The organism is Denitrobaculum tricleocarpae, assembly GCF_007004665.1.
Taxonomy (GTDB): Bacteria; Pseudomonadota; Alphaproteobacteria; order Kiloniellales; family Kiloniellaceae; genus Denitrobaculum; species Denitrobaculum tricleocarpae.
Map to the genome: position 1 here is coordinate 1 of NZ_ML660052.1, position 56,834 is coordinate 56,834.

The following is a 56,834-nucleotide window of genomic DNA, read 5'->3' on the forward strand; positions in this document are numbered from 1 at the left end:
TGTTCTGCAGGCTCAAGGATTTCAGGAGGATAGCGACCCGCTACGACAAGCGTGCCGACACCTTCCTCGCGGCCATATGCCTCGCCGCTTCCATCACTTGGTGGATCAATTGAGTCCCGACCCTAGTGTGGTCCAGGACATCGCCGGGGATGCCAAGAGATACACCAAACCTCAACAGACCCTAGCTCTTTGGCGTAAACATCGCCCGTTCGGCCTTTACGAGATCATCGAGGAACTGCGCGAAGATCGCGATGCGTTTCGTGTTTTTCATGCTTTCGTGCCACACGGTGTAATAACTTCGCTGCAACGATTTCTCGGGAAAGAGGCGGACGAGGTCGGGACAGGGCGCCGCCATGAAGTCGTGCAACACGCCCACACCGGCCCCTGATTTCACGGCTTCGAACTGGCCCAGTGCGCTGGAGATCTCGATGCTTGAGTGCCAGCCGCGCAGGATCTCCGTGGTGTAATTCAAGGCCGGTGTAAAGATAAGATCCTCCACATAGCCAACCAGTTGATGTTCGTGCAGATCGGTCAATTGCAGGGGCGCGCCAGCACGCTCCAGATAGCTTTGCGAAGCGTAGAGCCCCAGGCTGTAGTCGGTGAGTTTGCGTGCCCTGAGCCGCCCCTTTTCCGGCCGGCCCACCATGATGGCAATATCTGCCTCACGTTGGGACAGGGAAAAGCTGCGCGGTGCCGGGACCAATTGAATTTGCAGATCGGGGAAGCGCGCTGTCAGCTTGTGCAGGCGGGGTGACAGAAACGCGATGCCGAAGCCGTCGGGCGCGCCGACGCGGATCGTTCCCGAGACGTCGCTCTCGGATCCTTTGAGTGCAGACTGAGCGCCCAGGAACTCGCTTTCGATCCGCGTGGCGATTTCCAGAAGGGCCGTGCCGTCGGCCGTCAGCTCGCAACCGCCGGTGCTGCGGTCAAAGAGTTTGCTGTCGAGAGCTTGCTCTAAGGCATTGATACGGCGACTAAGTTTAGCCTGACTCACGCCCAGCCGGGTTGCAGCGCCGAGCATCTGTCCTGCCCGAGCCACCGCAATAAAGTACTTTGCGTCATCCCAGTTCATATCTGATACCAAGGGTCATTGTTAACGCTCCTTGGTGTTATCGCCAAAAATGAATAGTAGATCATCTCGATTGTGTATATCGGTGGAGTGTTGGAGTCGATAGATTTGCATTCAAATAGAAGAGATCGGGATGAGAAGGGCGCGACAAAGGCGACCTGCCGGTCCGGTAAATCCGATCTGGAGGAGGAAAGCATGACCGAACTCGCGCATTACGTTAACGGAGCTGCTGTTGCAGGCATGTCCGGCCGCAGCCAGCCCGTCTTTAATCCGGCGACGGGCACATCCGAAAAAACCGTGGCGCTGGCATCCGTGGACGAGGTGAACAAAGCCGTTGCCGCCGCAAAGTCAGCCTGGCCCGCCTGGTCGAAGACACCGGCCCTGCGCCGCGCCCGGATTATGGATAAGTTCAAGTCCATCCTCTGGGATCGTGCGCCTCAACTGGCCGAAGCGATTTCTTCCGAGCACGGCAAGACCCACGACGACGCTCTGGGCGAAGTGACCCGTGGTCTGGAAGTGGTCGAGTACGCCACCAGCGCGCCCAGCTTTCTGAAGGGTGAATTCTCCGAAAACGTCGGACCGGATATCGACTGCCAGATGATCCGCCAGAGCCTGGGTGTCTGCGCGGGCATCACGCCCTTCAACTTTCCGGCCATGGTGCCGATGTGGATGTTCCCGATTGCGATCGTGACCGGCAACACTTTCGTGTTGAAGCCATCCGAGCGCGATCCCTCCGCCTCGCTTTTGCTGGCCGAATGGTTGAGCGAAGCCGGGTTGCCGGAAGGCGTGTTCAATGTCGTTCAGGGCGATAAGGAAGCCGTGGACGCCATTCTGCATCATCCCGATATCAAAGCGGTCAGTTTCGTCGGTTCCACCCCGATCGCGCAGTACATCCATCAGACGGGCACTTCCATGGGTAAGCGCGTCCAGGCCCTGGGCGGCGCGAAGAACCACATGGTCATTATGCCCGACGCTGATCTGGACATGGCTGCCAGTGCGCTCATGGGCGCAGGCTATGGCTCGGCCGGTGAACGCTGCATGGCGATCTCGGTTGCGGTCCCGGTGACGGATGCCGTGGCCGATGCGCTGATCGAGAAGCTGGTGCCGCAGATCGAAGCCCTGAAAATCGGTCCCGCGGCCGACCGCGATTCCGAGATGGGTCCTCTGGTGACCGAACAGCACCTGAACAAGGTGCGCGGTTATATCGACAGCGGCGAATCGCAGGGCGCCAGGGTCGTGGTCGATGGCCGCGGTTTCAAGCAGGACAAACAGGGCTACGAGAACGGTTACTTCATCGGCGGCACGCTGCTGGACAACGTGACCGAGGACATGGACTGCTACAGGAACGAGATCTTCGGTCCGGTTCTCTCCGTGGTGCGCAAGCAATCCTATCAGGATGCCGTTGATCTGATCCATGGGCATGAGTATGCCAACGGCACCGCCGTCTTCACCCGTGACGGTGACGTGGCGCGCAACTTCAGTCAGGATATCGAAGTCGGTATGGTCGGCATCAACGTGCCGATCCCCGTGCCCATGGCCTTCCACAGCTTCGGCGGTTGGAAAGCCTCGATTTTCGGTGATCATCACATGCACGGCATGGAGGGTGTGCGCTTCTACACCCGGATCAAAACGACCACGACGCGCTGGCCGACCGGTCAACGCACGGACCCGGAATTCACCATGCCGACACTCGGCTGATTTCTGAACGAACGACCTTCCACACTTGCCCCCGCCAGATCTGCCTGGCGGGGGTTTTCTTTTTTTGAGAAGAAGTTATCTCCTGAGCCGCCGTCGGTTTGAACCTTATTCCGGCGGGTACCAGTAGCGGGCGGTTTCATCACCGCGCCGGATGACGACAAAGTTATTCGCAAAAACGCGGTAGGGCGCGCTCCAGCTTCCGTCGGGCCACTTGATACGGATCTCGGCGCGTTCTGCAGTGCCCAACCCCACATGCAGAAAGCCAAGCTTTCCGGACCCGTGGCCACCCCCGACCTGAACCTTGCGGATGCGGGTGTCGTTGCCGGACTTAATGGTGACGGATGCGCCGACGGCGTCCCGGTTCGCATCCTCCTGCTGCAGCTCGATTTGCAGCCAGTTTCCCATGGGGCGCGTTCCGAAGCCGGTGCGCGCGCCACGGTTTCTGAAGAGGCTCAGGGGTTCTTCGCGGTTGACGACCGCCAGGTCGAGCAGGCCGTCCGCGTTGAAGTCGGCAACCGCGGCACCACGCCCCCGGCGATCAAGTGCGATGCCCGCGTCTGCACCTGCCTCGTAAAAACTGCCGTCGTGCTGCCCGAGCAGCAGGTTATCCGGGTCGTAAGCGGCGAAATCGGGCATCTGTTCCACATTGCCCTTTGCGACGAAAAGATCCAGACGGCCGTCATTGTTGAAATCCGAGAAGTCGGCGTGCCAGCCGGTGGAAGGCTTGAGGTCTTCCCCAACGTAGGGCCGGTGGGCTGTTGCGCCCCGTTCGAAGGCGATGTCCCGGTAGGTCGGGCGGTCCTCCTCGCTCTCTGCATCGAGAGTCTGCAGCTTCGTATCGCCCATCGATGTCAGGGCATACTCCGGAAAGCCATCGGCGTTGAGGTCGGCTTCCGCGATGCCCATACCCCAGATCTTGATGCTCTTCCAGCCGTCGGCGGCGCGATACGGGCGGCCTGGCCGGCCCGGTTCCAGATGCCAGAGTTGCTCCTGCCCGCCGCGATAATACTGGCGGTCATTGGTGATCCGCAGTGCCGGTTCGCCGGAGCGGTTCCAGTCGGTGAAGAGCATGGAGAGGGCGCAGTAACCGGGTGTCAGTCGCTGGGAGTTGGCGTAATCCGGTGTTTCGCTGTTTCCATCGGGCCGGTGCAGGAGGTTGTCATGGCAGGTGCCCCAGGGAGAACCGGGCGCGGCCCGATCGACATAGTTACCGAAGGCGAGGGTCGGGAAAACCTGGCCGGCCTCGAAGGTCGCGGCAAAGGCCGTGGTCCAGTTTCGCCCGCCGTCATAGGAGAATCTGCGGTTCGAGCGGGTGAAGGTGCAGTCGGGGCCGCCCTTGAGAAGGGCGTTCGCGCCGACCCGCAAGACCACGAGATCCTTGATGCCGTCGTTATCAATATCGATAGGATAGAAGCCGGTCGTCCGTCGGGAGACGCCCTCGCTCAGGGCATCGGGTTTGTGTTCGAACTTGAGATCGCCACCCGCACGGCTGCGGTTGATATAGACTTTCGCTGCGTTGCTGCCACCGGCAACGGCAAGATCCGGCATGCGGTCGCCGTTGCAGTCGAACGCCGCGACCCCGCCGCCCACGAAGTGCTCCCAGGGACCGCCGTAGCGGTGATCGATCCCGGCAAGAGCTGCCTGCTCCTGCATGACGGGAATATCCAGCGCTGGCCCTGCCCTCTGGTCCAGCGTTTCGGCCGTGGCGACTGGCGTTGCAAGGCAGCCGGCAAGGATCAGAGAGAGCCCCCGCCGTTTCATTCCGGTATCACCAGAGTCTTCAAAAATGCAATGAGCGCGGACTTATCGCCGTCGGAAAGTGCAAGGTAGTTATCCCGGCTTTCCCGTCCTTCGCCGCCGTGCGCGCGGATGACTTCGTCGAGCGTCGTGAGGTCGCCGCGATGGCCGTAGGGCGCGGTCGAGCCAATGCCCCACAGCTCCGAGGTCTGGAAAACGTTGCGTTCGACAAAACGCTGCGACAGCAACTCGTTCCCGAGTGTAGCCACCTGGCGATCCGTCATGGCGTGACGCTTCAGATCGCCGAAGAGCGGTACCATGATCTGGTTGCTTGTGTTCCGTGGCAGTGTCCTCGCCCAGTCGAGCAGTTCAAGATTGTAGGTGGAGGCTGCATCCACCTCGCCCTGCCGCAGTGTGCCGGCGGCGTCGAAGGGTCCGGGGTCTTCGAACGAAAGCGCCTCGAGCGGGAGGGCTCTGATGTGGCAGCTCGAACAGCCAACGCTATCGAACAACAGGTCGCCTTTACCGGCGGCTGCACGCCAGGCAGGGTCCTCTGGCGTGACTTGCAGGGGGGGCGGTCGTGTTGCCTGCCAGGCGACAAGCGCGGAGATGTCTCCAGTGGAGATCTCACCGGAGACACCGTCCTCATCGAAATCTGTCTCTCCGGTCCAGCGAGCGCCAAAGCGCTCGTCAGCTTGCATGCCGTGATGATGGTTCAGCGCGTTAATCGTGAATTGCCGGAGCGAGGTCATCACGCCCTTTTGTCCGAAGGGCCGCACGACAAGATCGCTGTCGATGCCTTCGGTCTTGCTCAGATCGAGGATGCCGTCCGGACCTGCCATGATTTGGCCAAACTGCACGCCTTTCGTGACAAGCTTCCGGGTTTGCGTTTCGGCACTGCTGCGGGCGGCGCGCAATGCCTCGCGCCGGATGGCGTGAAGATCCGCCGTCATCTCGCGCGCCAGCAGCTCGATAAGGCCGGCACCCATGAGGTGGTTCGTATTGCGCTCGTTGGAAAACTGCGGATCGGTCGTGTCGAAATCGGCATTGGTGAAGCCTTCCGACACGAAGACGTTCACCGAGAAATCGCCAGCGCCGCCGGTGACCGGGTCGTTGTGACAGCCGGCGCAGCTGTTTGCATCGAGTCCGGCGGTGCGATGGAATTGCTTTTCCGGCAGGCGTTTGCGTTTTGTGGGAATGATGGCCTGCGTCGCCATGGGGCGCCCCACGCCGTCGTGCAGTGTGAATTTCGCTTTGAAAAGCCGTTCGCCGTGACCGGTCAGCGTATTCAAGCGGGTGGGGTCGAGGTCGCCGGAATAGCGGGTCTGGTCTACATGGGTTTTATGGACTCTCTCCTCCCACGGCTCCCCGGCCAAAGCAGCCGAGGCAGAGACTATAAGCCCCAAGGCTGAAATCCGGGTGAGCCAATCCCTATTCATAAACTGCTTTCCCCCGTTGCTGTATTGCCAGCTTACTCCGCTGCAGGATTCCACGCACGGGCAAGGATGCGCGAAGTTTAGTGCATTGGCTTTTGCGAGTCACATGCATCCGTTATGCGCAAAAAGTCTGCGCTTTCCCGAGGATAGAGTGCTGTTGTCGAAAAAAAACGTCACTCTAACTAGCTGATACAAAACAGAATTAGAAAAAAATCGATAAAAGCAAATTTTTTCGGGAAGGATTTCCGGTTGCGCCCGTTGTTCTGTTGAAAAGGCCCAAACGAGAGGGTCGCGAAACAGGAGATACAACGATGAAACGTCTTTTAGCACCTTTGATTGCCTTGCCGCTCGCGGCCTGTTCCATCACCGATGATTTCGAAATTCCGACCATTTCTTCCGTGACCTCACTCTTTGCGCCAGTCGGTCCTGAGACACGGCCATTGACGGCATCGATTGCACCGGTGCAGCGGCCTTCGGCCAACGCGCTGTCCAGCATGACCGTCGCGGATCTTGAGAACGGCAGCCGCAAGACCTTTGACGTCAAATCCTTTGGCAACGGCGTGCGCGTCCGCGAAGGAAACGGATGCATATGGACGCGCGCTGGCGACTGGTTTTCACCGTCCGACAGCTGGGCAAATTGCGGAACCTCGAGCAGCTGGCATACGGGTCAGGCCAAGGTTCGCGAACTCGACTCTCTCTATCCTTTACGCGTCGGAAGTGTCGGAAGCTATCAGCGCAGCGCCGTATCGCATACAGGCCGCAGCTACAGCCGAAAAACCCGCTGCGAGGTCACCGACGCAGTTGATGTTCTGCGCGAGGGCCGAGCCGCGACACCGGCTTATGTTGTCGAGTGTGACGACAGCCGTCGTGTCCGGACGACCTGGTTTGCTCCCGGTGAGGGTCCCATCGCTTATCGAGAAGTGCACAGGCGTAACGGTGTCGAAGAAGCCTGGGTCCGGATCAACTGATTACCGGGGTCCGACAAGATGAATTTCAGATGAAGTCGGAATGAACGCAGAAGCAAGAACGCGTGAACGAAAATGAAAATAGCCGTTAAAAAACAATTTAGTAACACAAGTGAGCGACGCGCCGTGATAAGTGCGGACTCACAAATTGGCGGCGCCTCTCAAGGTCGCTGCCGGTCCACAGAAGCCAAAAACCCAACAGGAGTGGCGTGCTCCTGTGAAGCTCTCAAGGAGTCCGACATGCAGTATTTCCGACGCTTACTAACAGCCATCGACACTCAGCCTTATCTTGACGAAATTGCAGCCGTCGAGGGGGCGTGGGATCAGTCGACCGGTCGCCAGAATAAAATCAGAGTCCAGCGTGAAGCACAGGCAATTCCGTTGCGTGGTCTGCGAAAGTCGGCCATCGCCGGTCGCAAGCGCAGCGATGTGCATGAAAGCCGCTGGACAAGCGGTTCGGTCAACTTTCCGCTCGCCTGTCAGTTTTTGCGCGATACCGCGAAAGCGGAAGATAGCCTGCTCAGCCGCGGAAAGATCGTTTGCCTACCCGCCGGCCGGCGCGTCTATCCGCATATTGACCGCGGCGAATACTACGCCGTCCGCAATCGCTATCACCTGGTTCTGAAATCGGCTTGCGGATCCTGGCTCAAGGCCGGAGATGAAGAAATCCGGATGCAGGAGGGCGAACTGTGGTGGTTTGACAATAAACAGGTCCATGAAGCCTACAACGACGGCGATCAGGACCGGATTCACATGATTTTCGATCTTCTACCTCGTGCTGCCGCCGAACGCGTTTTCGGCACGGCCGCCTGAAAAGGATAAATTGATGTTAAACCCTGTATCCGAGCTTCCGGGCTGTGCACCTTCGGAAACGGTCACCCTTCTCTACCGGCCCGCAAAAGGCAAAGGCGCACTTTCCTGCTGGCTTGCGCTCCCTTCGAATATGCCGGCGGACGCGACGCCGATCGTCGCGGTCCATGGTATCCGGCGCGGTGCGAAACAGCAGGCCGAGGCTCTCGCTCCCCGCGCCGCCGCACTCGGACGTCCCGTCATCGCGCCTCTGTTCGACAAGGTGAATTGGCCTAAATACCAGCAGGTCGTGCGGGGTCAACGTGCCGACCTCGCTCTGCTGGAATTGATGACAGAATTGCGTCTCACCGGGACCTGGCGGACCCGAAACTTCGAGCTCTGTGGCTACTCGGGTGGGGCGCAGTTCGCTCACCGCTTTGCGATGCTATATCCTCAACTGGTAACGCGCCTGACCGTATCATCGGCTGGCTGGTACACCTTTCTGGATGATGCGGCTTTCCCTTACGGCCTGAACGAACGGCCCGGAAAGACCAACGACTGGGGCCCGCGTTTCGCGGCAGGTTTAGACCAGTTTCTGCGAATCCCGGTTCAGGTCTGCATCGGGGAAGAGGATTGCGTCTCTGACGATAACACGCGCCAGGGGCCGGAGATCGACGCGCAACAGGGCAGGGATCGCCTTACGCGGGCCAGACGCTGGAGCGCGGCCTTCTGTAAGGCGGCTTCAGAGCGCGGTTTGACTCCCCGGATCACGCTTTCGGTTATGCCCGGCTGCGGTCACGACTTTCAGGATTGCGTTCAGTATGGCGGCCTCGACCGCCTGATCCTGCCGGATGGCGTCGCAACAGCTCTGGAGCAGTCTTCACTTTACTCCCAACAGCAGGAAGATGGGGAGGCCGTGAAGCAGATCTGAAGTGGTCTTCATCTGGTGTTCATCGGCCCTTGAAGGTCAGTTCATCAAGGTGACAGACGCTCTTCAACAGACTGCTCCATACTCACTCAAACAAATTCAAAACACTTTAGTTTCGCACTTTACCGCGTGCTGGAAAATTCAGGAGAAATCAAATGACCGTCCTTACTCCCATCGCTCTTAATACACTCGACCAGGCTAAATGGGCCTTTTCTACCCGCCGGGTTGCTCGCGAAGACGCAGTTGGTTTGCTTGACATGTTGTCTTATGCCACCTCTGGCGATCTTGTTCTCGGCCGTGTCGAGTGCATCGGATCCCACAAAAAAATCCAGTTGGCTCAAGGCCGCGCATCTGAACTCTACATCGGTGACCTGGTCGTGCTCGCTTGTGGCGACCGCTATGCTCCGGATCAGTTCGAAGGACTTGCTGAGTTGGATCCGCAAGGCGCTGATATGCTGGCCGGTGGCGGCGTTCTGGGCCGGATGCGGCATCGCCATGCCAAAATGTCGGCGCCAACCCGCATCACTCCTCTCGGATTGCTGGCAAATGCCGCGGGCAAAGCGGTCAACCTCGCGGACTATGCACTGGAGAAAGTCACCCGGCCAGAAGGTTTGAGGGTGGTGGGCGTTGTGGGCGCGTCTATGAATTCAGGCAAGACCACTGCGGTTGCGGGTCTTGCGCACGGCTTGAGTCGCGCCGGTTACCAGGTCGCCGCTATCAAAGCGACAGGCACCGGGGCGTTCGGCGACTTCAATGCTTTTGTGGATACCGGCGCGCGCTACGTCGCGGACTTTACCGACGCGGGAATGGTCTCCACCTACCGGCAGCCTCTCGCCCGGATCGAAGCCGGTCTGGACACGCTATTGGCGCATGCCAAGCGTGACGGCTGCGATGTTGCCGTCGTCGAATTGGCGGACGGTGTGTTTCAGAAGGAGACGGCGGATCTCCTGAAAAAACCGCATGTCCGCGACGGCTTTGCCGGGATGGTCTTCGCGGCACCCGATGCCCTTGCTGCCGCCGGTGGCTGCGCCGCTTTGCGCGCAATGGGTATTGAGCCTGCTGCGGTCACAGGCATGGTGAGCTGTTCCCCGCTTGGAGCGGCCGAAGCAGAGGCTGCCACAGGTGTTCAGGTCGTCACGCGCAGTGCACTCTGTGATCCTGCACAGGCGAATGCACTCGTCGCACAGATGCTTGCCAAACAGGGCGCCCACGCTCTGGAGCTTTCCGAAATCGGAGTTGCAGCATGACCTCGCTGTTCACGCGCGTTCAGCGCCCGGATGCTCAGTCCAAGGGCCGAGGTGTCCGGAGCCGCCTACCGCGCATTTTCGGCGAGGGCCGTAAGATCAGCATTCTTCTGGTCGCGGTCCTCGCCCTCGGCCAGGGTATTGCCGCGGGGGTTGCGGCCTTTGCGACCCGCGATGTCTTCGCAGCCTTTCGCGAGAACGACGCGATCCTGCCAACGCTCGCTCTGGCCCTGATCGTGATCGGCGGTCTGGCCATCGCAGTTTTAAGAGTCGGAGAGCGTCTGTTGGCAGAACGCGTCGGGCAGGACTATGCAGCCTCCTTGCGCCTGAAACTCTTCAAGCACCTTTCCCGCATGTCCGCGCGGAGCGTGTCACAGCGCCGAAAGGGCGCTCTGGCAATGCGCTTCGTCGGAGATCTGGCATCGGTCCGCGGCTGGGTCAGCCTTGGCGTCGCCCGACTGATCTCCGCCTGTATCCTTCTGCCTGTGACCGGCGTCGTTCTCTACCTGCTGAATCCCAAGCTCGCGACAGCCGCTGCGGTGCCGATTGCACTCGGCCTGATCGCCATGACATTGATTGGGCCAAGTCTCGGACCGGCACACAAACGCTTGCGGGCGCGCCGTGCCCGTCTGGCGGCCGATATGAGTGAACGTGTGCCCCATGCGCCCGAACTGCGGCTCCTCGGGCGCAGCGAAATCGAAACCTCGCATCTGCGCCGGCGCACGAAAAAACTTGTCGCGTCCGCTCTTGAGCGCGCGCGCGGTGCCGCAGTCCTGACGGCGATACCAGATGTGATATCCGGGCTCGCTGCTGCTGCCGTCTTCTGGACAGCCCTGCGCGCCGGCGCGTCCGGCGCCGATGCAGCGGGTGCCATGGCCGCAGTAGGACTATTGATCCAGCCTATTCGCGACCTGGCCGGCGTTTGGGACCGGCATCGCGCCTGGATCGCCGCGCGTGATAAGTGTGACGCGATGCTTGCAGCACCGAAGCTCGAGCTTCCCAACGATAAACCGGCTGCACCTCTCCCTTCTGTACCCTGCAGTTTGCGGTTCACGAATGTTTCAGCGGGGCTCTTGAATGATGTAACGATCACCGCCGAACCGGGGCAAAAGATCGCGATCGTGGGCGGGAACGGCGCGGGCAAGTCCACCCTTCTTGGCCTGGCTGCCGGATTGGAGCAGCCTGATAACGGCAGGGTACTGCTTGGAGACCGGAATCCGGTCGGTTTGAGCGCGAAAGAGCGCCGGAGCCTCTTGTCTTTGGTCGGCAAGCATTCACCCATTCTCGCCGGCAGTCTGCGCCGTGCCCTTACCATGGGCGTCTCTGACCGGCCCGACGACAGCAAGATACTGGCGGCGGCGGACACCTTCGGATTATGCGAGACGATCGACCGGCTTGGCGGGCTTGACGAAAAGGTCTCGGAAGCGGGCCGGAATCTCTCGGCTGGCGAGGCGCGCAGGCTGCTTTTAGCGCGGGCCGCACTTGCGGACCCGAAGCTCATGCTCCTGGATGAGCCGGACGATGCGCTCGATACCGATGGCCCGGATCTGATCGAAAACCTGGTCCGGCAGAGCGATGCAACCGCGCTGGTGATCACACACAATCTGGCTGTTGCCCGCCGAATGGATCTGATATGGTTTATAGAAGACGGGAAAATACTGGAAATCGGCCCGCCTGAAGTACTTCTCACCTGTGAGGGGCCGACCAATCGATTCTTTGCACCCCGCCGGGTGGCATAAAAAGGGCTGGCGTAGACTTGCGCTATCTAACCAAACTCACCCTCTCTTTCAGTGCGCTCCTGGCAATTGCGCTGGTTTCCGCCGGTATTGCTCTCTGGAGCGCGCAGTCTGCGGAGCGGCACCTTGAGCGTTCGCAGCTCGCGTACCAGGTGCACGGACGATATCTCTCGCTCTCAAACCATACCTACCAGCTCTTCAAGCAGTTCGGCGATGCGCTGATGATCGGTGACCGAGACCAGGGACGCGGTGAAGCCGTGCTGCTCACGGCTATTCGCAGCGATATCCGGGAACTGCGCATCCTGATCGCCGAAGAAGTCCAATTGGTGGGTGATGAGGAGATCGAAGAGCTCGAACTCCTTGCGCAGATCGAACGCAAGATCGAGTCTGTTTTACAGGAGTTCCAGCGTCTGCAGACCAGCGCCGAGTCCTCGGATCCCGCGCAGTTTCAGGACCGGCTTTCCAAGTTCCTGGATGAAAAGATAGATGCGGATTTCGAGGCCCTGATTGCGGAGGCCCTTGCGGAGGAGGAAGGGGAGGTAGCCGAGACTACAGCGGAGATGCAATACGCAATCGTCCTCTTCGAGGTTGCCGCTATTTTGGCTGGCGTGATTGCCGCTTTAACCGCCATTTTCGGCATTCTATTCCTGCGCCGGGGGTTGACTGTGCCCTTGCAGCGTCTGTTGAGAGGGGCAGAGGCCGTCGGACGCGGCGAGCTCGATCATCGTATCGACGTTCCCGGCGATACGGAACTTGGCAGTGTGGCACAGGCCTTTAACCAGATGATTGATAATGTCGCCGAGCGGCAGGATCTCCTGTCTGCGTCGCGCGATGCGCTTGAGCACGAAGTCTCGCGCAGAACTGAGCAATTGCAAAAACTCCTCAAGACTCTGCGGGAGTCCGAGGACAACCGGAAACGCCTGCTGGCGGACGTCAGTCACGAGTTGCGAACCCCGCTCACCATTATCCGGGGCGAAGCCGACGTCGCCCTGCGCGGCGGGGATCGCAGCATCGGCGAATATCAGGAGGTTTTGAACCGGACGCGCGAGGCGGCGGATCACACGGCCCGGATCGTAGACGATCTGTTGTTCGTTGCCCGTCAGGAAAGCGGCGAAGTCCGGATCCGGCCCCGGGAAATCGATCTCGCGGAACTCGTGCAGCGGGCTGTGACAGCCGGGAAAGCGCTTGGAAGCAGCGCAAAGGCCGTTAGCTTCGAGACCTCTGTTACAGATGCCAAACTGCAGGCCGACCCGCGCCGGATTCAGCAGGTCGTGACGATCCTGCTGGAGAATGCACTGCGCTACGGTGGGGAGAACGTCCAGGTCCGTTTGGATTATGCCCCGGGGGGATTCGCGGTGACGATTGCTGATGACGGGCCCGGCCTGACCGATTCAGACCAAGAGCATGTTTTTGAGCGATTCTTCCGTGGCTCGAACGCCGCCATTCGTTACGATGGCGGCGCAGGCCTGGGCCTGCCGGTGGCAAAGGCAATCGTAGAGGCACATGGCGGTCAGATTGCCCTGACAAGCGAACCGGGTGAAGGCGTGGAGGCACGCTTCACGCTTCCAAACCGCGTACGCCTCGAAGCGGCGTCCTAAAAAAAACTTCCCTTTCTCATGACGATTTTGCGCATGCAAGACGTTACTCGCTCTGATTGAAAAACCCACTCAACCTGCAAGATACCTGAAGCTGCTATACTTCAGCGGAACGAGTGGGCCTGTGAGTTTTTTGCTCGCCCCTTTTTTGTCACAACGTTACAGGGATTAAATCGCCGAAGTGACCGTTGTTGTCATGAAAGCCGGCCCGTTTCGGGGAGATTCAGTTACAGCTGGATCGCTCGTCCGGCCGGATCTGACACAGACCATTTGCGGTCCGTGTGCGCAGGTTGTAGCTGAGCGGAAAGTTCGCTCCTGGCTGCAAAGTGTCACACGCGAACAGAAGGAACGGCGATATGTCTCTCTCTCCCCAAGCGATGCGCGCGTCTTGCGAATCGCGGAATGATCGGCTCCGGGAGGATTTGGAACCATGAACCTTTTACTTGTGGAAGACGAGGCCCGGGTTGCCGACTTCATCGTCCGGGGCCTGCGCGCCGAGGGATGGGTGGTGACCCATGCGCCCGACGCCGAGACCGCAATGGAGCTGTCGCAGCAGGACCGCTTCGACGTGATCGTTCTGGATCTGGTGCTGCCCGGCATGCAGGGGCAGGACTTTTGCCGGAAACTGCGTGCGCGCCGGGACCTGACGCCTATTCTTATGCTCTCGGCGCTCGATGCGCTGGATGAACGGGTCGCGGGTCTACGTCTCGGTGCCGACGACTACATGGGCAAGCCTTTCGAGTTCGATGAGCTTATCGCCCGTATCGAAGCCCTTGCAAGGCGCTCAACTCAATTCAGCGATCCGCCCGTTCAAAGTCTGTTGCAGGTCGGCGCCATCGCATTGGATCTGGAGAGCCTGCAGGCGACCGTGGAGGGCGAGGTGCTCGATCTGACCGCCAAGGAGCGCGAGATTCTGAAACTCTTTCTCTCCAAGCCCGGCCGCGTCTTCTCACGCGAGCGCATTCTCAACAGCGTTTGGGGTACCAATGAAGATCCCCTGACCAACGTTGTGGATGTTTATGTCGGCCGCCTGCGCCGCAAACTCGGGACGCAGTGCGACAAACTGCAAACCATCAGAGGGGCGGGTTACCGGCTGAGGGGGGACTGACGTGCGCGCCCGGCCTGCGCTCAGGCAGACTCTATACCCGGGTAAAACCGCACTCCGGGTGTTTTTGGTCCAGTCTCAAAAGAGCGCGTCAGGAACCTCATGTCGTACGAAACACCCGCTCAAACGATTCCCGCAACCATTTGATCGTGGCCTGGATCCTGAGAGTCTGTACGGTGTCATGGTAGGCGTGAATGTAGAGCGTGCGTTCAAGCTCGGGATCGCCATTGCTGACCCGCACCAGCCGCTCGTCCTGCCCGGCGATACACATGGGCAGAAGTCCGTTCCCCAGCCCCACGCCGACGGCGCTCATCAGAATTTGCGCGTCAGACGCTGTAAAACGCATGTCTTTGCTGCGTTGGCGCAGCCGCCGGTTCGCGCGTTCGAGCAGGGGAAAGGTTGAGAGTTCGTCCTGGAACGCGACCCAGCCTTCGACATCGTGCTCCACCTCACGCGACCGGTACACCGCATAGGGGATCTTTCCCAGGGCGATGGTAAAGGCGCCGTCTTTAGGCTCGGTCTCGAACCAGAGCGATAACGATGCGCCGCTGCGCACCAGGTTGTCCGGCGGGCGGGTCAGGGTGCGCAGATCGATCAGCGGGTTTGTCTGCAGGAAATCCGAGACCGCCGTTTCCGTGAGGCGTTTGATGATCCAGCCGTTGGCGATGAGACGCACCGTTCCAACCGGGCCTTCATTCGATTCCGTGACTTCATCGACCAGGGACGCGATCTGGTTCTGCACCACCATCACACGGTTGATGGTCGATTGGCCCGCATCGGTCAGGGCAAAGCCGGCTTTGGTCCTGACGAAGAGCGGTACACCCAGGTCGGCTTCCAGGCTCGACAAGCGCCGCCCCGCCGTAGAGGTGTCGACCCCGAGGACCTGGGCCGCGCGCGTCAGAGAGCCGGTCCGGCTGATCGCCAGCGCCACTTTCAGATTATTCCAGTCCATCTTATCCGTTCATCCCGTGGCGTGCGCTCATGCTGTATTGCGCAGTGGTGGCGGCCGATTGGCTTCCAGCAGATGATCCATAATGGCCATGTGGACATCGTCGGCGTGGGTGACGTGCCCCATGTGTCCGGCGCCGGATACATCCACCAGCCGGGCATTCGGCAGAACCTCGGCGAGCGCACCGGCAATGGCTTCGGTGGGCGTCGGCGTGTGCTCACCCCGCAGAAGCAGCACCGGCATGTTCAGTTCCGAATAAGAGCCCAACAGCACCGATTCTTCCATCAGGGCGTAGAACTCCAGGGGAGCCTTCGGGGCCCAGCGCAGCATCAGTTTCTGAAGATCCGACCGCATCGTGACCCAGGCGTCGGCGCCGTTCCAGTAGTCGACAAAGCTGGTCATGGCGGCTTTGTAATCCCCAACGGCGACCCGGGTTTTGACAAAGCTGTTCAGCTCCATGATTTCAGCGAAGCCCTCCTCGCCCTCTCTGCCGATTTGACGCAGCAGGTGGTAGGCGCAGGGTTCGTAAACCGCGAGGCTCGCAATTTTGTGGGGGCGGGCCAGAGCGATGTGGAGGGCCAGCGCGCCGCCGTAGGAATGTCCGATCAGATGCACCGGGTCCACGCTTGCGTCTATGATCTCGATGGCTCCGGCGGCTTCGTCCGCGAGCGTGAAGGGCTGTTCCCCTGGCCAGTCGCCCCGGTTGTCGGTGCCGTAGTTCTCCGGCGTGTGCAGTTCGAAGTCGGGGCCAAGCACGTCATGAAGGCTGCGCCACTGCTTCGCGTTCCATCCGGAGCAATGCAGTGCGATCACCTTTGTCCGGGCGTGCCCCTTCGCGGGGAACTGCTTCACTGCGTCCGTCCGTAGAAAGTCTTCGGGCCTTGGAAAGTCTTCGGGGGATGCGGTCTTGTCCGGCTTTGAGATTTCTTCCGGCTTTGCGAATTCATCTGGCATGGCCTTGCCCAGCTTTTTCATGGGTGGTGCGAAACGATCGGGCTCGTCACTGATCAGCTCATGAACGATCCCGGGTCTTTAAGTACCCCCGGTATAACTCTTGATGAACCCGTATAAATGCACGCCTTTCATGCAATCCTGCAGGATAGGCCAAAAACACGAGGTTTAGCAGGGCTTTGGGAGGATCTCATCTTTTTGGCAAACGCGCTGTGGTTCTCACGAAACCTGAAAGCCCGGCCTCCCGAATTCGGCCTGAAGGAACATCGTCTCTGCAGAAATACTTTTTGATTATGCAGTTTTGCGGGTTCTTCTCGTGGCCAGACGGACTTAATAAAGCACAAGTGAAATAAATTCGTAGACAAACGATTTTTATCACCGCCTCTCCGCGGAGAGGGACCTGAATGTTCAAAAATCAGATTTCAATATCGGCAGGCTCCGCCGCACTTACGTTCGAATCAAATTCTAAAAGGGATGTCCATTATGAGAACCAGAAACTTGAAACTCTTCGCCGCCGCTTCCATTGCAAGTGCTTGTCTCACCGGAACGGCCGCGGCCCAAAACGCCACGACCGGCCAGAACACAACCACCGGCACCACTGCCGCCCAGGAGGCTCCCTCTGGCATTGATACTGCCCGCTACGAGGGCCGGAACCTCCCCGAGCTGGGCTGGAACGACACACTGAAGCGCTACAACTTCGACAACGACAAGTTTATCGGCCAGCGCTTTTCGGCGACCTGCCCGCCCCGCAACATCCGGGACAAGAACGACGATCTCTACGGCACCGACGTCTATCCCAGCGACAATCCGATCTGCGTTGCCGCTTTGCACGCGGGCAAGATCACGGCAGCGGACGGCGGCCCCTTCACCCTTCAGGTGAATCCTGGCCTCGAGTCTTACACCGGCAGCAGCCGCAACGAAGTCGATTCCGCCAATCTGCCGGGCACCAAGCGCTCCATGGTCTTCCTCGATGCCGCCAACACCGCTGCCGCCGACGAAGCGCGGGCGCCTTACATCCCGCGGGTCAAGTGGGACATGAAGTTTACCAAGTCCGGTTACGCCTACAAGAAACTCCGCGGCCAGCGTTTCACCTTCAACTGTCCGGCAGCCCCCAGCGGCAGGCTCCGGGCCATCACCGGCACGGATTCCTACAGCCTGAACGCGGTGATCTGTGTGGCCGCGGTCCACGCCGGCAAGATCACCAAGGACGGCGGCCTCGTGCACATTCAGATGGATGAGGGCAAGTCGAAACTCGTGGGCAGCATCCGCAACGAGATCGAGAGCGGCAACGGCTCGGGCAGCAGCGGCACCGTCTCCTACGTCGACGCCACGTTCTAAGCCCTTAGCGCTTGCGTGCCGCAAAGTGTCTCGGAATTTGCGTTCGAAATCAGCGCTCGGCTGATTGAGAGGCAGTGAATTCCGAGGCCGCTTAAATGCAAACTGCTCTATGCGCGAAACGCGCGTCTACAGCTGACCAAGCCGAGGGGGCGGCCCGGATCGAGAGAACCCGGGGTGTCCCCTTTGGCGTGTCTTTCAGCCGACTCAATTCTCTGGCCTTCCCGATCTCCGGCCCAACCCAAAGGAGCGACCATGATCCTCCGCGTCCTGACCCATCTCTTTCTGCTGGGCGCGCTCTGCCTCCTCGCGGGCGCCATCGCCCACAATCAGCTTTCGCCCAGCTTCACCACCGCCATGACAGTCCCCTTCGCCAACCTGGCCAGCCTGATCCTGGCCCTCATCGCCTCGGCCCTCGCTACTTACGGCTACCGCCGCGACCAGAGCTCGCGGGCCGCAAAACGGCGCATGTGGATCGTGATCGCTTGCGCGCTGGTTTTGGCGCTGCTGCTGCCGATGTCGGACCTGGGGTATTTGAGTAGCGTGAGGTAGGGGGTGAAGTGCCTTGAGTGCTTGCGTTCGTATCAGCGCGAGACCCCGCCCTTGAACCCGACCACGAAGGAACGCGAGATCCTGAAGCTCTTCTATGCAAACCCGGCCTGGTCTTCTCCCACGGTTGCATCCTCAAAAGCCGCCTGGAGCACTAACGAAGCCCCCCTGACCAATGTGGCGGATGTTTATGTGGGCAGCTTAAGGCGGAAGCTGAGCGAGCAGGGGAGAAGCTGCAGACGGGTAGAGGGGCAAGATATCGATTGAAGGCGGAGTGAGAGTAGAGCGGCGCCTGGCTGGGGATAGGCCAGAAAGATCAAACGAGCAAAGCGGGTTGTGTTGGGGTGTTCAGGGGGCGGTTGAGGGCGGTTTCGATGTGGGTGAGAGCGAGTGTGAGTTTCATCTGAAACCATTTGACGGTCTAACTCCCCTTCTCAAAGCCAAACTCCCGGATCAAGAAGTCGACGGTTGCCTGGTCGCGCATCTTGCAGATAGTGCTCTGGTTCGCGAAGGCCTCCTATACGAACCAGCCCCGCATGGCATTCACACGATTAACGTAATTTGGTGCTGGCCTGTCCGCATGTGCGGGCGGCACAGCGATGATAGGAAGCAGCTTGTCCCTGAAATCAGCTAGGCCAGCATCCAAATTGTTGGTGCTCAGGTCTTGCTCCATCCGCCCGTTGCGGTGAACGCGGTAAGCAGCATCGAATGTTACGAGACCTCGGTCATAAGCCCGGTGATGTAGCGCGCACAACGCGACCCCGTTCGACGTTTCATCTGTACTCTCGGGATGGGCTGCTGGTAAAATATGTGCGGCATCTAGAAGTCTAAGCTGCACACCGCACATCGCGCAGGCATGAGAATAGGCAGTCAGAACCCGGTCTTTAAAGTTAGCGTCCCTAAGAGCTTTCTTTGTGGATACAACAGCGTATCGGCGTGATTCGGGAACAATTGCCTCAATCTCTGCCTCGTCGATATTTTCAGGGTTCTCGCAGATTTCCGCTAGAAGTCGAAGCGTCTCATCCGATGATCCGCAGGCATGGAGTTCGTCCATGTAGCGCAGATACGTTCCCATATAGGCAGACTTCACCGCAAAAGCGACTTCCTCTTCACCTTTGAACTGGTGAGCCAGTCCGTTGATGTGAGCCGATTCAAGAGCCGGTTGCCGTATTTGGATAGACGGAGACCCTCCAAGCGGGCCGCTATGGCGGCTAATGTCATAGGCAGCAAAAACACGCAGATCGTCACACCAGCCGAGGATTGCCGTTTTCCCGCCAACCTCTGGAACAAACCTCTGTCGCCCCTCGATCTCAGGCAGCCCTGTGACTTGTATCCGCCACTCATTCGGTAGGCTTGCGCGACCGCCAAATGTTAGATTCCAGATGTAGAGTCGTAACCTGAAGGATTTATCTCCATCCATGATCTGATATGCAGCGGGGTGGGTGCGTTCTTCAGAAAGCCTTAGGAAGCTCTGCCCGCTTTGGTACAGAGATTCCTCGAATAGTTGAAACAGCGCAGGCTTTCGGAGTGGCGCCATTCTCTACTCTGCAGCCTCGATGATCGTAACTTCTTTGGGTTCATCTTTTGGTTTCCGCATGTGCGCCGGACGTAGTTTGCCACCATCCTTGGGAAGGGGCGCAGATTCACGTTCATCACCGCCGTTCCAAAGAAGGCCTGGATGGGCGATCCGATAGTAGCCATCATCTTCTTTTTTCGAATTCTTTGCCTTAGGAGGTTCAACAGGCTTTACAAAGCGGCCTTTTGCGCCTTCGAGATATGACTCAACTAATTCAGCACAGATCCATCGCCTTCCTAGTCGTTCACAAACCTCTCCGGTAATGCAGCTTCCGCCAAAGGGGTCGAGCACGAGATCGCCAGGATCTGTCACCATTCGGATGAAATACTCAGGCAACGCCGCCGGAAAGCGTGCAGGATGCGCTTTGAGTCCCTGTTCCTTGCAATAGCGCATGTAACTGCTGTTGCTCTCGGTATTGGGTAGTGCAATCAAGTTCGGCGGAATGGAGGCCCCATTATCAATGGAGAACTTTTCACTAATGTCGTGACCTGACGGCCTGAGCTTTGCTTTGTAACCGTTACTCAAAAGACTTTTCATGCTGTCGCTGTAGGGCTGCAGGACGCGCCGATTGCTGGCCTTTGGCCACGGTGATTTGGACAACCACCAGACAGTGTTTATGCCGTCTTTCACGCGAATGCGACGCACATTTACCCATTCAGCAGGTGTCGGCAATTTTGACGGATTCCACCAATAAAACTCCTGAGAAAGATGAAAGCCGTACTCTTCACACAACATGATGAGAAGTTTGAAGTGATAGAGGCTTCGCACTGGTAGTCCTGGTTTCCACGCACCGCCAAGATCTATGACAAGGCTGCCGTCCTCTTTCAGGATGCGATGGAACTGCTCTGCAAAACTCCGGAACCACTCCAGGTAAGCATCCTCTTGTTCGTTGCCATAATCTTTCTTTCGAGTCAGTGCAAACGGAGGACTTGTCACAATCAAATTGACGGAGTCTTTTTTGCGCTGCTTCATCACCGCCAGACTGTCGGCGTGAAAAATCTTGCCGAGCTTTGTATTGTGGAAGACTGTCGGAGGTTCTTGTTTTGCCATATATTCGTCTCCCTTACAGATCGAGTTTCTTTAAGTTCATAGCATGACGCGCCTCGCGCTCGAAGGCCCGTATAACTGTAGCTGGGCTATCGCTGATGTTGTGCAAGTCGCCCCCGTCCAGCATCACAATCGCAAGATTGGAGTCGGCCATGATCCTATTGGCGTAGCGCCTTGCTTCATTGCCGATATCCCCTGTCGTGACCATCACGATGACATTGCTCTTCAGGAAATGTGTAAGGCCTACCTCTTTTGCTACGTCGTCAAGGGAGACACGCGCAGTGTTCTTACACTGTATCTGCCAGCGCGAAAACACTAGGCGCGCACTTTCAAAGACCAGATCAACCTCTGCCCCGCCGGTCTGGTTGGCGCGCAGGCGAGTGGCCACGTAAGTCATATCCAGGAGGCGCATAATCTTGAAGGCAAGCGCTTCGAGTGCTAATCCCGCTTTGTAACGATCTTTCTCTTTGATCTCTTCCAAAATATCGGAGAGCGGCGTGCGCAGTAGTGCAAGAAGCTTCGGATCGGTTTGCCCCTTTAACTGTTCCAGAAGCGGCTCGACAACATCTGCAATCAGCTTGTCGGTTGGTGCTACCTGAAACGGCTTTGCTCCGCGTCCGGTAGTCGTTTTGTCCGCCGTAATGTATCCCGCCTCAACCAGACTATGCAGAACCATCTTTGGCAGGCTCTTCTCAGGGAACTTGATACCGTAGGTAGCTGTTGCCAGTTTCACGATTTTATTCGCAGGCTGCGGATCGCGCTCTCCAGTATTGGCAAGCGCCCGCAAGAATGTCCGCTGCTCAGGTGTAAAGTCCGCCAGAGCCTCGAACTCATCCGGATTAAGCCCAAGAATATCTTCGATGCGATGCGGATTAACCTGCCATCTACTCCCGACAAACACACCTGCTTTGGCAAGCCACAAGCGCATCATGCTCGGATGCTTACCGCCGGAGGGATAGTGCACGCCCCGCGCTGCAAGTCCCTCTCGAAGCGTTGTTAGCGTCACAACTTCACCTGCGGCCACCATGTCCTGAATGCAGCGCACAAGCGTCATACCGTGGAGATTTAGAAGGATATGTTTGGCAAACCGCTCATACAGAGATGGCTCATCATTCGTGAGCAGGAGCAGTTCCTGTCCAAACTCCGTCAAGGCCGCCTCCCGGTCGATGATCCCATATGCGATCATCCCTAGCTTGGTATTGTTGGCGAGTTTCCCTCGGTTGTACTCAGTAGTCTTGTGGTTATCGAAATAGGTCGCCCGCACGGCGTCCTCAAAGGCGTGCCAGTCACCGCCATGTTCATCAGCCATCTCCAGAACGCGAGCAAGCTCGATTTGAGAGGGGGAAAACTCGCTGCCGAATGGAAGATCGCTTCTTTTCATCTCTGACCCACACTCAAGGTCGAGACATCATAGGTCTCTGCGATTGCTCTCAGGGCATTGTGATCGCTTTCGTCCAGACTGATACTTAATCCTACTAGTTTTTTGCCTAATCTCGATTTTGCCATAGCTTCACCATTTTGGTGTTTTCCGCACCATTAAACCTCTATATCTAGCGGTGAGCAACGGTGACTTTGCCTAGATATAGAGATATCCACAAGATAATGCCAAGCTGAGGCCTATTGCATGCAGGCCTTTATGCATGCGTCTTAGGTCGACCAAGAAGCGATACTCGCACTGTTGGCACCGCATTTGAGAATAGGGTGCCATTCATTCAGCTTAGGAATGGCAAATCACAAGGTTCCAAGGAAGGCGCAACCCTAACCCCCCAACCTCCCCCAAAAACCCAACAACCTCCTCAATCCCCGCCCGGCGCTTCAGGTCGGTAAAGACCACCGGCCGTTCCCCGCGCCCCTTCGCGGCATCCGCCTTCATCACCTCCAGATCCGCCCCCACGTGCGGGGCCAGATCCGTCTTGTTCACCACCAGCAGGTCGCTCCGCGTAATCGCCGGTCCCCCCTTCCGCGGGATGTCTTCGCCCTGGCAGACGGAGATGACATAGATCGAGAGGTCGGCGAGTTCGGGGCTGAAGGTGGCGGCGAGGTTGTCACCGCCGGATTCGATGAAGACCACGTCCAGGTCCGGGTGGCGGGCGTTGAGTTCGGCGACGGCGGCGAGGTTGAGGGAGGCGTCTTCGCGGATGGCTGTGTGGGGGCAGCCGCCGGTTTCCACCCCGACGATGCGGTCCTCGGCGAGGGCCTGGACGCGGGCGAGATACATCGCGTCCTCGCGGGTGTAGATGTCGTTGGTGACCACGCCGACGGACAAGCGGCCTCGGAGGGCTTCGCAGAGGCGCTGGGTCAGGGTGGTTTTGCCGGAGCCCACCGGGCCGCCGATGCCGACGCGTAAGGGGCCGTAGGGGGACTTTTGGAGCGGGCTGGGAGCTTCGGCACTGGTGGAGGATTCCGCCCGGCCCTCTGGGCGGGCGCCGCTATTGACGGTGGGATCGGGGCTGCTCATGAGCGGAACAATCTCGTGTGCTGGGTTTCATGGGCCATGGCGCAGATCTCGGCCATGATATTGTTGGTGGTCAGGTCCTCGAGCCGGGTTGCGGCGGCGCGGGCGGCGGTCTCTGCGATCACCGGCTCCAGGCCAGCGAGGAGGCTCTGGCCTTCGCTCTGGCCGAGCGGCACCAGGCGAATGGCGGCGGAAATCAGGTTGGAGACGCCGGCGTGCAGCCAGGCCTCCAGGGCCGGCGCCGCTGCGATGCCGTGACCGGCCGCTGCGCCCGCGACGGCAAGCGGATAAACCGCTTCGGAACCGAGCACCTCTTCCAAAAGCGTGAGCGTTTCACAGGGCCAGGCCTGCTGTGTCGTGCGCAGGAAGGCGCTGCCCAGGGCCAGGGTCTCTTCCCGTAGTTCTCTCGCGGGCTGGAAGGCGAGGGCGAAGGCGTTGATCTCCGCGAGGGTTGGATTGTCTGGGCCGTCGCGCTCCCGCGCCGCTTCATGGGCGCGGGCGAAGATCACCGCGTCGCTCCAGAGACTCCCGCCTGTCAGGCTGTCCCCGATCCAGTCCTGCGTGCCCGCGCGGTCCGTCACCAGCCCCCGCGCGATGGCGGTTTCCAGCCCCTGGCTATAGGCAAAAGCGCCGACCGGATAGGCGGGGGAAAGCCAGGTGAGCAGGCGGTAGAGAGCGGAAGAGGACTCACTGGTCATGGCCGTGTCCGTCGCTATGCGCGTGACTATGGTCGTGCTCATGGCTGTGCCCGTGACCATGACCGGCGCTATCGTAAGCCCCGCCTTCCGGATTGAAAGGCTCCACGACCTTACCGACCTCGGCGCCCAGGCGCTCCAGCATATCGGCGATCACCCGGTCGCGGCGGATCAGGATGCGGTCCGGTTCGATCTGCGATTCCAGATGGCGGTTGCCCAGGTGCCAGGCCAGGCGCAGCAGGTGCGGTGTGTCCCTGGCGCGCACCTCCAGCAGAGGTTCCGGCAGAGCGCGCACTTCCAGCGTGCGCCCATCCTCCAGACGCAGCCCGTCGCCATGACGCAGCAGCACCCGCTCAGGCAGGTCGAGCAGAAACCGCAGGCCGCCGTCGCTTGTCAGCGCAATGCGCCGCCGGTCCCGCTGACCCTGCTCCAGGGTGACGGAGTCGGCGGGCGGGCCGTTCCACTGGCCGGCGGGAAGGTGCTGGGAGGCGCGGATCATCTTCTGTTTCGCCTAGAAAAGGAAATAGCGCTGCGCCATGGGCAGGGTTTCCGCCGGGTCGCAGGTCAGGAGTTCGCCGTCGGCGCGCACCTCGTAGGTCTCCGGGTCGACTTCGATCTCCGGCGTCTTGTCGTTCAGGACCATATCGGCCTTGGTCACCTTGCGGATGTCGCTGACCGCCAGCACTTCGCTCTCCAGGCCTAGATCTTCCCAGATATCCCCGGCCATCGCGGCTTCCGAGACGAAGGTCGCCCGGCTCTTGGGCAGGGACTTGCCGAAGGCCGCGAACATGGGGCGATAGTGCACCGGCTGAGGCGTCGGGATCGAGGCGTTGGGGTCACCCATGGGGGCCATGGCGATGCTGCCCATCTTCAGGACCAGATCCGGTTTCACGCCGAAAAAGGCCGGGGACCAGAGCACCAGATCGGCCAGTTTGCCGACCTCCAGCGAGCCGATGTGGGCCGACATGCCGTGGGCGATGGCCGGGTTGATGGTGTATTTCGCGATGTAGCGCCGGACACGGAGATTGTCATTGTCGCCGGTCTCTTCGGGCAGTTTTCCGCGCTGGCGCTTCATCTTGTCGGCAGTCTGCCAGGTGCGGATCAGAACCTCGCCGACCCGGCCCATGGCCTGGCTGTCCGAGGCGATGATCGAGAAGGCGCCGATGTCGTGCAGAATGTCTTCCGCCGCGATGGTCTCTTTCCGGATCCGGCTCTCCGCGAAGGCCACGTCCTCCGCAATGGAAGGATCCAGGTGGTGGCAGACCATCAGCATGTCCAGATGCTCATCCACCGTGTTGACCGTGTAGGGCCGGGTCGGATTGGTGGAGGAGGGAATGACGTTCTGCAGGCCGCAGACCTTGATGATGTCGGGGGCGTGGCCGCCGCCCGCGCCCTCGGTGTGGAAGGCGTGAATGGTTCGGCCCTTCAGCGCCTCGATCGTGTGCTCCACGAAGCCCGACTCGTTCAGGGTGTCGGTGTGGATCATGACCTGCACGTCCATGTCTTCCGCCACCGAAAGGCAGCAGTCGATAGCCGCCGGGGTGGTGCCCCAGTCCTCGTGCAGCTTCAGGGAACAGGCGCCGGCTTCGATCTGTTCGATCAGACCGGCCGGTTGCGAGGCATTGCCCTTGCCCGAAAAGGCCAGATTCATGGGAAAGGCCTCGGCGGCCTGCAGCATGCGTCCGATGTGCCAGGGACCGGGCGTGCAGGTGGTGGCGTTGGTGCCGGTGGCGGGACCGGTGCCGCCACCCAGCATGGTGGTTACGCCGGAGGTCAAAGCCTCCTCTATCTGCTGCGGGCAGATGAAATGAATATGGGCATCAAAGCCGCCGGTCGTCAGGATCTTGCCTTCCCCGGCGATCGCTTCCGTCGAGATGCCGACGATGATGTCGACGTTCGGCTGGGTATCCGGGTTACCCGCCTTGCCGATCCCGGCGATCCGTCCGTCTTTCAGTCCGACATCGGCTTTGTAGATGCCTGTGTGATCGACGATCAGGGCGTTGGTGATGACCGTATCCACTGCCCCCTGGGCCCGGGAGGCTTGGCTCTGGCCCATGCCGTCGCGGATGACCTTGCCGCCGCCGAACTTGACCTCTTCGCCGTAGGTGGTCAGGTCTTTTTCTACCTCGATAAAGAGCTCGGTATCGGCGAGCCGCACTTTGTCCCCGGTGGTCGGGCCGTACATGGCGGCATAGGTCGATCGGGAGATTTTTGCGGGCATCAGTCGAGCCCTCCCATGACTTTTGCGTTAAAGCCGAAGACGGCCCGCTTGCCGCGCAGAGGCACCAGGGTGACTTCGCGGGTCTGGCCGGGCTCGAACCGTACGGCGGTGCCGGCGGCGATGTCCAGACGCTGGCCGCGCGACGCCTCGCGATCAAACTGCAGGGCCGGGTTGACTTCGAAGAAGTGATAGTGGGAGCCGACCTGCACCGGGCGGTCGCCGCTATTCGCAACCTCAAGGGTCGTCGCTTCACTGCCTTCGTTCAGCGTGATCTCGCCGTCGGCCGTGATGATTTCACCTGGGATCATGGGGGCTGTCTCCTTTGACCGGGGGCTCAGCGAATCGGTTCGTGAACGGTCACCAGCTTGGTGCCGTCGGGGAAGGTGGCTTCAACCTGGACGTCGTGGATCATCTCGGCAATGCCCTCCATGACCTGGTCGCGGGTGATGACCTGCGCGCCCTCGGCCATGAGCTCGGCAACGCTGCGGCCGTCGCGCGCGCCCTCGACCACGAAGTCGGTGATCAGGGCGATGGCCTCCGGGTGATTGAGTTTGACACCGCGCTCCAGCCGGCGGCGCGCCACCATGGCGGCCATGCTGATCAGCAGCTTGTCCTTTTCTCTCGGGGTCAGGTTCATGTCGGTCCTTCCGGGTCGCTAACAGGTCCAGACGCGCGGCAGAGCGCCGCCGCGCAGTCTTTCAAGAAGTGGAATGAGGGTGGCACGCAGCCTGTAGCCGCTGGGCGCGAGAATGCGGGTCAGGACAACACCGCCGAGATCACTGCAGCTCGCCACAACGCCCGACTGATCCAGAAGAGGGCGGATCGCGTCGCGGAGTGTGCTGCTGTCAGGCGCGCAAACGATGACGCTCGCGATGGCGCGGGCTTCGTTGCCGATCGCGGTGCGGTTGAGCTGCGCTACGGGATCGCCGGAAAAGCCCAGACGGTCGGCGAAGAGTAACTGACCATCCCGTTCGATCCGCCAGGAATCCCGCAGCAGGCCGGAGCGGACCTCTTCGCCCATGGCGGGGCGGCCGAAGATTATCGACTCGCAGGCGACAAGCCGCGAGGAGGCGGTCAGACTGACCTGGGTTTGGCGGTCCAGCTGGCCGCTGTCGAAAAGAATGGTCTCCTGCGGCAGCCAATAAGCCGAGGCGTTGGCAGCGACGTCGATCCGGCTGTCGATCCGGGCGGGCTCGGCGCGGGACCTGTAGATCCGCTCGCAGGCCTGGGTGGTGACGACCGCATCAGTGCCTGTTCCCCAGGTGGCTTCGATCGAGAGATGGTCGCGGTCGGTTAGGCCGCCGGAGGTGTTGACCAGGACCGCTTCCGGCCCTTGCGCGGCGATCCGGGGCAGGCGCGCTTTCAGGCAACCCTGCTGGAAAAGATCGCCAATCCTGCTGCGGCCCGCGGCATGCTTGAAGGACAGCCGTACAGCGCCCTGAGCGCGCTGCAGCTTCGCGGGCCTCGACCGGGAGCTATCTGCCGTATCAAGGAATTCCGGAACCGCCGCTCTGCTCAAGCTCTCCAAATTCATGCCTGCCGCTGTCCCGTCAGATCGTCAGGTGCTTCATGATGGCCGTCTCGTCATCGCTTTTCATTTCGCCCGACATGACGATTTCCCCGCGGTCCATGACCGCGTAGCTGTCAGCCAGCGCGCGGACGAAGTCAAAATACTGTTCGACCAGAAGGATGCTCATTCCACCGCGGCTGCGCAACAGGCGAATGACCCGCTCGATATCCTTGATGATCGAGGGTTGAATACCCTCGGTCGGCTCGTCGAGAATCAGCAGGCGCGGTTTCATCACCAGGGCCCGCGCGATGGCGAGCTGCTGTTGCTGGCCGCCGGAGAGATCCCCGCCGCGCCGTCCAAGCATATCTCCCAGCACCGGGAAGAGCTCGAAGATTTCATCCGATATGCGCCGTTCCCGCCGTGGCAGGACGAAGAGCCCGGTCTGCAGGTTTTCCCGGACGCTCAGCAGGGGGAAGATCTCCCGGCCCTGGGGGACATAGGCCAGACCCGCGCGGGCCAGATCTTCGCTGCTCGCTTTGGTCACATCTTGACCGTCCCAGGTGACGGTCCCGCGCGAGACGGCTGCCTGACGCATGATCGCGCGCAGCAAGCTGGTTTTGCCCACGCCATTGCGCCCCAGCAGGCAGGTGACCTTGTCCTTGGGGACCTCCAGGCTGACCGATCGCAGCGCTTGCGCGGCGCCATAGTGGAGATCCAGGTTCGAAACGCTCAGCATAACCTATCTCCCCAGGTAACTCTCAATGACGCGCTCGTCGGCGCTGACACTGTCCAGGGAACCTTCCGCGAGGACCGAACCTTCCGCCAGGACCGTGACCTTGACGTCCAGGTCGCGCACAAAGCTCATGTCGTGCTCGACCACAATGACGGAGTGGTTCTCGGCTATTTCGCGCAGCAGGCGTGCGGTCTCGACCGTCTCGGAATCCGTCATTCCCGCGACCGGTTCGTCGACCAGCAGGACCTTGGGATTCTGGGCCAGCAGCATGCCGATCTCCAGCCACTGCTTTTGCCCATGCGAGAGTGAATTGGCCATACGGTCCCGCAGGTGTGTCAGGCGGATGATCTCAAGCAGTTCATCGATCCGGGTCTTGTCTCTGGCGCTCGCGGACCAGAGAAAGGTCTCCAGGACGCCGCGCACACCGGAGAGCGCGAGCTGCAGATTGTCGGCGACAGTCTGATTTTCGAAGACCGTCGGTTTCTGGAATTTACGCCCGATGCCCAACTGCGCGATGTCGGCTTCGTCCAGCTTGGCCAGATCGACGGCGCCGTCGAAAAAGACTTCACCGCTGTCCGGTTTGGTCTTGCCTGTAATGACGTCCATCATGGTGGTTTTTCCGGCGCCGTTGGGGCCGATGATGGCGCGCATCTCGCCGGGTTCAATGTAGAGCGAGAGGTTGTTGAGCGCCTTGAAGCCATCGAAGCTGACGGTGATGCCGTCGAGATAGAGGACAGAAGAAGGCAGGTCGCTCATTGGGCGGGCCCCTCGTTTGCGACCGTTGCCGTGCCAGGGGCACTTTTGCGGTCTTTGAAGCCTTGCCAGCGTGCGATCAGGAAACCCGCGATTCCCTTGGGCAGGAAGAGCGTGACGGCGACAAAGAGTCCGCCGAGCGCGAAGAGCCAGAACTCGGGCAATTCGCCGGTAAACCAGGTTTTCGCGTAGCTGATCAGCACCGCGCCCAACACCGCCCCGATCAGGGTTCCGCGCCCGCCGACCGCGACCGCAATGACGATCTCGATGGAGTTGGCCGGGGCGAATTCGCCCGGATTGATAATGCCGACCTGCGGCACGTAGAGCGCCCCTGCGATCCCCGCCAGACAGGCGGAGACAACGAAAACCATCAGCTTGTAGTGCTCGACCCGGTAGCCCAGAAAGCGTGTGCGGCTCTCGGCATCGCGGATGGCGGCCAGGACCATGCCAGCCCGCGATCGGGTGATCAGGCGGCAGAGGACGTACCCCAGTCCGACCGCGACGGCGGAGGCGGAAAAGAGCACGGTGCGGGTCGTATCGCTTTGCAGGGAAAAGCCAAGAATGTCCTTGAAATCGGTCAGGCCGTTGTTGCCGCCAAAGCCCATCTCGTTGCGGAAGAAGGCCAGCATCAAGGCATAGGTCAGGGCCTGGGTGATTATCGAGAGGTAGACCCCGGTCACGCGCGAACGGAAGGCGAGCCAGCCGAAAACGAAAGCCAGGATGCCTGGTGCGAGCACCACCATGGCCAACGCGAAGCCAAAGCTGTCGAAGCCGTACCAGTACCAGGGCAGCTCCGACCAGTTCAGGAAGACCATGAAGTCGGGCAGCTCCGGATTGGCATAGACGCCACGGTCGCCGATCTGGCGCATGAGATACATGCCCATGGCATAACCGCCCAGCGCGAAAAAAGCGCCATGGCCGAGTGAGAGGATGCCACAGTAGCCCCAGACCAGATCCACCGAGAGAGCCAGCAGCCCGTAGCAGAGATATTTTCCCATCAGGGCGACGGCATAGCCGGGCACATGAAGGGCGCTTTCCGGCGGGAGCAGCAAATGCAGGGCCGGGACCAGCAGAGCAATGAGGCCGAGGAGCCCCAGGAACCAGTAACTTCCCTTGTCGAGAGAACGAAGCAGCATGCCTGTGATCATGCTTCCGCCCCCCGGCCCTTGAGGGCGAAGAGCCCTTTCGGCCGCTTTTGGATGAAGAGGATGATAAAGACCAGGACCAGGATTTTCGCCAGCACAGCGCCGGAGTAAGGCTCCAGAAACTTGTTGGCGACCCCCAGGGTCATGGCGCCCACCAGCGTGCCCCAGAGATTTCCGACTCCGCCGAAAACCACGACCATGAAACTGTCGATGATGTAGCTCTGACCCAGGTTCGGACCGACGTTATCGATCTGGCTGATGGCCACACCGGCAAGCCCGGCGATGCCCGAGCCCAGCCCGAAGGTCAGGGCATCGACCCACTTGGTGCGGATACCCATGGCGGCCGACATCTGCCGGTTCTGCACCACGGCACGCATCTGCAGACCAAAGCTGGTTTTGCGCATGGCGACGAAAAGCGCGGCGAAAACCACCAGGGTGAAGGCTATGATGCAGATCCGGTTGTAGGTGAGCGTCAGCTGGCCCAGTTCCAGCGAACCGGACATCCAGGAGGGATTGCCCACCAGCCGGTTGTTGGGGCCGAAGATGCTGCGCACCGCCTGTTGCAGAATCAGTGAGACGCCCCAGGTGGCGAGCAGGGTCTCCAGTGGCCGTCCGTAAAGGAAGCGGATAATGCCCCGCTCCATGGCGATCCCGATTAGAGCCGTGACTCCGAAAGCGAGGGGCAGCGCGATCAGCAGAGACCAGTCGAAGAGATCGGGCATTGAGGTGCGGATCACGTCCTGCACCACGAAGGTCACATAGGCACCGATCATGACCATCTCGCCGTGGGCCATGTTGATGACGCCCATCACGCCGAAGGTAATGGCCAGGCCGATGGCGGCCAGCAGCAGGACCGATCCGAGACTGATGCCGTAAACGACGTTCTGTGCTGTTGCCCAGAGCGCCAGGGCGCTTTGCATCTCGGCGATGGCCCGCTCGGCCCGTTCCGCAACTGCGCCGCTGTCATTGCTCACGACCTGGGTGAGCAGTGCGAGCGCGTCCTGATTGGCCTTGGGCGCAATGACGTCGATGGCGGCAAGCTTGTCGCTTTCCTCCGCGTCCGAGGCCAGAAGGGCGGCGGCGCGGGCGCGTTCCATCTCACGCTTAACCCTGCTGTCCGTTTCCTTGGCGATGGCGCCGTCGAGCAACTCGAGCGCGCTGGAATCGCGCGTGTTGAAAATGCTGCGGGCCGCGGCAAGGCGCCGATTTCGGTCCGCACTGCCGAGGGTCAGCGTGCCCAGGGCTTTGCGGACCGCGGAGCGCATCCGGTTGTTGATTTTTACTCTTTTTAACGCCGACTTGGAAAAGTCGCCCGCTGTCTCGCCGTTAAATGCGAAGAGGTAAGAGCCTTCTTGGGCCGGATCGGGAAGGACGATGTGACCATCGGCCTTGGTGATAAAAAGCTGCCTCTTAACGAGAGCGTCCAGGACTTCCGCTGCCCGTTCGTCCTGGGTTGCTGCGATGTCGTCGACGGCCTTGAGGCGGGCTTTAAAGCTTTTTTCCGCGAGCCCTGAGAGCGCGGTTTCCAGATCAGCCGCCTGCGCTGGCTGAGAAGTGTTCGAGGTGAAGATCAGCGCGCAAAGAAGCGGGATCAAGAGGAATCGCAGGCAATACATTGAAACGAATATCCGGGGCTGCTGTTGGCTGAGAGAGCGAAGTGTGGGGACAGCTCACACCCTGTGGTGCAAGCTGTCCCCCTATTTATTTGCGCCTCTTTAGCTGCCGCTGCCGCCGCACTTGCCGGTTTTGGTGTTGAAGTTTCCGCAGGCCAGGGGCTTGCGCCAGTCGGAAATCAGGTCCGCGGAACCGGCCAGGTAATCGGACCAGGCATCGCCGACGACCATGCCGGGGGTCTCCCAGACGATTTCGAACTGCCCGTCTTCCTGGATCTCGCCGATCAGAACCGGCTTGGTGATGTGGTGGTTCGGCATCATGGCCGAATAACCGCCCGAGAGGTTCGGCGCGGTCACGCCGATGATGGCGTCGCCGACCGCATCAGGGTCGGTCGTGCCGGCCTTTTCAACCGCGGCGGCCCACATGTTGAAGCCGATGAAGTGCGCTTCCATGGGGTCGTTGGTGACGCGCTTTTCATCGCCGATGAAGGCTTTCCATTCTTCGACGAAGCTCTCGTTTATTTCGGCCTCGACGCTCTGGAAGTAGTTCCAGGCCGCCAGATGCCCGACCAGCGGCGTGGTGTCCAGACCGGCGAGTTCTTCCTCACCGACCGAGAAAGCCACGACGGGAATATCTTCGGCGGCAATGCCCTGGTTGCCGAGTTCTTTGTAGAAAGGCACGTTGGCGTCGCCGTTGATGGTGGAAACCACGGCGGTTTTCTTACCGGCGGAGCCGAACTTCTTGATGTCCGAGACGATCGTCTGCCAGTCGGAGTGCCCGAAAGGCGTGTAGTTGATCATGATGTCTTCGTCGGCGACACCTTTGGACTTCAGGTAAGATTCCAGGATCTTGTTGGTGGTGCGGGGATAGACGTAGTCAGTTCCCGCCAGCACCCAGCGCTTTACCTCGCCGCCTTCTTCGCTCATCAGATAGTCGACGGCGGGGATGGCCTGCTGGTTCGGCGCGGCACCGGTGTAGAAGACGTTCTTGGAGCTCTCCTCGCCCTCGTACTGAACCGGGTAGAACAGCAGGCTGTTGAGCTCTTCGAAGACCGGCAGAACGGACTTGCGCGAGACAGAGGTCCAGGCCCCAAAGACAGCTGCGACCTTTTCCTTCTCGATCAGCTCACGGGCTTTTTCCGCAAAGAGTGGCCAATCCGAGGCCGGGTCCACCACAACGGCTTCCAGTTTCTTGCCGAGTAGTCCGCCCTTGGCGTTCTGCTGTTCGACCAGCATCAGCATAACGTCTTTCAGAGTGGTTTCCGAAATGGCCATGGTGCCGGAGAGGGAATGAAGAACGCCGACCTTGATGGTTTCTTCGGCGGAAACGACCGCGGAGCCGGACAGGAGGGCCGCGCTGACGACAGCGGCGCCGATCCCTTTCCGCAAGAAGTTGAGTTTAGACATGATGCTTCTCCCGTGCATTTTTTTGTTGCGTCGCAACATGTCATTACAAGCGCCGTGCCAAGACTCCGCCGCCGGGAGATAAAGTGATTAATGCTTTGTAAAGAATTGGAAAAGTTGCGGAGGCGCATTTCCTTTTCTTTCAGGGGATGCAGAAAATCGCCTAAAAATTATGCGAGATGTTCGTTCAGCATAAAAATTAGGCATATGAGCATCAGATTTCGAGGCTGATCGAATCAAGAACGCGCTCTGACCGATTTGGCGCCCCTGACGGGTTAAGGTGTATTTACGGCTATCGTTAGTTCGGCTAATGATCGATACGCTGGCCGCTCCGCTTGACCGGCAACAGGTCTGTCTCTTCAGGGAACTTGCTTTGGCTCAGGAAAACCCTCTCGACCTCTCGGTTCGTGCCCTGCGCGTCCTGGTCGCTGTCGATGAAGCCGGGTCCATGGCAAGGGCGGCCGAGCGGCTGGGTGCCAGCCCGGCGGCGGTCTCTCAGCAGATCTCGAACCTGGAAGCCTTTGCGCGAACCACGCTTCTGGATCGCGGTGAGCGGCCGATCCGCCCGACGCCCGCCGGGGCACTTTTGCTGAGCCATGCCCGTAAGGTGCTGTTGTCGATCGCCGAGGCGCAGGCGCAGATGATGGAGCTCAATCTTTCGTCCCTGCCGCAACTTCGCTTCGCGGTGATCGACGACTTCGATGCGTCGGTGACACCCCATCTGATCGGTGCCCTGCACGAAACCTATCCCAAGACCGTCCTGAGTGCGGTCTCCGGCCGGTCCGACAGCATGACCGAGGTCTTTGTCCGGCGCGAGGCGGACATCGCGATCACCGGCCTGCCGCCGGACGACCCCTCGATCTACGACGTCTTTCCCTTACTGCAGGAGACCTTCGCGGTCGTTGCCGCCCGGGGCGCTCTGAGCCCTGATATGCCGCTCCGGCCCCAGCTGGAGCGGTTGCCCTTTGTGCATCACGACGAGAAGATGCCGATCGGCCGTCTCGTCGAGCAGCATCTGCGGCGGCATCGCTTTTCCGCCGAAAGACGTTTTTCTTTTGAGGCCTCCCGCTCGATCCTGGCCATGGTCGCGATGGTCGGCGGCTGGAGTCTCGGGACCCCGCTGAACATCCTCGACAGTGCGCGTTTCGAAGCCGGAACCGAGGTGATCCAGTCTCCCTTCACCCGTCTCACCCGCAAGGTTTACCTGGTCGCCCGGCGCGGCGAGCTGGGGACCTTGCCCGGACGGGTTGCCGATCTGATACGGAACTTCCTGGGTGACAGCGTCACACCGCAGGTGCGGCGGCTCTCGGGGTCCGGTGACGCGCTTTTCGAGGTCCTGTCAGATACGGATACCGCACTTCACGGTTAGCTGCCGCCGGATCTCATGCAGCCGCGCGGCAGCAGAATGTTGAAGCGTTCTCTGATGATTTTATCGACCTCCGGCTCGATATAGTCCGGATAGTGGCTCGCCAGGATCTCATCCGCGCGGGTCCTGGCGCGGGTCCATAGGTCGGTCGCGCCGGCTTCCTCCCAGGTGCGGGGCTCGTTCCGGTCGGCAAGCGCGGGATAGAAGTAATCGCGCTGCATGGCGTCCATGGTTTGCGCCGCGCCCAGGAAGTGGCCTTCGCCGGTCACGGCTTCGCGAATGGTCTCGAAGCCCAGAGTCTCTTCGTTCACTTCGATACCGCGGATCGCCCGATGCACGTGGCTGAGCATCTCATCGTCGGCCACGAAGGCTTCAAAGGATGCGCCAAGCAGGCTGGCCATCATGCCGGAGGACTCGTAGATCATGTTGGCGCCGCCCAGGCCCGCGGCGAGCGCGGAGATCCCTTTTTCCATCCCCATCTGGGCATCGACGGCCTTGGCGTCCGACATGGAGGACGCAACGCCGCTGGGCAGACCCAGGTGATTGCTGATCTGTCCGGAAGCTGCGTTCATGATGCTGATCTCGCCGCCACCGCCGCAAAAGGCGCCGGTCCTGAGGTCGATGACCAGGGGCCAGTTGGAAAAGATCATCGGATAGCCCGGCGCGAAGAGGTTGACCATCACCAGGGCGGCCAGCGTCTCCGCAGTCGATTGCACCAGAAAGCCGGCGGGGGTGGCCGGCGCGGTTGCGCCTGACATGGCGGCCACGATGTTGTTGATCGGGACACCCAGACGGATGCACTCCAGGGCGACGCCGACCGCATCCTCGCCGTAGCGCAAGGGAGAGATCACCGGGCTGATATGCGCTTTGCAGAAAGGCCGCTCTCTAAACCGGCCTTCACCGCCGAGGGCAAGATCGAACATTTCAATCACCGGCGCGACGTACTCCGGCAGGGTAAAGGAGGTGCCGACCGGCTTTGTCGTGCCCGCAAGCAGGGCGTAGGCGGTATTGATATCAAGATCGAAGTTGTCAGGGATATCGGTCGCCACACAGCAGCGGGTGAACCAGCTCACGTTGGGCAGGGTATCGACTAAACGCGTGAAGTCATAGAGATCCGCCAGGGTCGAGGGCCGGTAGAGGCCGCTCTTCCGGTCCAGGGTCTGTACCGCGGCGCCGCCCGTGCCGAAGTAGACCTTGTCACCGCCGACCTCGAAGTCATGTCTCGGGTCGCGGCCATAATAGATAAGGCTTGTGGCCGCGCCTGCAATGATGTCTTCGACCATGGAACGCGGATAGCAAAGGCGGCCAAGGTCGTTGAGACGTGCGCCCCCGGCCAGCGCCATTTCCTGCACCATCGGCGGGACTTCGCTCATCCCGATTTCTTCGAGAACGCGGAAAGCTTCGTTGCAGATCGTATTCAGTTTGGCATCCGAAAGCGGGCGATAGGCACCGCCGCGCTGGCCGGGTGTGCAGGGATCGACTTCGACTTCGGGGGCCAGGCGTGCCGCCTTGCGTGCTGCGCGGCCACCACCGCGCCGGCCGATCCGCGTTTCTTCCGACGTCATCTCCATTCACTCCCGCCTGTCCGGATTCAGTCTGCCCGATCTTGAGGCTCCCCGCCTAAGACTGCGAAGGCGCTTCAGGAAAACCGAAGACTGTCCCGCCATCTGCCTTAACTTGGATTTTGACCGTGAAATCTCTTGCCGGCTTTGCGCATGCTGGCGGGGTGCAAGGAAGTCAATGGTTATGAGTTAAGAGAGCAGGCATGAAATCGCACGCACGTGTTGTTGTGATCGGCGGCGGCATCGGCGGCTGCAGCGCCCTTTATCACCTGACCCGGGAGGGTTGGCGCGATGTCGTCCTGGTGGAGCGCGACGAGCTGACCTCCGGCACCACCTGGCATTCGGCGGCGCAGGTTACGAATTTCGGCGGTATCCAGGTCATGGTCGGCCTCAAGAGCCATTCCATCCGGCTCTACAAGGAGCTGGCCGACGATCCCGAGTACCCGATCAACTACCACCATGCCACTGGCGGATTGCGCCTGGCCTCGACCCAGGATCACCTGGACGGCTACCGGCACTTCATGTCCCTGGCCAAGGGCATGGGCGTCGATTTCGAACTGCTCGACCCGGAGGAATGCAAGCGGCGCCATCCCCTGATCACCACCGACAATCTTCTGGGTGCGCTTTGGGATCCGCTCGACGGTGATATCGATCCCGCCCAGCTCTGCCAGGCACTCGCCCGCAGGGCCCGTTTGGCGGGCGCGGAGATTTACCGGCACACGGCGGTGACGGACCTCACGCAAAAGCCCGACGATAGCTGGATCGTCCACACCGAGAAGGGCGATATTCATTGCGAGATGATCGTCAATGCCGGCGGCTACCGCTGCAATGAGATCTCAGCCATGATGGGCGTCGAGTTGCCGGTCGCTTCCATGGAGCACCAGTATCTGCTGACCGAACCTATTCCTGAAATCGAGGCGCTGGACTTCCGGGTGCCGCTGCTGCGCTGCCCGACCAATGACTTTTACTCCCGTCAAGAGAAGCACGGCCTGCTGGTCGGGTTTTACGAGCAGGACTGCAAGACCTGGGGTCTCGACGGCATCGATCCGAATTTCACCAACGCGCTTTGCCCGGACGATCTGGACCGCTGTATCGATACCATGGAGGGAACCTTCGCCCGGCTGCCCTGTTTGCAGGAGGCCGGCATCCATACCATCATCAACGGGCCGATCACCTACACGCCGGACGGCGTGCCGCTGGTCGGCAAGATCCCCGGCAAGCGCAATGCCTGGTGCCTGACCGGTTTGCGCGCGGGTCTGGGCGAAGGCGGGGGGCACGGCTGGCTCCTGGCGCAGATGATTGTCCACGGCGAAGCCTGCTACGACACCTGGGCACTCGATCCCCGGCGTTTCACGCGTTATGCCAACATTGAGTATACGGCCTTAAAGGCGATCGAGGATTATCAGAACGAATTCCGCTTCCATATGCCCCATGAGCACCGGCCAGCAGGGCGGCCCATGAAGACCACGCCGCTGACTTCCCGCCTGGCGCAATTGGGCGCGGAGTTCGGGGTCGTGAACGGCTGGGAGCGTGCGCTCTATTTCAAGCCGGATCCCGACTTCAGGGAAGAACATTCCTTCCGCTTCAACAACAGTTTCGATGTGGTGGCCGCGGAGGTTAAGGCGGTTCAAAGCGGCGTCGGCATCATGGAGGTCTCCGGCTTTAACCGTTTCGAGATTGCCGGCGAGGGCGTTCTGGATTGGCTGGATGGGATCGTCTGTTCGCGGGTTCCGCGCAAGCCCGGCAAGCTGGCACTGACCTATTTTCTGAACGAACTCGGCAACGTGAAGGGTGAGGCGACGCTCGCAAACCTGGCCCAGGAGCGGGTGTGGTTCGGATCGGCGGCGGCCGCGGAGTATCACGATATGGACTGGCTGCACGAGAGACTCCCCGGGGATGGTTCGATCCGGATCGAGAGCCTCACGAACCGCATGACCATTCTTGTCGTCGCGGGTCCGCGCGCGCGGGACCTGCTCAGGAAAGCCGCCCCGCGCTGCGATTGGTCGAAGGCGGCGTTCCCCTGGCTCTCGGCCCGCCCTGTAATGATCGGCAATGCCGAGGCTCTGGCCATGTCCGTGTCATTTTCTGGCGAACTGGCCTGGGAGCTGCACATTCCCAACGAACAGCTTTCCCTTGCCTTCGAGACGCTTTGGGAGGCGGGGCGGGAATTCGGCCTGAAGCCTTTCGGCCTCGCCGCGACCGAGTCCATGCGCCTCGAAAAGGGCTTCCGTCACTGGAAAGCGGATCTCATAACGGAATTCAATCCCTTTGAGTCGGGGCTCCAGCGCTTCGTCAAACTGGACAAAGACTTTGTCGGCAAGCCCGCCCTGGAGAAGATGATGTCGGCGGGCCCGCGCCGTTCTTTTGTCAGCATGGTTTTGGAGAGTGAGACGGCGCCGGCGCAGCCGGGCGACTCAATCCTCTCGGCTGGCAAGGTCGTGGGGACCGTGACCTCCGCGTCCTGGGGCCACCGCGTCGGTAACAACATCGCGGCGGGATTCGTTGGGCCGGAACTCGCGTCACTGGGGACCAGGCTCGAGGTTGAGGTGATTGGTGAAGCGGTCGGCGCCGCTGTAACCGAGCCGTGTCTCTACGATCCTGACTTCACGCGCGTTCGGGCTTGAAAATGATCTGTGTCGACGCGCTGCAACAGGGGTGTCGGCCGGGGCGGCGCGGTGGATTTTCGCACCACAAGCGTTGTCTCGATCGGCCGCGGCGCGACAAGGCGCTCGCCCCGAAGCTGCGCGAGCAGGTGATGGGCGGCCTGACGCCCCATGCGGCCGCGCGGTGTCCGCACTGTGGTCAGGGGCGGTGAGATCTGACTTGCCAGCCACATGTCGTCGAAGCCCGTCACCGACACTTCGCCGGGGACGTCGACGTTCATATCCCTGGCTTCAAAGAGCGCGCCGTAGGCGTGGGGTTCGGAGCCGCAGAGGATACAGGTCGGCGGATTTTCCGCGGACATGAGGAGATGAAAAGCGTCCCGGCCGGCGTCCGGCTCAAAGGGGCGATGCAACAGCTGGTCCGGCGGCAGGCTCAGGCCATGACGCTCCAGTGCATTGCGGACACCGAAGTAACGGGCCTTCGCGCGGTCGTTATGTTCAATAAAGCCGGAAATCATGGCGAAGTGCCGGTGTCCCAGAGTGACCAGATAGTCGACCAGTTGCTCTGCGGCGGCGGCGTTATCAAAACCGACGCAGTGTTCTTTGCGCGTGTCGCTCGAGATCCATGTCAATACGTAGGGAACGCCCTGTTGCTCGAGCTGGCGGTATATGTCCGGATCCCGCTGCGCCCCCACCAGCAGGAGTCCGTCGACCCGGCTCTCCAGGAAGTTCCGGATGTGGATCCTCTCCTGCTGCGGGTCGTACTCGGAACAGGCGACCGCAACCGTGTAACCGGCGCTGCCCACTTCCTTCTGAAAAGCCTCCAGTGGGCCGCCGAACAACATGTTGTCGAGCGAGGGCATGATGGCACCGATCATGCGGGTCTTTTTGGACGCAAGGGCGCGTGCCGAACCATTGGGGACATAGCCCAGCCGTTCGATAGTGTTCAGGATGCGTTCGCGTTTCTCCTCGCGCACGCTCGCCGGCCGGTTAATGCAGCGCGAAACAGTCGCCGGCGAAACCCCGGCGGCCCGGGCGACGTCGTCCAAAGTCGTGGTTGTGCGCCGCTTCAATCTGAAAGCCTTTCCATGGAGACGGCCCTTTGACCCTCCTGCTTCGTCGTAGCAAACCGTCGACCAGCATATATTCTTTCTTCAAACAAAACGAAGACAGAAATTTTTCCCATACAACTCAATTACAAAGACCGGAGTTGTCTTGCCTTGTTGACTCACTACCAAGCTATGTGATCTGTTTTGAAAAAGAGAGGCGTTTTGAAAGCGCTTTCAGAAAGGCGCAAGCTGCGAGCGGTGCCTTTCCAGGGACAGACTTTTCGGAGACGGGGTTTGCAGGGACTGGGTTTGCGAGCAAAGCAGAATGTCTTCAAGCTGACGCAACAGGCCGGCACGTGAGATCGGCTGTGGATGGGCAGTGCGAATCAATGGCCGAAGTCACCTTTTCAGGGGATTTGAGCGCACCGGACCCGGTTCCGGAGGCCGGAATTGAAGCCGCTGTCCGTTTGCTGCGTGACGGGCGCTTGTTTCGCTATGGCGAGGACCGCAGTTCCATTCCCGAGGCCGCATTGCTGGAGCAGGAGTTCGCGGCCTATCAGGGCCGCAAGTACTGCGTTGCCGTAAATTCCGGCGGCTGTGCCATTTTCCTTGCTCTCAAGGCAGCAGGGGTTTGTGCCGGTGACAAGGTCCTGGTCAACGCCTTCACGCTGGCGCCGGTTCCGGGCGCGATCTCTCATGCCGGTGCCGACCCTGTCCTTGTCGATATCAACGATCGCTATGTCGTTGACCTTGAGGACCTGGACCGCAAAGCGGCTGAGAGCGGTGCAGGCTTCTTTCTCATGTCCTTCATGCGCGGTCATATCCCCGATATGGATGCGGTCGTCGAAATCTGCGCGCGGCACGGCATTACCATGATCGAAGACTGTGCCCATACCATGGGCGGCGGCTGGAACGGTCGCCTGACCGGTACCTTCGGCAAGGCCGGGTGCTTCAGTGCGCAAACCTTCAAACAGATCAACTCCGGCGAGGGTGGCCTGATCGTCACCGATGATGAGGATCTTGCGGCCCGCGCGATCCTGCTGTCCGGCAGCTACATGCTTTACGCGCAGCACCGCGCCCGGCCACCGATGGAAGTCTTCGAGCGCCATCGTTTTTCAACACCCAACTGTTCCATGCGGATGTCCGGGCTGGTCGCGGCTCTGCTGCGCCCGCAGCTTGCGAGTTTGGATGAGCGAAATCTCCGCTGGCGGCGAATTTACGACACTCTGGCAGCCGAGCTTGCCGGGATTGACGGACTTGTCCTCCCCGCACGGCCCGCAGAAGAAGACTTCGCGCCGACTTCGATGCAGTTTTCTGTCAGTCCCGATCTCCTGGATGACGGGCAGCTTGCGCACTTCATTCAGGATGCCGACGCCCATGGCGTCCATGTAAAATGGTTCGGCGCAACCGATCCCGTCGGCTTCACCAGCCGTCATGATCACTGGCGCTATATTGATGGGTCGGCGGCCGGCGCGGTCCCCAACGCGGACCGTATTCTGAGCCGGCTTTGCGACTTTCGCTTGCCGCTTTGGCTGAGCGAGGCGGATTGCCGGACCATAGCTGCAGTCTTGAAGCAGGCCGTGGCGGCGGCCCGGTCGGTCGGAAACGGGTCCGAAAAGATCAGGCACACTGCCTGAGGGAAAGACGTTTTGAAGAGACAGATGCGTTCGGATTGGGGAATTCGGGCGCTTCATCGGGAACCCGAGATTGACCTCGAAACACGGCCAAAGACGCTGTGAAGAGGCCAGAAACCAGAAGCATGAGTGTTAAAAAAGAAACTAAAACAGGAGCAAGAGGCAATGAAAGTGAATAAGGTTTTATCAAGTGTTGCGGTGGCTGCGGTTCTTTCCACGGCTGCGCCTGCCTATGCGGCGGACGTGATCATCGGTGTGCCGAACTGGCCGTCGGTGCGTGTAACCGCGCATGTTCTCAAGGTGGTTCTGGAAGACAACCTCGGCCTGGAAGTTGAGCTGCAGAACGGCACCAACCCGGTCGTCTTCGAGGCCATGGATTCGGGCTCCATGCATGTGCACCCGGAAGTCTGGCTGCCGAACCAATCCAATCTGAACAATAAGTTCGTCAATGAGCGCAAGAGCGTGATGGTCAACCCGAACGGCGTGGCAGGTGATCAGGCCATGTGCGTCACCAAAGGCACCGCCGAGCGGACCGGAATTACCGAGCTGTCGGATCTGACCAACCCTGATATGGCCAAGAACTTCGATACGGACGGCGACGGCAAGGGCGAGATCTGGATCGGAGCCGCAGGCTGGGCCTCCACCAACGTGGAGAAGGTTCGCGCAAAGTCCTATGGCTATTCCGAGACCATGCAGCTCAAGGAAATGGACGAAACGCTCGCGCTGGCGGAAGTGGACAACGCGGTTGCCCAGAAGAAGGACATCGTTTTCTTCTGCTACACGCCGCACCACATGTTCGCGCTGCACGATCTTGTCATCCTGAAAGAGCCGAAGCATGACGCTGCCAAGTGGAATGTGCTTCAGCCGACGGACGATCCGGAATGGCTCGAGAAGTCAGACGCCGCGGTTGCCTGGAACACGGCTTACCTGCACATCCACTATGCCGCCAAGCTTGAAGAAGAGCAGCCGGCAGCCGCCGAGGTGCTGAAAAATGTCAAGCTCGATACCGACACGGTGTCTGCCATGACCTATGCACTGGTGGTCGAGAAGCAGGATCCCGAAGCCTACGCCAAGAAGTGGGTGAGTGAAAACGGGGCACTGGTTGACTCCTGGCTGAACTAAAGTCCGGAACTGGTGATGACGCCGGGCGCTCTCTTCCTTGAGGGCGCCCGCGCTATCCTGTTTTGTGAGTCTGATTGTCGTCATCCGGTCGGTGGTGCACGTACAACAGACTCTCATTTTCGCGTCAAACTCGTTGCTCAAGGGGATGGGAGCGGCAGGTTTGAGAGGCTGATCGTTCGAAGTTGCAATGATCAGGCTTCAGAGTGCGGACGTTCTTGACGGATAGGGTCAAGAGCGGGAAACGCCCTCTCACTCTATAGTCATGAGGCTGATTGACGTTTTCTCGGTTTCAGCGAAAACGGTCAGGCTCTAGCTGGGGGAAGCTAAGTGCCGGAAAATGTAATCGAGCTTGAGGGCGTCTGGAAAATCTTCGGCGAGCGCGCCCAAGAAGCCATGGAAGCCGTCAAATCCCGCGACCTGAGCAAAGCCGAGGTCCTTCAAGAGTTCGGCTGTGTTGTCGGAATTGCGGATTGTTCCTTCACCGTGGAGCGCGGTGAAATTTTTTGCGTCATGGGACTGTCGGGGTCCGGCAAGTCGACCATGGTGCGCCATCTGAACCGGCTGATCGAGCCTACGGCGGGCCGTATATCTCTCTTGGGGCGGGATATGATTTCGCTGGGTGGCGAGGAGCTGCGGGAAATGCGGGCCGTCCACATCGGGATGGTCTTTCAGCACATGGCGCTCTTGCCGCACCGCACGGTGCGCGACAACGTCGGCTTCCCGCTGCAGGTTCGCGGTGAGCCGAAGTCCAAACGCTGGGAGGTGTCGCAGCAGTGTCTCTCCCGCGTGAATCTCGACGGCTACGAGGACCGGTTTCCCCGGGAGCTCTCGGGCGGCATGCAGCAGCGCGTTGGCCTGGCCCGTGCGCTGGCTTCCGACCCCGAAGTCCTGCTGATGGACGAGCCCTTCTCGGCGCTCGATCCCCTGATCCGCAGACAGCTCCAGGACCAGTTCATGGCGCTGTCGCATGAACTGCAGAAGACCACGGTCTTCATCACCCATGACCTGGACGAAGCAATCCGCATCGGCAACCGGATTGCCATTATGAAAGACGGGCGCGTCGTTCAGATCGGCACGCCCGAGCAGATCGTCACCCAGCCCGCCGACGATTACGTGCGGGATTTCGTCGAGGGTATCTCCAAACTCAAGCTGGTTTTCGCGCACTCCATCATGGTGCCGATAGAGAGCTACGAGGTCACAGCCGGACAGGATCTCGCGCTGGCGCCCAGGGCACCGCACGGAACGGACCTGGACCAACTGATCGACATTGCGACCACCACCGAACAGCCAATCGTCATTCAGGACGATGACGGTAAGGACGTCGGTGTGATCAACAAAGCGACATTGCTCAAGGGCATTCAGGGAGGCAAGGCATGACCGATACAGGCCTCGAACTCGGGCCCAAGGCGCTCGACAGTTCCATCGGCGAATTCGTCAAGGAACGCGAAGACTACTACACGGCGGAATTTGCCAAGATCCAGGGCGCGACGGGTTTTGCCTGGTCCTGGAATCTCATGGCGGCGGTTTTCGGCCCACTCTGGGGGGCCTACCGCGGGCTCTGGGGTTTCTTCTGGACCTTCCTGGTTCTCGAACTCTTTGCTCTGGTGCAGCTCGGACGCGGGCTTTGGGCGGACCTGGGAGCCGAAAGTCTGGCGCGGGTCGAGAGACTGACGGCAAACATTGAGGCGCGCAGAGAAAGGGCACGTGAGGCGCTTGCAGCGGGGGATCAAGCCGCGGCGGACTCTTCGCTCAAGGTGGCTGAAAACCTGGAAAAGGCCGTGGCGAATGCGCAGGCGGCGGCTGACGCCGCGGCGGCAGATGCCTTTGGTATTCTCCTGATCGGTATCGCCTTATTCGTTCTGGTGAAGCTGCTTGAAGGTTTTTACGCGAATTACGCCTACGAAAAGCAGTACCTGCGCTGGCGTACAGACGAGAATACGCCTTCTGGGCTGAACACCACCAGTGCCGCGTTGGGTGGGCTCCTGTTGCTCGGGATCTGGCCCCTGACGCTGTACCGCTTCACGGTGTCGAAGCCGAATGAATTCATCACGACCTTCCCGATTGACAAGGAGTTCTTCACCCCGACCGCCAACTGGATGGAGGGCGGTTTCGACTGGCTTGCCGTTGAGTTCGGTGGGGTTTTCAAGGGCGTGACGACTTCGATCAAATGGGTGCTGGACGGGCTTGAAGTTATTCTGGTGGACACGCCCTGGCCGGTGGTGATGCTGGTGATCTTCGTTATGGCGTGGCGTCTGGCGGGGCCGCGTGTCGCGATTTTCTCGGCTGCGGCTCTAGCCTATCTGGCCTTCTTCGGGCTCTGGGAAGTCTCCATGGTCACGGTCGCACTGCTGGGCGCCGCCGCTTTCCTCTGCCTGATCTTCGGGATTCCTCTGGGCATCTGGTTCGGGAAGAGCCAGCGCGCCTACAACGCGGCACTGCCTGTCCTCGACTTTATGCAGACCATGCCGGCCTTTGTTTACCTGATCCCGATTATCGCCTTTTTCGGCACCGGCAAGCCTCCGGGTGTCTTGGCGACGATCATCTTCGCCATGCCGCCGGTGATCCGCCTGACGGCTCTGGGGATGCGCCAGGTGCCGGCGGGCACGAAGGAGGCCGCGGTGGCCTTCGGCTGCACCAAGTGGCAGCTCTTGCGTGATGTGGAGATCCCGCTCGCCATGCCGTCGATCATGACCGGGATCAATCAGACCATTCTGATGTGTCTCTCGATGGTGGTGATCGCTTCGCTGATCGGCGCCGGCGGACTGGGTGCGAACATTCTCGAAGCCCTGCAGTATGCCGCGAAGGGCCAGGGCATGCTCGCCGGTCTGGCCATTCTCTTCTGCGCCATGGTGATCGATCGGATCATTCAGGGCAGTTATCGGCGCTCCGAGAAAGCAAGCGGCGGCTGATCCGGTTTCTGTCGGAAACACCTTTTAGTGAGCGGAGCTTCACGTGCTCCGCTCATTTTTTTTGACCCGCTCTCCGTGATCCGGACCGCGCTTCGCCAAGCCAAGAGATCCCCGCATCCGGCGAGCCCGTACAACCAGCTCAGACATTCAACCTTGTTGCAAGTTTGGCACCTGAAAACGCCTTTTAGGTATTTGAAAAACATAGATACTTATTAAAAAATTAAGATTTCGCCGCTTAGGTATCGCAGGTTGTTTTTGCCCGTCTGCCACGGAGGATGATCTCGATGTCGGGTTTTCGCTGCTTTGCCGGTTTGGCGGTTGTTTGTCTGCCGGCGGTTTTCGCCGGTCCGGCCTCAGGACAAGAAGACACAATTGGTGATCAAGTTGTGCAAGACATTCAGTCCTGGGCCTCGTCTCCCGTTGTTTTTCTGACACTGGAGGCGAGCAATGCCCGCTACGCGGACTTGGATCAGGCGGGAATCGAGGCGCTCGATAAACAGTGGCGTGACGAGCGGGGCAAAGCCGATCAGCCGCTGATCACGGCTGTGCTTTCCAACCCTCTCTCGAGTTATCTGACAAAGATTCAGGCCGGTTCGCATGGCCTCTATACCGAGATATTCGTGATGGACGCGAAAGGCCTGAACGCGGGGCAGAGCGCGATCACCTCGGATTTCTGGCAGGGCGACGAGGCCAAGTGGCAGAAAACCTATCTCGTGGGTCCCGATGCCGTTTTTATCGACGAGGTTGAATTGAATGAGGAACTGGGCACCGAAAACGCCCAGGTCAATTTATCGATCGTGCACAAAGGACAGTTGCTCGGTGCGATCACGGTGGAGGTTAACGTCACCGAGTTGCGCCGGCGCCGCGATGCCGGAAAAGTCTGATTTGCTCCGGATTACAGGAAAAGAATATGAAAATCGTCGATAACACGCGCATCTCCAATAAACTGATCGCGGCTTTTGCCACACTGGTTCTTATCATCTTCTGTCTTGCCGGCATTACCTTCTTTGAGCTTGAGAGAGCGCAAGCCCGTGTCGAGGACACGTCCCGCATCAACAGGATCACCCTGGATATCGAGGCGCTGCGCCAGCAGGTTTCGAGCCAGCAGGCTGCGGTCCGGGGACTCCTGCTCAGCGGAAACCGTGAATACATCGCGGAATATGAAATCGCCGGTGAGCTATACAGGTCGCTGCTCAAGGAACTGCGGGCGCGCGTTCACATCGCGGAGGCGGATGCGCTCATGAATTCGGCCGACGCGGTGATCTCGACCTGGCAGGCGGATATCGTCGCCCGGCAGATCAGCTTGATGCGCAACCCTTTGACGGTCGATGAGGCGCGGGTGCTCGAAGCGAACGGAACGGGCGAACGCCTGCTTGAAAAAGCCAACAGAGACCTCACCCTGCTGAATGAGTTGGCAGTCTCGCTGACGGATGAAAATGCGCGCATGGTGGCCAGGGAGTTCGACATTACGCTTGTCGTGCTTATGGCGGGCGCAGGTGTGGCCATGATTTTCTCGGTTATTGCCTGGTTTGTTCTCTCGCGGGCAATTGCGGCACCCATTAATGATATGTCCGCGTTCATGGGCCGTATGGCGGAGGGCCACTACGACGATCCCGCCGCGTATCAGCAGCGCCGCGATGAAATCGGCCAGATGGCCAAGGCGGTGGAGTTTTTCCGGCAGCGTCTGATTGAAAACCGCCAGATGGAGGCACAGGCGGCCCGCGAGAATGAGGAGAAAGCCTCGCGCGCCAAAAAGATCGAAGAAATGACGAGTGCGTTCGACCAGGCCTCTGGGGAGTTGGTGTCCAGTGTCGCGGAGGGTGCGACCGAATTGAAGTCTGTCGCCACCTCCATGTCCGAGGTCGCAGAACGTACCGAGATGATGAGCGCCGGTGTCGCGGCGGCGGCGGAGCAGGCCTCGACCAACGTGGAGACGGTGGCGTCCGCGACGGAGGAAATCAATTCCTCGCTCTCCGAAATCGCATCTCAGGTCTCCCGGGCGAGTGATGTCGCTCAGTCCGCGGTGACGGCGGCGGGCGAGACCTCGCAGGTCATCAACGGCCTGCGGACACAATCCGATTCGATCGGTGACGTGATCAAACTGATCAACGAGATCGCGGAACAGACTAATCTGCTTGCGCTGAACGCTACCATCGAGGCAGCACGGGCCGGTGAGGCGGGCAAGGGCTTTGCGGTCGTGGCCAGCGAGGTCAAAGGGCTCGCGACTCAGACGGCGAAGGCCACCGAAGAGATCTCGGCACAGATCGACAGCGTTCGCGGAGAGTCGGAGAACGCGGTGAACGCCATTGATAATATCTCGAGCGTCATTCGGCAGATGGATGAGATCACATCCGCGATCGCAACCGCGGTCGAGGAGCAGTCTTCGGCGACTCAGGAGATCGCGCGGAATGTGGCCGAGGCATCGCGGGGCACTTCCGATGTGACCGAAAACATCGTCCAGGTCAAAAGCGGCGCAGGCGAGACCGGCGGCGCGTCAAGGGACGTCCTGGCCGCTTCCGATGAGCTCTCGCAGCATGCCGAGCGCATGCGTGAGACCGTTCAGGGCTTCATTGCAGGCATCAAGGCGGCTTAAGAGAGTCAGCTACGCTTGAGTACTCAGCCCGGCAGACGCCTGGCCTCATTCCCCGGCAGATTCGAGAGCAGGGACCGCAATGCGCTGTCATCTGCGAGCAGGTCTTCCAAGCTGTAGCGGTCCAGGACGGCGAGGTAGGCGTCGAGCGCTTCGGAGAGAACGCCCTGCAGGCGGCAAGCCTTCGTGATCACGCAGCTGTTGCGATCCTTGTTGAAGCACTCCACCAGATCCAGATCCTCTTCCGTCACGCGGATCACGTCGCCTACCCGGATGCGCGATGGCGGTTTGGCCAGGCGCAGTCCGCCGCCGCGCCCGCGCAATGTTTCCACATAACCCGCCTGTCCGAGCTGATGAGTGATCTTCATCAAGTGATTTTTCGAGATACCGTAAACCTCGGCGATCTGCTGAATGGTGCAGAGTTCGTCGGGGTGGGTTCCCAAAAACATAAGTAGGCGCAGGGCGTAATCCGTATATCGCGTCAGCCGCACAATGAACTCCCATATAAGATGCATTTAAAATATTGCTTTTAAGCCATGAAGGCAATATATGATCTGTCGAAGCCCTGATTTTTGTATCGACCATGCAGTTTGAAGTGACGGCCATGACAGATGTCCCCTGCGCACCGAAACGAGCTTTAAAGGCGGCGCCCGCAGATGAATTGTTGGCGATCCCGGATCCCCGTTCGGATGATCGACGACCCTTGCGGCAGCCTTTGCATCCTGATATTTCCGAAGAACTGATCGAGCGGCTGGTCCGTGGTTTTTACGAAAAGGTGCGGGCCGATCCGGAGCTGGGTCCGATCTTCGCCGCCAAAATCGGCGACGATTGGGAACCGCATCTGCAAAAAATGTTCGACTTCTGGTCCTCGATCACGCGCATGACCGGCCGCTACCGGGGAAAACCCAATGCCGTTCACAGCCGCCTCAAAAATGTTGAGCCGGAGCACTTCCTGCGCTGGCTGGCATTGTTTCGCGAGACCACGCGTGATCTTTGCGCCCCGGAGGTGAGCGCGATCTTCATCGACCGGGCCGAGCGCATTGGGGAAAGCCTGCAGCTTACGATGTTCTTTGATCCGGCGAACCCCGGGCGCATTTTGTCCCTCAAGGAAACGCCCACCTGAGTGCCCGTGACTTGAGTGCTCATGACCTGAGCGCGTGTGAAAGCTGTGCCTTCTCTTGACCGGACTGAAATGAAAAAGCCCGGTCCTGAAATGCGCCCGCCGACCTCCCGGTTAAGGAGATCGGCGGGCTTTCGTTCTACTTAATTGACTTCCAGGTCAGGCTTGCGGGACAGGCGCTTCCGGCGGTGCCTCTCCGCCCGGCGTTTCACCAACCGGCGCTTCACCAATCGGCGTTTCATGAGCCGACATTCCGCTGGTCGGAGTCCCGCTAGTCGGAGTCTCGCTGATGGGCAGGATCTTGGCCGGCTGAGCGGGTGCGGCACCGAGCTGCTCGTTGAGTGCGGCTGTCATGTTGCTCCAGTCGCCGTTTTCCAAACCCAGCTCCTTCAGCAGGCCGTCGATCAGCGGTGCCTGAGCCCGGTATTTGAGAGCACTCTGGACGATCTGGTCTGCGCCGCCGCCGCCAGCTCCGCCGGCACTACCTGCGCTGGCGCCACCGTTCGGTCCTCCCGCGCCCATACCGTCGAGCTGCAGGATTTTGATGGAGTCGATATTCTCCATTGGTTTGACCGACTCGCGGATGATGTCGCGCATCTGCTCGATCAGAGCCAGGCGGACCTTCATCTGTACAATGTCTTCTGACAGCAGGTTGTCGGCTTCGTTCAGCGCCATGCGGCCCTTGGCATCGACTTCGTATCGCAACCTCGCGGCTTCCGCCCGGGCCTTCTCGGCTTCGGCATCACCTTCGGCCTCGATGCGGCTCTTGCTCGCGCTCGCCTGGGCCAGAGTCGTGATGGCGTCGGCCTCGTCTTCCGCGGCCATCTTCTCGGCTTCCGCCCTGACCTGGACGGCGATAGCATTGCGCTCAGCCTGCTTTCGGGCCTCGATCAGCTCGATCGCCTTGTCACGCTCCGAGCGTTCCGTCTCGCGAACCGTCACGACCTGCTCTTCCGCCTGTACGGCTTCCGCGCGCGCCCGGTCGGCCTCGGCCTGAGCCGCCGCCTGCTGCTTGGATTTCTCGGCAATCGCGATGGTCCGGTCCTGATTGGCGACCTCGACCGTCTTCTCCCGGTCGATGTCCTTCTCGCGGATGGCCCGTTCTTTCTCGATGCGCCGCTCTTCGGTTTCGCGTTCGGCGCTGATTTTGGCCAGCTCGACTTCCTGTGCCGCGAGGATGCGTGCCTCCTCCGCGATCCGTGAACGCTCGGCTTCCTCCCGCGCGATCTCACTGGTCTGACTGGCCTTGCGGACCGCGACTTCGCGTTCCTGCTCGAGCCGCGCGTACTCAGTGTCACGGGAAATCTCAAGACGCTGCTGCTCGGCCTGCAGGTTCTTCTGTTCGATCTGAACACGCGTATCCTGCTCGATATCGTTGCGGCGCTTGCGCTTGGCTTCGATCTCTTCGGTCAGTTTGGTCAGACCGGCGGCGTCGAAAGCGTTGTCGGAATTGAAGAACTCCTTCTTGGTCTGATCCAGGCCGGTCAGCGAGACCGATTCAAGCTCCAGACCGTTCTGCAGCAGATCCTCTGAGACGGCTTTCTGCACCTTCTGGACAAAGCTGACCCGCTGCTCGTGCAGCTCTTCCATGGTCATCTCCGCCGCCACCGCGCGCAGGGCATCGACGAACTTGCCTTCGATCAGGTCCTTCAGCGCGTCGGGCTGCATGGTGCGTTGACCCAGGGTCTGGGCCGCGGCGGCGATGGATTCCGAGGTCGGCTGGACGCGCAGGTAAAACTCCGCGAGCACGTCGACGCGCATCCGGTCCCGCGTAATCAGCGCCTGTTCGTTCGAACGGTGCACCTCGAGCCGCAGGGTATTCATATTCACCGGGATGACTTCATGCAGGACCGGGAAGACCAGGGTGCCGCCATTGAGCACGACCTTTTGTCCGCTCAGGCCGGTCCGCACAAAGGACACCTCTTTGGACGCCCGTACGTAGAGCCGGGCAAAAATCAAACCTATGGTGATCAATGCCAGCAGGGCGAGACCTGCGGTAATGCTAATACCAATTACATCATTCATATCTGTCGTCCTTACCCCATTATCGAATTGAGTTGGAAATCAGCAGCCCCTAGAGCGATTCGCTGGGTGCGGGGATGGCTCGAAATACGCTGCTGTTGCGCGAAACCAGAAGAACGCGCGTGCCTTGCGGCAGGGTCTGGCCCGGCAGGTCGGGTTCGACCAGAACGCGGTGGCTGTGACCCTTGGAGTCTCTCAGGCGCGCCCGGGCGGGTTCGCCCTCCCTGGCGGTACCTAGCGTGATCTCCGCCACACGTCCGACAAAGCTCTCGGAGGAGACCGCGTCGGTCTCGACTGCCGGAATGAGCTTGCCGAAGAAGACGGCGATGCGGCCGCTGAGCGAGGAACCGATAACCAGGGCCGGCATGGCAGCGACCGTTGCCGGCAGATAGGCGCCGGTGATCGTGCTGAAGAGATATTGCGTCGCCAGACCGACAAACCCGAAGCAGGTCAGAAAGGCCACCAGAACCACCAGGAAGGGCACGGTTCCAATGCCGAAAAATCCCAGGACGCTGCTGAGAGCAGTCGAGCCGCCAGTGCCGGCTATATCGGTATCGACATCGATGTCCGCATCTACGTCCGCATCGAGGTCCAGGTCAACGGAGGCGCCCAGGCCTTCCGGCAGGACCGCATCGACCAGTTGAGACAGGCCTCCAAGTCCACTTAGCAGGAAACCCACTTCAAGCGCTGCGAGACCGGCCATCATGGCCAGGGCGACGGCGAAGGGCCGCGTGTCCGTGGCTAAAAGCAAGTCAATCATCGGCTACTTCCCCTTAAATCTCTGGATCTCTGTGGCAGTGTTCAGAGCCCGACCTCTTCCGCTGTGCAAAGCTATCGTTCATTCAGATTTCCGGCACGTGACCGCTGCAAATCACACGCGTTCCCTGAGGGACACCAGGCGTTCCTTGACCCGGTTCTTGCGGGCAAGTTCTTCCAGTTCCGCCGTCGCTGCCGCGGCCTTACGGTCCAAGGCGCTGCCACCCAGAGCGCTGCCACCCAGAGCGCTGCCACCAAGCCCGACACCGCCTGTACGCTCCAGAATGCGGTTAAAGCTCTCGGACGCCTTCTCGACGCGGCGTTCGACACCACTTGCGGTCTCCACAGCACCGACGACTTCAGGCGCATTGGCCGCAGCCTCCCGCGCGGAGCGGAAGTCCTTCAGGTCCTGCTTCATTTCCCGGCGCCGGGCCTGCAAGGCACTGATGTAGCCCTCCAGTTCAGCCTGCGCTTCACGGGTTTCCGCCAGAACCGATTCCAGCACCGGAATCTGTGCCTCGATATCGAGCAGGCGTTCGACGCCGCTTTCCGCCAGATCGGCGCGCTCCTCCTTGAGTGCCACGCGGACCTTTTCGTTGAGGTCTTCGTGACGCTCGTTCTCGGCGGCAATGCGCTGGCTGGCGTGATACTGCCGCGTCATCACCTGCCCCAATTCGGCACGGATATCGTCGATGGCCCGGTCGACCTCGCGGACCGCTTCTTCCATCACCATTTCCGGCGCCAGGTCTTCGACAGCCGAGACGACTCTGTTGGCGCTCCCTGAAATCAGGCGCTTTACGCGGCCGGCCAATGCTTCATTCATGTTCGTCCTCCATTGCTGATCGTGACAACCTTGTCCAGAAGGCGGGAAACCTCGAGAACCGCAGGCATACGCTGGAGCAGGATCTTCTGCTCGTAACTCTGTTGGTCGGCCGTGATCGACATATTCAATACGGCGATGATCAGGGCGAAAACCCGGTCCGAGAGCTCCTGCTCCAACGCGACAAGCTGCTCGGATTTCAGCTCTTTCTCACCCGACCGCGTCGTGGTCAGAGCGATAACATCGGGCAGCCAATTCAGAACCTGGAGCAGAAACTCCGAGTGAATATGGTGCTTTGCCTCCGCGACCCTGACGTTGTGCGCGGTCGGGTTGATCTGTTCCTCGCTCAATTCGAGCGCGGTATCGAACTGCTGCTTCGCCGTTTCGCGGCGGTAGGCATCCCGCACCAGCTTCCTGAGCTTTTCGCTCGGGGTCACCGCGCCGGGCAGGTTGAGCGACGAGAGCATCGCCATGTCATTGGCGCTCATGCGAACGCTCAGGGGAACCGACTTTTCGACCATATATGTGTGTCCGGATTGCGCAATTCAGGAATGATCATGTCTATAGATATATATACTTATGAGAGAATTGTCAACATTTGTAGTACATAAAAATACAAACGTATTTGATTCGAGCACAAGCGCCACGGTGTGCAAAAGTGCTGTGACTCCGCCTGGGGCTGATGCCTGAGGCTTCACAAAGACGGTGGTGAAAGTGACGGGACCGGGACTCAGTTTTTGCGGCGCGCGGTCTGGATCGTGAGGTAGTTCGCGGTGAAAACCACGGCTCCGCCGACGAAGACCCAGACATCGGGTTCTTCGCGGTAGAGGATCATGCCGACCACGGTGATCAGCGGCAGGCGCAGAAAGTCCATGGGCGCGACAATGGTGGCATCCGCGTAGCGGTAAGCCTGGGTCAGGCTGAAGTGGGCGAGCAGCCCGCAGAGGCCGATCAGAAGCACCCAGAGAATGGCTTTTCCCTGAGGAACCACCGGCAGGCCCCAAAGCATGATCAGCGCCATGATGGCTTGTGAGAAGGTCATCCAGAAGATGATGGTCAGGGTGCTTTCCGTCCGGGTCAGGGTCTTGGTCGCGATGACGGTACCGACGAAGCCCGCGACGCAGGCCATGGCCGCGAGCTCGCCCGGGCCAATGGCTGTGAAGCCGGGCCGGATGACGATTAGAATGCCGGCGAAGCCCAGCAGGATCGCGCCCATGCGCAATGCGGTGAAGCGCTCGCCCAGCAGAAGGGGCGCCAGCAAGGCCACCCAGATCGGCGTGGTCAGCTCAAGAGCGAAGACCTGCGCCAGGGCGACCAGCGAAACCGCGTAGAACCAGAGGTTTTGTCCCGCGAAGTGAAAGGCGTTGCGTGTCAGATGCAGAGGCAGCCTGCGCGTCTTGACCGCCGAGAAACCCTGGCGCGAGAAGGGCAGAATGCAGAGGACCACGGCCAGCCCGAAGAGGCTGCGGTAGAACATGATCGAAAAGGTATCCAGGTCCGGCGCCACCTCCCGGCCCGCAACCGCCATGGTCGAGAAGGACAGGAGCGCCACGCAGACCCATGCCACCGCGCGCCCGGTCGAGGGGCTCGGCGTGCCGACAGCAGCATTTGCGGGGATTGAAGACATGGATACCTATGGAGACGACGCGTTGTCTTAACGCGTGACTCGGAGAGGGTAAAGCTCCGGCTTGCGATTTAGCGGCCTGCGCAGGCAGGCTCAATCCCAGGCGAAGCTCTGTGACAGGAAGTCGGGCGCCGCCTTGTACTTTGCGAAGAGAGCGGACAGCTCGGCTTCATCCGCATCGGCCAGGATGCCGCCCTTGATCAGCAGGCTCGCCGCGCCGATGCCCCGGGCGCCCGCGATATCGTGTTCGATGCTGTCGCCGATGCCGATGATGCGTTTGTCCTCTCCCTCGCCATCGGCACCGCTGCAGCGTTCCAGCGCAAAGCGGTAGATGCTTGGCCAGGGCTTCCCGATCCATTCCACAGGACCGCCGAGCGCTTCGTATTCTTCGGCGATCCGTCCGGCGCCGTAGCGCAGTCCCGCGGCAGTGATCATGATTTTGTCGGGATTGGTGCAGAGGCAGGGGACTTTTCGCTCCGCCGCGGGCCGAAGGTTCTCCAGGTAGTGCTCCAGGGGCACGCTATCCCCGTCACTGCCGGCCAGCAGAACCAGATCGGCATCCGCGCCGTCCTCAACCAGTTCAAGTCCCAGACCCTCGACCGCGGATCTGGTTCCACCGCGCGACAGCAGAAGACAACGCCGGGTTTGCCCAGCGCCGCTGCCCGCCGAAAGCTGGTGCCAGGCGACCTCGCCGGAGGTGACGAAATGATCGTAAAGGTCACTTGGAAAGCCCAGCGCCTCCATGCGCGTCGCATTCGCCGTAGACCGCCGGCCCGAGTTGGAGAGCAGGACCACGGTCTTAGCTTCCGATTTGAGCTTCTCGAGCACCCGGATCGCGCCCGGATAGGGGGCTTGCCCGTCGTGCAGCACCCCGAACTGATCGATCAGGAAAAGATCATAATCCCCGGCGATTTCTCTCAGTCCGCCGACGGCACGGTATGAGCTCATATCAGACCCGCCCCGCGTGCAGCGGCGAGGGCGAGGCGTGCGGTTCCCGCAGCGGCGTCCTGGGAAGCCGGTGCCAGGAACGGTACGGGCAGCACACGCTGGCGGATTGCCGTCCAGGTCGGGTTCTGCGCGCCGCCTCCGACCGTGCGCAGGGATCTGAGCTCCGGCGCGCCCAGCTCCTTGAGGCGCTGATAGCCCAGAACTTCCACGGCGGTGACGCCCTCCAGGAGGGCCTGAAGAAACTGCGCGTCTTTCAGGGGCCGAGGTTCCAGCCGCGGCTGCAGCTCGGGATCGTTGATGGGAAAACGCTCGCCCTCGGTGGCGAGCGGATAATAGTCGTAGCCCAGGGGCGCATCCGGATTGATTTCCGTTGAAAGCGTGCGCATTTGCTCGGGGCTGAAATACTTGGCCAGCACTGCGCCGCCGGAGTTCGACGCACCGCCCGCGAGCCATCGGTCTCCAATGCGGTGACTGTAAAGTCCATACTCGGGCGCAAAGAGCGGCTTATCCGAGAGCATCTTGAGGACCAGTGTCGACCCGAGCGCCGTCACGGCATCGCCGGGCTCTTCGGCTCCGGTCGCCAGGAAGGAGGCGCAGCCGTCTGTGGTGCCCGCCGCGATGACCGCCCGGGGTGAGATGCCCAGGAACGCGGCGGCTTCTCTCGTAATCTCGCCGATCACGCTGCCGGGTTCGGCGACCTCCGGCAAGAGGGCGCGTCTGGCGGCCGTCCGGTCCAGCCAGTCTGGCCAACGGCGCTCGATGGGATCATACCCGGTCTTCAGCGCATTGTTCTCGTCACTGACATCGAAACGTCCGCTCAGGCAACCGGCTATCCAGTCGGCTTGATGGATGACCTTCTGCGTTCCTTTGGTGTCCTGCAGGCGAACAACCTTCAGAAGTCCGGAGGTCGGGCCGTGCGCCGCGGAGGTTTCCGGCGCATGGGCGGCAATGTCGGCGATGGCTTCGGGCGTGGTCACCACGTCGTTGTACATCAGGGCGTTGCCGAGCGGATTGCCTGCTTTATCGACGGGCAACAGGGTGCCCGAAGTGCCGTCCACAGCGATCGCGGCGATCCGTTCGCCATCAAGCCTGCGCATCAGATCCTCGAGCGTTCTTATCGTCGCGCCCCACCAGACCTTGGGATCGCGTGGATTGGGCCCGGCTTCCGACATGGGCGTGTCCGCCCTGGCCACTTCATGCTTCGCGCCATCAATGGCGACGGCTCGCACACCCGTGGTGCCCACGTCGATACCAAGGGCTACAGATCCCGAATTTTCGTCAACGCCGATCACGAGAGGTTTCTCTTCCCACTAAAGACTTTGCACCCGGCTTTTAGCACTGCAAGCGCCGCAGGTCAGCTCTCCTATAGTTGAGCTTCCAGTTGCTTGCGGTATTTTTCCGCGTCCCAGTTCAGAAGTTCGTCATCCTGTTCGGCCGTCAGATAGCGCACCGGGGTCTCTGCGGCAATCCG

The 56,834-nt window shown here is 60.4% G+C and carries 51 protein-coding genes and 1 pseudogene (1 of these 52 running past the window's edge); 21 read left to right on the forward strand and 31 right to left on the reverse strand.

The window, feature by feature from the left end; translation table 11 throughout:
• Positions 1–113 (forward strand): annotated as a pseudogene (locus FKG95_RS00005) (IS5/IS1182 family transposase); the annotation flags it as partial.
• 68 nt (positions 114–181) lie between these two features.
• Here FKG95_RS00005 and FKG95_RS00010 read toward each other — a convergent pair.
• On the reverse strand, positions 182–1,072 hold the full coding sequence (locus FKG95_RS00010; RefSeq protein WP_142893883.1) for a LysR family transcriptional regulator: 891 nt from the start codon (positions 1,070–1,072) through the stop codon (positions 182–184).
• A gap of 192 nt (positions 1,073–1,264) precedes the next feature.
• Here FKG95_RS00010 and FKG95_RS00015 point away from each other — a divergent pair, with 192 nt between their 5' ends.
• Positions 1,265–2,767, forward strand: coding sequence for a CoA-acylating methylmalonate-semialdehyde dehydrogenase (locus tag FKG95_RS00015; protein WP_142893885.1), 1,503 nt, complete (start codon positions 1,265–1,267; stop codon positions 2,765–2,767).
• Between the two features lie 105 nt (positions 2,768–2,872).
• Here the strand turns inward: FKG95_RS00015 and FKG95_RS00020 are convergent, their stop codons facing one another.
• Positions 2,873–4,528 (reverse strand): CRTAC1 family protein, encoded by a 1,656-nt coding sequence (locus FKG95_RS00020; RefSeq protein WP_142893887.1) that lies wholly within the window; start codon positions 4,526–4,528, stop codon positions 2,873–2,875.
• On the reverse strand, positions 4,525–5,943 hold the full coding sequence (locus tag FKG95_RS00025) for a di-heme oxidoredictase family protein (RefSeq protein ID WP_142893889.1): 1,419 nt from the start codon (positions 5,941–5,943) through the stop codon (positions 4,525–4,527). The genes FKG95_RS00020 and FKG95_RS00025 overlap by 4 nt, the downstream gene beginning before the upstream one ends.
• A 308-nt stretch (positions 5,944–6,251) precedes the next feature.
• Here FKG95_RS00025 and FKG95_RS00030 point away from each other — a divergent pair, with 308 nt between their 5' ends.
• From FKG95_RS00030 to FKG95_RS00060, 7 genes are all read left to right on the forward strand, one after another.
• Complete coding sequence (locus FKG95_RS00030; protein ID WP_142893891.1) at positions 6,252–6,908, forward strand: hypothetical protein; 657 nt, start codon at positions 6,252–6,254, stop codon at positions 6,906–6,908.
• 72 nt (positions 6,909–6,980) lie between these two features.
• Entirely contained in the window at positions 6,981–7,718 is a 738-nt protein-coding gene (locus FKG95_RS00035; RefSeq protein WP_142893893.1) for an aspartyl/asparaginyl beta-hydroxylase domain-containing protein, read from the forward strand.
• A 13-nt stretch (positions 7,719–7,731) separates the two neighbouring features.
• The gene (locus tag FKG95_RS00040) at positions 7,732–8,625 is read left to right on the forward strand and encodes an alpha/beta fold hydrolase (RefSeq protein ID WP_142893895.1); all 894 of its coding nucleotides are present in this window, start codon (positions 7,732–7,734) and stop codon (positions 8,623–8,625) included.
• A 152-nt stretch (positions 8,626–8,777) separates the two neighbouring features.
• Positions 8,778–9,869, forward strand: coding sequence for a P-loop NTPase family protein (locus tag FKG95_RS00045; RefSeq protein WP_142893897.1), 1,092 nt, complete (start codon positions 8,778–8,780; stop codon positions 9,867–9,869).
• Complete coding sequence (locus tag FKG95_RS00050; RefSeq protein WP_142893899.1) at positions 9,866–11,605, forward strand: ATP-binding cassette domain-containing protein; 1,740 nt, start codon at positions 9,866–9,868, stop codon at positions 11,603–11,605. Before FKG95_RS00045 ends, FKG95_RS00050 begins: the two co-directional genes overlap by 4 nt.
• 17 nt (positions 11,606–11,622) lie before the next feature.
• The gene (locus FKG95_RS00055; protein WP_142893901.1) at positions 11,623–13,200 is read left to right on the forward strand and encodes a sensor histidine kinase; all 1,578 of its coding nucleotides are present in this window, start codon (positions 11,623–11,625) and stop codon (positions 13,198–13,200) included.
• A 427-nt stretch (positions 13,201–13,627) separates the two neighbouring features.
• Positions 13,628–14,305 carry a response regulator transcription factor gene (locus tag FKG95_RS00060; RefSeq protein WP_142893903.1) on the forward strand — a complete coding sequence of 226 codons (678 nt, stop codon included), beginning with the start codon at positions 13,628–13,630 and terminating at the stop codon, positions 14,303–14,305.
• A gap of 97 nt (positions 14,306–14,402) precedes the next feature.
• On the opposite strand, the gene FKG95_RS00065 is transcribed toward FKG95_RS00060, so the two are convergent.
• The gene (locus FKG95_RS00065; RefSeq protein ID WP_142893905.1) at positions 14,403–15,254 is read right to left on the reverse strand and encodes a LysR family transcriptional regulator; all 852 of its coding nucleotides are present in this window, start codon (positions 15,252–15,254) and stop codon (positions 14,403–14,405) included.
• Between the two features lie 27 nt (positions 15,255–15,281).
• Positions 15,282–16,205: an alpha/beta fold hydrolase gene (locus FKG95_RS00070; protein ID WP_142893907.1), complete on the reverse strand. Its 924-nt coding sequence runs from the start codon at positions 16,203–16,205 to the stop codon at positions 15,282–15,284.
• 480 nt (positions 16,206–16,685) lie between these two features.
• On the opposite strand from FKG95_RS00070, the gene FKG95_RS00075 reads away from it, so the two are divergent.
• The 3 genes from FKG95_RS00075 (at position 16,686) to FKG95_RS00085 (ending at position 18,353) form a co-directional block, all read left to right on the forward strand.
• Positions 16,686–17,540 carry an LCCL domain-containing protein gene (locus FKG95_RS00075; RefSeq protein WP_179953859.1) on the forward strand — a complete coding sequence of 285 codons (855 nt, stop codon included), beginning with the start codon at positions 16,686–16,688 and terminating at the stop codon, positions 17,538–17,540.
• Positions 17,541–17,792: 252 nt separating this feature from the next.
• On the forward strand, positions 17,793–18,089 hold the full coding sequence (locus tag FKG95_RS00080) for a hypothetical protein (RefSeq protein ID WP_142893911.1): 297 nt from the start codon (positions 17,793–17,795) through the stop codon (positions 18,087–18,089).
• Between the two features lie 51 nt (positions 18,090–18,140).
• Entirely contained in the window at positions 18,141–18,353 is a 213-nt protein-coding gene (locus FKG95_RS00085) for a winged helix-turn-helix domain-containing protein (RefSeq protein ID WP_179953860.1), read from the forward strand.
• A gap of 250 nt (positions 18,354–18,603) precedes the next feature.
• On the opposite strand, the gene FKG95_RS00090 is transcribed toward FKG95_RS00085, so the two are convergent.
• From FKG95_RS00090 to urtA, 15 genes are all read right to left on the reverse strand, one after another.
• Positions 18,604–19,623 (reverse strand): HNH endonuclease, encoded by a 1,020-nt coding sequence (locus FKG95_RS00090; RefSeq protein ID WP_142893915.1) that lies wholly within the window; start codon positions 19,621–19,623, stop codon positions 18,604–18,606.
• 3 nt (positions 19,624–19,626) lie between these two features.
• Positions 19,627–20,712 carry a DNA methyltransferase gene (locus tag FKG95_RS00095; RefSeq protein WP_142893917.1) on the reverse strand — a complete coding sequence of 362 codons (1,086 nt, stop codon included), beginning with the start codon at positions 20,710–20,712 and terminating at the stop codon, positions 19,627–19,629.
• 13 nt (positions 20,713–20,725) lie between these two features.
• A complete protein-coding gene (locus FKG95_RS00100) occupies positions 20,726–22,090 on the reverse strand; it encodes a restriction endonuclease (protein ID WP_142893919.1) in 1,365 nt (454 codons plus the stop codon).
• A 336-nt stretch (positions 22,091–22,426) separates the two neighbouring features.
• The gene (ureG, locus tag FKG95_RS00105) at positions 22,427–23,167 is read right to left on the reverse strand and encodes an urease accessory protein UreG (protein ID WP_142893921.1); all 741 of its coding nucleotides are present in this window, start codon (positions 23,165–23,167) and stop codon (positions 22,427–22,429) included.
• A complete protein-coding gene (locus tag FKG95_RS00110) occupies positions 23,164–23,904 on the reverse strand; it encodes an urease accessory protein UreF (RefSeq protein ID WP_218940020.1) in 741 nt (246 codons plus the stop codon). The genes ureG and FKG95_RS00110 overlap by 4 nt, the downstream gene beginning before the upstream one ends.
• The gene (locus FKG95_RS00115; RefSeq protein ID WP_142893925.1) at positions 23,852–24,358 is read right to left on the reverse strand and encodes an urease accessory protein UreE; all 507 of its coding nucleotides are present in this window, start codon (positions 24,356–24,358) and stop codon (positions 23,852–23,854) included. Before FKG95_RS00115 ends, FKG95_RS00110 begins: the two co-directional genes overlap by 53 nt.
• 12 nt (positions 24,359–24,370) lie before the next feature.
• Positions 24,371–26,080, reverse strand: a complete 1,710-nt coding sequence (gene ureC / locus FKG95_RS00120) for an urease subunit alpha (RefSeq protein WP_142893927.1) — start codon at positions 26,078–26,080, stop codon at positions 24,371–24,373.
• A complete protein-coding gene (locus FKG95_RS00125; protein ID WP_142893929.1) occupies positions 26,080–26,388 on the reverse strand; it encodes an urease subunit beta in 309 nt (102 codons plus the stop codon). Before FKG95_RS00125 ends, ureC begins: the two co-directional genes overlap by 1 nt.
• Before the next feature lie 26 nt (positions 26,389–26,414).
• Positions 26,415–26,717 carry an urease subunit gamma gene (locus FKG95_RS00130; RefSeq protein WP_142893931.1) on the reverse strand — a complete coding sequence of 101 codons (303 nt, stop codon included), beginning with the start codon at positions 26,715–26,717 and terminating at the stop codon, positions 26,415–26,417.
• Positions 26,718–26,735: 18 nt separating this feature from the next.
• Positions 26,736–27,614: an urease accessory protein UreD gene (locus tag FKG95_RS00135; protein WP_142893933.1), complete on the reverse strand. Its 879-nt coding sequence runs from the start codon at positions 27,612–27,614 to the stop codon at positions 26,736–26,738.
• 16 nt (positions 27,615–27,630) lie between these two features.
• Entirely contained in the window at positions 27,631–28,326 is a 696-nt protein-coding gene (urtE, locus tag FKG95_RS00140) for an urea ABC transporter ATP-binding subunit UrtE (protein ID WP_142893935.1), read from the reverse strand.
• 3 nt (positions 28,327–28,329) lie between these two features.
• Positions 28,330–29,079, reverse strand: a complete 750-nt coding sequence (gene urtD / locus FKG95_RS00145) for an urea ABC transporter ATP-binding protein UrtD (protein WP_142893937.1) — start codon at positions 29,077–29,079, stop codon at positions 28,330–28,332.
• On the reverse strand, positions 29,076–30,224 hold the full coding sequence (gene urtC, locus FKG95_RS00150) for an urea ABC transporter permease subunit UrtC (protein ID WP_142893939.1): 1,149 nt from the start codon (positions 30,222–30,224) through the stop codon (positions 29,076–29,078). Before urtC ends, urtD begins: the two co-directional genes overlap by 4 nt.
• Positions 30,221–31,837 carry an urea ABC transporter permease subunit UrtB gene (gene urtB / locus FKG95_RS00155; RefSeq protein ID WP_142893941.1) on the reverse strand — a complete coding sequence of 539 codons (1,617 nt, stop codon included), beginning with the start codon at positions 31,835–31,837 and terminating at the stop codon, positions 30,221–30,223. The genes urtC and urtB overlap by 4 nt, the downstream gene beginning before the upstream one ends.
• 99 nt (positions 31,838–31,936) lie before the next feature.
• On the reverse strand, positions 31,937–33,241 hold the full coding sequence (gene urtA, locus FKG95_RS00160) for an urea ABC transporter substrate-binding protein (RefSeq protein ID WP_142893943.1): 1,305 nt from the start codon (positions 33,239–33,241) through the stop codon (positions 31,937–31,939).
• A gap of 307 nt (positions 33,242–33,548) precedes the next feature.
• Between urtA and FKG95_RS00165 the strand changes: the two genes are divergently transcribed.
• The gene (locus tag FKG95_RS00165) at positions 33,549–34,607 is read left to right on the forward strand and encodes a LysR family transcriptional regulator (RefSeq protein ID WP_142893945.1); all 1,059 of its coding nucleotides are present in this window, start codon (positions 33,549–33,551) and stop codon (positions 34,605–34,607) included.
• Here the strand turns inward: FKG95_RS00165 and FKG95_RS00170 are convergent.
• Positions 34,604–36,169 (reverse strand): trimethylamine methyltransferase family protein, encoded by a 1,566-nt coding sequence (locus FKG95_RS00170; protein ID WP_142893947.1) that lies wholly within the window; start codon positions 36,167–36,169, stop codon positions 34,604–34,606. The two genes, FKG95_RS00165 and FKG95_RS00170, sit on opposite strands and share 4 nt — an antisense overlap.
• Before the next feature lie 200 nt (positions 36,170–36,369).
• Here FKG95_RS00170 and FKG95_RS00175 point away from each other — a divergent pair, with 200 nt between their 5' ends.
• Positions 36,370–38,790 (forward strand): GcvT family protein, encoded by a 2,421-nt coding sequence (locus FKG95_RS00175; protein ID WP_142893949.1) that lies wholly within the window; start codon positions 36,370–36,372, stop codon positions 38,788–38,790.
• Here the strand turns inward: FKG95_RS00175 and FKG95_RS00180 are convergent.
• The gene (locus FKG95_RS00180) at positions 38,757–39,842 is read right to left on the reverse strand and encodes a LacI family DNA-binding transcriptional regulator (protein WP_142893951.1); all 1,086 of its coding nucleotides are present in this window, start codon (positions 39,840–39,842) and stop codon (positions 38,757–38,759) included. The genes FKG95_RS00175 and FKG95_RS00180 overlap by 34 nt on opposite strands.
• A 365-nt stretch (positions 39,843–40,207) precedes the next feature.
• Here FKG95_RS00180 and FKG95_RS00185 point away from each other — a divergent pair, with 365 nt between their 5' ends.
• The 6 genes from FKG95_RS00185 (at position 40,208) to FKG95_RS00210 (ending at position 48,076) form a co-directional block, all read left to right on the forward strand.
• Positions 40,208–41,455, forward strand: coding sequence for a DegT/DnrJ/EryC1/StrS family aminotransferase (locus FKG95_RS00185; protein WP_142893953.1), 1,248 nt, complete (start codon positions 40,208–40,210; stop codon positions 41,453–41,455).
• Positions 41,456–41,617: 162 nt separating this feature from the next.
• Complete coding sequence (locus FKG95_RS00190) at positions 41,618–42,574, forward strand: ABC transporter substrate-binding protein (protein WP_142893955.1); 957 nt, start codon at positions 41,618–41,620, stop codon at positions 42,572–42,574.
• 327 nt (positions 42,575–42,901) lie between these two features.
• Complete coding sequence (locus tag FKG95_RS00195) at positions 42,902–43,951, forward strand: quaternary amine ABC transporter ATP-binding protein (RefSeq protein WP_142893957.1); 1,050 nt, start codon at positions 42,902–42,904, stop codon at positions 43,949–43,951.
• Positions 43,948–45,483: an ABC transporter permease gene (locus FKG95_RS30070; protein ID WP_142893959.1), complete on the forward strand. Its 1,536-nt coding sequence runs from the start codon at positions 43,948–43,950 to the stop codon at positions 45,481–45,483. Before FKG95_RS00195 ends, FKG95_RS30070 begins: the two co-directional genes overlap by 4 nt.
• Before the next feature lie 284 nt (positions 45,484–45,767).
• A complete protein-coding gene (locus FKG95_RS00205; RefSeq protein WP_142893961.1) occupies positions 45,768–46,367 on the forward strand; it encodes a hypothetical protein in 600 nt (199 codons plus the stop codon).
• A 26-nt stretch (positions 46,368–46,393) separates the two neighbouring features.
• A complete protein-coding gene (locus FKG95_RS00210; protein WP_142893963.1) occupies positions 46,394–48,076 on the forward strand; it encodes a methyl-accepting chemotaxis protein in 1,683 nt (560 codons plus the stop codon).
• Between the two features lie 23 nt (positions 48,077–48,099).
• Here the strand turns inward: FKG95_RS00210 and FKG95_RS00215 are convergent, their stop codons facing one another.
• A complete protein-coding gene (locus FKG95_RS00215) occupies positions 48,100–48,564 on the reverse strand; it encodes an Rrf2 family transcriptional regulator (protein ID WP_142893965.1) in 465 nt (154 codons plus the stop codon).
• A 212-nt stretch (positions 48,565–48,776) separates the two neighbouring features.
• Between FKG95_RS00215 and FKG95_RS00220 the strand changes: the two genes are divergently transcribed.
• The gene (locus FKG95_RS00220; protein WP_142895143.1) at positions 48,777–49,196 is read left to right on the forward strand and encodes a group III truncated hemoglobin; all 420 of its coding nucleotides are present in this window, start codon (positions 48,777–48,779) and stop codon (positions 49,194–49,196) included.
• Between the two features lie 156 nt (positions 49,197–49,352).
• On the opposite strand, the gene FKG95_RS00225 is transcribed toward FKG95_RS00220, so the two are convergent.
• The 8 genes from FKG95_RS00225 to FKG95_RS00260 form a co-directional block, all read right to left on the reverse strand.
• A complete protein-coding gene (locus tag FKG95_RS00225) occupies positions 49,353–51,218 on the reverse strand; it encodes a flotillin family protein (RefSeq protein WP_142893967.1) in 1,866 nt (621 codons plus the stop codon).
• A 49-nt stretch (positions 51,219–51,267) separates the two neighbouring features.
• The gene (locus FKG95_RS00230) at positions 51,268–51,975 is read right to left on the reverse strand and encodes an OB-fold-containig protein (RefSeq protein WP_142893969.1); all 708 of its coding nucleotides are present in this window, start codon (positions 51,973–51,975) and stop codon (positions 51,268–51,270) included.
• A 111-nt stretch (positions 51,976–52,086) separates the two neighbouring features.
• Complete coding sequence (locus tag FKG95_RS00235) at positions 52,087–52,794, reverse strand: PspA/IM30 family protein (protein WP_142893971.1); 708 nt, start codon at positions 52,792–52,794, stop codon at positions 52,087–52,089.
• Positions 52,791–53,312: a hypothetical protein gene (locus tag FKG95_RS00240; protein ID WP_142893973.1), complete on the reverse strand. Its 522-nt coding sequence runs from the start codon at positions 53,310–53,312 to the stop codon at positions 52,791–52,793. Before FKG95_RS00240 ends, FKG95_RS00235 begins: the two co-directional genes overlap by 4 nt.
• Positions 53,313–53,521: 209 nt before the next feature.
• Positions 53,522–54,418, reverse strand: coding sequence for a DMT family transporter (locus tag FKG95_RS00245; RefSeq protein WP_142893975.1), 897 nt, complete (start codon positions 54,416–54,418; stop codon positions 53,522–53,524).
• Positions 54,419–54,508: 90 nt separating this feature from the next.
• Positions 54,509–55,363: a TIGR01459 family HAD-type hydrolase gene (locus tag FKG95_RS00250; RefSeq protein WP_142893977.1), complete on the reverse strand. Its 855-nt coding sequence runs from the start codon at positions 55,361–55,363 to the stop codon at positions 54,509–54,511.
• The gene (locus FKG95_RS00255; RefSeq protein ID WP_246116637.1) at positions 55,360–56,655 is read right to left on the reverse strand and encodes an FGGY-family carbohydrate kinase; all 1,296 of its coding nucleotides are present in this window, start codon (positions 56,653–56,655) and stop codon (positions 55,360–55,362) included. The genes FKG95_RS00250 and FKG95_RS00255 overlap by 4 nt, the downstream gene beginning before the upstream one ends.
• A 71-nt stretch (positions 56,656–56,726) precedes the next feature.
• A protein-coding gene (locus FKG95_RS00260) for a class II aldolase/adducin family protein (RefSeq protein WP_142893979.1) crosses the window boundary here: on the reverse strand, positions 56,727–56,834 show its final stretch. The gene runs 939 nt beyond the window's last position; 108 of the gene's 1,047 nt are visible here — the last part of the coding sequence; its start codon lies beyond the right edge, outside the window; its stop codon occupies positions 56,727–56,729.

What these genes read in the sequence shown, in the direction of transcription:
- FKG95_RS00010 (WP_142893883.1), bottom strand. Translation starts at nt 1,072, where the DNA reads ATGAACTGGGATGACGCAAAGTACTTTATTGCGGTGGCTCGGGCAGGA.
- FKG95_RS00015 (WP_142893885.1), top strand. Translation starts at nt 1,265, where the DNA reads ATGACCGAACTCGCGCATTACGTTAACGGAGCTGCTGTTGCAGGCATG.
- FKG95_RS00020 (WP_142893887.1), bottom strand. Translation starts at nt 4,528, where the DNA reads ATGAAACGGCGGGGGCTCTCTCTGATCCTTGCCGGCTGCCTTGCAACG.
- FKG95_RS00025 (WP_142893889.1), bottom strand. Translation starts at nt 5,943, where the DNA reads ATGAATAGGGATTGGCTCACCCGGATTTCAGCCTTGGGGCTTATAGTC.
- FKG95_RS00030 (WP_142893891.1), top strand. Translation starts at nt 6,252, where the DNA reads ATGAAACGTCTTTTAGCACCTTTGATTGCCTTGCCGCTCGCGGCCTGT.
- FKG95_RS00035 (WP_142893893.1), top strand. Translation starts at nt 6,981, where the DNA reads ATGAAAATAGCCGTTAAAAAACAATTTAGTAACACAAGTGAGCGACGC.
- FKG95_RS00040 (WP_142893895.1), top strand. Translation starts at nt 7,732, where the DNA reads ATGTTAAACCCTGTATCCGAGCTTCCGGGCTGTGCACCTTCGGAAACG.
- FKG95_RS00045 (WP_142893897.1), top strand. Translation starts at nt 8,778, where the DNA reads ATGACCGTCCTTACTCCCATCGCTCTTAATACACTCGACCAGGCTAAA.
- FKG95_RS00050 (WP_142893899.1), top strand. Translation starts at nt 9,866, where the DNA reads ATGACCTCGCTGTTCACGCGCGTTCAGCGCCCGGATGCTCAGTCCAAG.
- FKG95_RS00060 (WP_142893903.1), top strand. Translation starts at nt 13,628, where the DNA reads ATGAACCTTTTACTTGTGGAAGACGAGGCCCGGGTTGCCGACTTCATC.
- FKG95_RS00065 (WP_142893905.1), bottom strand. Translation starts at nt 15,254, where the DNA reads ATGGACTGGAATAATCTGAAAGTGGCGCTGGCGATCAGCCGGACCGGC.
- FKG95_RS00070 (WP_142893907.1), bottom strand. Translation starts at nt 16,205, where the DNA reads ATGCCAGATGAATTCGCAAAGCCGGAAGAAATCTCAAAGCCGGACAAG.
- FKG95_RS00075 (WP_179953859.1), top strand. Translation starts at nt 16,686, where the DNA reads ATGAGAACCAGAAACTTGAAACTCTTCGCCGCCGCTTCCATTGCAAGT.
- FKG95_RS00080 (WP_142893911.1), top strand. Translation starts at nt 17,793, where the DNA reads ATGATCCTCCGCGTCCTGACCCATCTCTTTCTGCTGGGCGCGCTCTGC.
- FKG95_RS00090 (WP_142893915.1), bottom strand. Translation starts at nt 19,623, where the DNA reads ATGGCGCCACTCCGAAAGCCTGCGCTGTTTCAACTATTCGAGGAATCT.
- FKG95_RS00095 (WP_142893917.1), bottom strand. Translation starts at nt 20,712, where the DNA reads ATGGCAAAACAAGAACCTCCGACAGTCTTCCACAATACAAAGCTCGGC.
- FKG95_RS00100 (WP_142893919.1), bottom strand. Translation starts at nt 22,090, where the DNA reads ATGAAAAGAAGCGATCTTCCATTCGGCAGCGAGTTTTCCCCCTCTCAA.
- ureG (WP_142893921.1), bottom strand. Translation starts at nt 23,167, where the DNA reads ATGAGCAGCCCCGATCCCACCGTCAATAGCGGCGCCCGCCCAGAGGGC.
- FKG95_RS00110 (WP_218940020.1), bottom strand. Translation starts at nt 23,904, where the DNA reads ATGAGCACGACCATAGTCACGCGCATAGCGACGGACACGGCCATGACC.
- FKG95_RS00115 (WP_142893925.1), bottom strand. Translation starts at nt 24,358, where the DNA reads ATGATCCGCGCCTCCCAGCACCTTCCCGCCGGCCAGTGGAACGGCCCG.
- ureC (WP_142893927.1), bottom strand. Translation starts at nt 26,080, where the DNA reads ATGCCCGCAAAAATCTCCCGATCGACCTATGCCGCCATGTACGGCCCG.
- FKG95_RS00125 (WP_142893929.1), bottom strand. Translation starts at nt 26,388, where the DNA reads ATGATCCCAGGTGAAATCATCACGGCCGACGGCGAGATCACGCTGAAC.
- FKG95_RS00130 (WP_142893931.1), bottom strand. Translation starts at nt 26,717, where the DNA reads ATGAACCTGACCCCGAGAGAAAAGGACAAGCTGCTGATCAGCATGGCC.
- FKG95_RS00135 (WP_142893933.1), bottom strand. Translation starts at nt 27,614, where the DNA reads ATGAATTTGGAGAGCTTGAGCAGAGCGGCGGTTCCGGAATTCCTTGAT.
- urtE (WP_142893935.1), bottom strand. Translation starts at nt 28,326, where the DNA reads ATGCTGAGCGTTTCGAACCTGGATCTCCACTATGGCGCCGCGCAAGCG.
- urtD (WP_142893937.1), bottom strand. Translation starts at nt 29,079, where the DNA reads ATGAGCGACCTGCCTTCTTCTGTCCTCTATCTCGACGGCATCACCGTC.
- urtC (WP_142893939.1), bottom strand. Translation starts at nt 30,224, where the DNA reads ATGATCACAGGCATGCTGCTTCGTTCTCTCGACAAGGGAAGTTACTGG.
- urtB (WP_142893941.1), bottom strand. Translation starts at nt 31,837, where the DNA reads ATGTATTGCCTGCGATTCCTCTTGATCCCGCTTCTTTGCGCGCTGATC.
- urtA (WP_142893943.1), bottom strand. Translation starts at nt 33,241, where the DNA reads ATGTCTAAACTCAACTTCTTGCGGAAAGGGATCGGCGCCGCTGTCGTC.
- FKG95_RS00165 (WP_142893945.1), top strand. Translation starts at nt 33,549, where the DNA reads ATGATCGATACGCTGGCCGCTCCGCTTGACCGGCAACAGGTCTGTCTC.
- FKG95_RS00170 (WP_142893947.1), bottom strand. Translation starts at nt 36,169, where the DNA reads ATGACGTCGGAAGAAACGCGGATCGGCCGGCGCGGTGGTGGCCGCGCA.
- FKG95_RS00175 (WP_142893949.1), top strand. Translation starts at nt 36,370, where the DNA reads ATGAAATCGCACGCACGTGTTGTTGTGATCGGCGGCGGCATCGGCGGC.
- FKG95_RS00185 (WP_142893953.1), top strand. Translation starts at nt 40,208, where the DNA reads ATGGCCGAAGTCACCTTTTCAGGGGATTTGAGCGCACCGGACCCGGTT.
- FKG95_RS00190 (WP_142893955.1), top strand. Translation starts at nt 41,618, where the DNA reads ATGAAAGTGAATAAGGTTTTATCAAGTGTTGCGGTGGCTGCGGTTCTT.
- FKG95_RS30070 (WP_142893959.1), top strand. Translation starts at nt 43,948, where the DNA reads ATGACCGATACAGGCCTCGAACTCGGGCCCAAGGCGCTCGACAGTTCC.
- FKG95_RS00205 (WP_142893961.1), top strand. Translation starts at nt 45,768, where the DNA reads ATGTCGGGTTTTCGCTGCTTTGCCGGTTTGGCGGTTGTTTGTCTGCCG.
- FKG95_RS00210 (WP_142893963.1), top strand. Translation starts at nt 46,394, where the DNA reads ATGAAAATCGTCGATAACACGCGCATCTCCAATAAACTGATCGCGGCT.
- FKG95_RS00225 (WP_142893967.1), bottom strand. Translation starts at nt 51,218, where the DNA reads ATGAATGATGTAATTGGTATTAGCATTACCGCAGGTCTCGCCCTGCTG.
- FKG95_RS00230 (WP_142893969.1), bottom strand. Translation starts at nt 51,975, where the DNA reads ATGATTGACTTGCTTTTAGCCACGGACACGCGGCCCTTCGCCGTCGCC.
- FKG95_RS00235 (WP_142893971.1), bottom strand. Translation starts at nt 52,794, where the DNA reads ATGAATGAAGCATTGGCCGGCCGCGTAAAGCGCCTGATTTCAGGGAGC.
- FKG95_RS00240 (WP_142893973.1), bottom strand. Translation starts at nt 53,312, where the DNA reads ATGGTCGAAAAGTCGGTTCCCCTGAGCGTTCGCATGAGCGCCAATGAC.
- FKG95_RS00245 (WP_142893975.1), bottom strand. Translation starts at nt 54,418, where the DNA reads ATGTCTTCAATCCCCGCAAATGCTGCTGTCGGCACGCCGAGCCCCTCG.
- FKG95_RS00250 (WP_142893977.1), bottom strand. Translation starts at nt 55,363, where the DNA reads ATGAGCTCATACCGTGCCGTCGGCGGACTGAGAGAAATCGCCGGGGAT.